Origin of the sequence: Caulobacter sp. Root655, assembly GCF_001427665.1 — a bacterium.
In the GTDB taxonomy this organism is placed as follows: Bacteria; Pseudomonadota; Alphaproteobacteria; order Caulobacterales; family Caulobacteraceae; genus Caulobacter.
The window spans coordinates 162,336-204,034 of the sequence record NZ_LMHC01000025.1; the positions used below are offsets into that span (position 1 = coordinate 162,336).

Here is a 41,699-nt window from a genome sequence, read left to right on the forward strand (position 1 = left end):
ATCAACGCCCGCCCCACCCGCCGTTTCACCCAGTTCGCGCTGGTGGCCTTCGTCGGCCTCGGCGCGTTGTCGCAAGCGCGTCCCGCCCTGGCCCAGGCCGCCCGCGACCCCCAGGCCGAGCAGTTCGTGCAGACGCGGGCTCAGCGGGTCATCACGGTCCTGGCCGACAAGAACCAGAGCATCGCCCAGAAGAAGACGACCTTCCACACGGCCATCGACCAACTGGCCGACGTGCCCAAGATCACCAACTTCGTGCTCGGCAAGTATGCGCGAACCATCACGCCCGACCAACGCACGCGGTTCGCGACGGCGTTCCGCGTCTATGCGGAGAACGTGTACCAGAATCGCATCGACGACTATCACGGCGAGAAGCTGACGGTGACCGGCTCCACCGTGCGCAAGCCGGGCGACGTGATCGTCAACACCACGATCTCGGGTGGCCAGGTCGGTCAGCCCCTGCCGGTGTCCTGGCGGGTGCTGGGCGGCGGGTCCTCGTGGAAGGTGGTCGACGTGCAGTTCAAGGGCGTCTGGCTGGCGATCACCCAGCAGCAGGACTTCGTTTCGACGATCGACAACGCCGGCGGCAATATCGACGTACTGATCGCCCAGCTGCAGCGCGACGGCCAACGTTCCGTGGCGCGTAAATAGACAACGACGGAGCCGCCCGATCGGGTGGGCGGTCTTACTGGACTTCGAAAGGATATGGGGTTGCGCGAACAATGGGCCGAGACCCTGATGGGTCTTCTCGTCCTCGTCCTCGCGGCGGGGTTTCTGGTCTACTCGCTGAGCGTCGGCGGCGTGGGGAGCAAGCCGGGCGGCTATGACGTCACGGCCAAGTTCGGTCAGGTCGGATCGCTGGCGCCGGGCGCCGCCGTCAGCGTGGCCGGCGTCAAGGTCGGCACGGTCTCGCAGATCAGCCTGGATCCGAAGACCTTCCTGGCCGTCGCGAAGCTGAGCCTGGACCCGACCGTCAAGCTGCCGTCGGACTCCACCGCCAAGATCACCAGCGACAGCCTGCTGGGCGGGGTGCACGTGGCCATCGCGCCGGGCGGCGCGATCGACGACATCAAGCCGGGCGGCGAGATCGAAAACACCCAGGGCGCGGTCGACCTGTTCGGCCTGATCGGCTCGGTCATGCGGCCCCAAGGCGGCGCGGAAGCGCCGGCCACCGCGCCGGGCGCCGCCGCGCCCGCCGCTTCCGACGCCACCGTGGCTCCGGAAAGCTACTGAGATGACCGCGGCTGACGCGGCGATCCCCGCCGTCTTCAAACCCATTCGCTCCATCGGGCGCTCGACGCTTGGCGCGCTGCGCATGGTGGGCTCGGTCGGCGTCTTCTCGGTGCGCGGCGTGGCCTCGGTGTTCACCCCGCCATGGTTTCCGGGCCAGCTCTGGCGGCAACTGGTCGCCATCGGCTTCTTCTCGCTGCCCGTGGTCGGGCTGACGGCGATCTTCACCGGCGCGGCCCTGGGCCTGAACATCTATACCGGCGGCGGGCGCTTCAACGCCGAGCAGGTGATGCCGCAGATCGTGGCCCTGGGCATCACGCGTGAGCTGGGCCCGGTGCTGGCGGCCCTGATGCTGGCCGGCCGGGTCTCGGCGGCCATCGCCGCCGAGATCGGGGCCATGCGGGCCACCGAGCAGATTGACGCCATGCGCACTCTGTCGACCGACCCGTTCCGCTATCTGGTCGCGCCGCGCCTGCTGGCCGCGACGCTGGTGCTGCCGCTGCTGACCCTGATCGCCGACATCATCGGCGTGGCCGGTGGCTGGTTGGTGGCCGTCCGGATCCTGGACTTCAACTCCAGCGTCTACATCCGCAACACCGCCAACTTCCTGCAGTTCTGGGACGTCGGTTCGGGCCTGATCAAGGCGGCGGTGTTCGGCTTCATCGTCGCGCTGATGGGCTGCTACCACGGCTACAACGCCAAGGGCGGGGCGCGCGGCGTCGGCCGGGCGACCACCCACGCGGTGGTGTCGTCGGCCATCCTGATCTTCGCCTCCGATTACTTCCTCACGACGCTGTTCACCCACACATGACCGACATCGCCAAACTCGAATGGAGAGGCGTCCGCAAACGCTTCGACGACGCGCCGGTGCTGGACGGGCTGGACCTCAGCGTCGCGTCCGGCCGGTCGCTGGTGATCATCGGCGGCTCGGGCCAGGGCAAGTCGGTGACCATCAAGGTGGCCATGGGCCTGGTGCGTCCCGACGCGGGCGAGGTGCTGGTCGATGGCAAGAACCTGATCGGCCCAGGTCTCAAGTGGGGGGGGGGGCGTTCCCGGCGGAACCTGTTTTCGCGCGTCGGCGTCCTGTTCCAGGGCGCGGCGCTGTTCGACAGCCTGACCGTCTGGGAGAACGTCGCCTTCCGCCTGATCAACGCTGACGGGGTGTCACGCAAGGACGCCAAGGCGCGGGCGATCGAAGCCCTGGCGCGCGTGCGCCTGCAGGCCAGCGTCGCCGATTCCCATCCCTCCGAACTGTCCGGCGGGATGCAGAAACGCGTCGGCCTGGCGCGGGCCGTGGTCGCCAATCCCGAGATCCTGTTCTTCGACGAACCGACCACGGGGCTGGACCCGATCACCTCGGCGGCGATCAACGAGCTGATCGTCGACCAGGTACGAGGCCTCGGCTGCACGGCGGTGTCGATCACCCACGACCTGGCCTCGGCCCGGACGATCGGCGACGAGATCGCCATGCTGCATGGCGGCAAGATCGTCTGGCGCGGCGCGCCGGCAGAGCTCGACCGCACGGACAACCCCTATGTCCGCCAGTTCGTCGATGCTCGGGCCGACGGGCCGATGACGAGCGTGGTCCAGGAACGATGACCTATCCCTTGCGCGGGACCGTGTTGCTGGCGGCCCTGGCCTTCGGTTTCTCCAGCGCGGCCCAGGCCCAGGACTATGTACGCGCCGACTGCCGGGGCCAGGTGGCGCCGACCGTCCTGCGCTTCGACTCGCCCGAGCACGTCCGCTGGTACAAGCGCTTCTGGACCGGCGATTGCGACCATCTGCCGTTCTGCATTCCCGGCTCGCCCAACTGGAACGACATCGTCGGCAAGCTGGTGATCCGGGGCGGTCCGGCCGAGCAGGCGGCGCTGCTGCCCAAGGCGTGCCGGCTGGGTCAATTGATCGGCCTGGAATGGTCGCGCGACAAGAAGGTCCGGCGCATCGACACCGGCGACCTGCGCACGTTCAAGGGCATGCTGGAGAAGTCCGGCGACGCCCTGCGCGGCGTCGAACAGGTCGAGGTCTCGACCCGCGCCAAGCTGGCGCGATAGGCCGGACGCCAGCCCACGAATGTTCGCGCCATCGGTCCGGCTCACCTTGTGGCGGCGCTTGGCGGAGCTATCTGACAAGCCAGTAAGCGTCGCGGCCGAGGCCCGGCGACCCCTTCGCTTCGGAGCCGACCATGACCGACCTCTCAGCCTTCGCGATCACCCGGCGCTGGCCCGCCCAGCATCCCGACCGCCTGCAGCTCTACTCCCTGCCGACGCCGAACGGGGTCAAGGTGTCGATCATGCTGGAGGAGATCGGCCTTCCCTATGAGCCGCACTTCATCGACATCGGCCAGAACGAGACCTGGACGCCGGAATTCCTGTCGCTGAACCCCAACGGCAAGATTCCCGCGATCATCGACCCCGACGGCCCCGGCGGCGCGCCGCTGGCCCTGTTCGAGTCCGGCGCGATCCTGGTCTATCTGGCCGAGAAGACCGGCAAGCTGCTGCCGACCGCGCCGGCCGAGCGCTACGAGACCCTGGAATGGGTGTTCTTCCAGATGGCGGCGATCGGGCCGATGTTCGGCCAGGTGGGCTTCTTCCACAAATTCGCCGGCCGCGAGTACGAGGACAAGCGGCCGCTCGAACGCTACGTCGCCGAATCCAAGCGCCTGCTGGGCGTGCTGGAGACCCGGCTGGCCGGTCGCGACTGGATCATGGGCGACGCCTACACCATCGCTGACGTCGCGACCCTGGGCTGGGTGCGCAACCTGATCGGCTTTTACGGCGCGGGCGACCTGGTCGACTACGGCGCCCTGAAGAACGTTCCGGCCTGGCTGGAACGTGGGCTGGTGCGACCAGCCGTCCAGCGCGGATTGGACATTCCCAAGCGACCCTAGGAGCCCAAGCGATCCTAGGGGCGGGCGTTGGCGGCGCGCGCGATTGTCGCAGGCCGCCTTAACCGTTCCGACGTCCTCTTGGGGCACGCTGCCCTGGGAGGTGATGATGAATCACGATGAAGCGCGGCGAATCCGGGAACTCCGGAGCTACGGTGTCCTCGACACCTCGCCGGACATCGCCTTCGATCGTCTGACCCGCCTGGCCAGCGATCTCTTCGACGCGCCTATCGCCCTGGTTTCGCTGATCGACGAGGAGCGGCAGTGGTTCAAGTCGCGCCACGGCCTGGACGCCTGTTCCACGCCGCGGGCGTGGTCGTTCTGCAGCCGGGCGATCGAACTGGGCCCCGACGCGGTGATGGTCGTCGAGGACGCCGTCCTGGACCCCCGCTTCGCCGGCAATCCCCTGGTGGTGGGCGAGGTCGGGATTCGCTTCTACGTCGGCGCGGTGCTGACCTCGCCAAGTGGCTGCAATCTCGGCAGCCTTTGCGTCATCGACACCAAGCCGCGCGAGCGGCCCTCGGACCGGGACCTGGACCGCCTGCGCACCCTGGCCAAGATCGTCGTCGACGAGATGGAACGGCTACGCGTCAACCGCCTGCGGTGGGAACAGACCCGCCTGCTGCAACTGGCCGAAACCATGTCGGGCGTGGGGCATTGGCGCTACGACATGATCAGCGGCGACCTGTTCTGGTCGGGCCGGGTCTACGAAATCCACGGCCATGATCCCTTGAGCCACATTCCGGGCGCCGAGCCCCATCTGAAGGCCTTCCATCCCGACGACCGAGCCATGGTCGAGGCCGAGATGGTGATGGCGATCGAGACCAAGGGATCGTGCAGTCTGCAGGCGCGTCTGGTCCGGGCCGACGGCGAGGTGCGGATCGTTCAATCAAAGGCCGCGTGCGAACTGGACGAGCACGGCGCCGTCGTCGCGCTGATCGGCCTCCTCCAGGACGTCACCGAGCAGGCGCGCGGCCTCGACAGCCTGACGGCCAGCGAAGCGCGCTATCGCCTGCTGGCCGAGAACACCTCCGACGTCATCGTGCGCACCGCCCTGGACGGCACGCTGCTTTACGTATCCCCCGCCTGCCGGACCATGGGCTACGAGCCCGAAGACCTGATCGGGACGCCGGCCACCCGGCTGGTCCATCCCGACGACCTGGATCGGTTCGTGGGCAATTCCGCGCCGCTCTACGCCGGCGAGGCGGTCGATCCGACGGCGGTTCGCCAGCATCGCTACCGGACCGGCGACGGTCGCTGGGTGTGGCTTGAGGGCAATCCGCGGGTCGTGCGCGATGCGGAGGGACGACCGACCGAGATCGTCAACGTCTTCCGCGACGTGACCGAACGCCGGAAGCTTCAGGAACAGGCCGAACGCGCGGCGCGACAGAGCGCCCTGGCCGGGGAGGTCGCGGGCATCGGGTATTGGCGGATCGACGCGGCGACGATGGAGGCGACATGGTCGCCGCACGTCGCGACGATCTATGGTCTTGATTCGAGCGGAGCGCCGCAACTCGAGGACTTCATCCAGGCGGTGCATCCAGACGACCAGTCGGCCTTGCGCGCCCGGCTGAGGTTGGCGATCGACAAGGGCGTCGACTGGAAACTGGCCGTGACCCGCGTCGTGCCGCCGGACGGCCGGCTGCGCTATCTCGAGGGGCACGGACGCTGCGAGCGCGACGAAGCCGGCGCCGTCGTCGCGGTGTTCGGCACGGTGGTCGACATCACCACCCGCATGGAGGCCGAGACAGCCCGCGCCGAGCACGAGGCTCGCTATCGCGCGATGTCGGACCGGGTGCTGCTGGCGACCCAGGCTGGCCAGATCGGCATCTGGGACTGGAACGTCCAGACCAACGCCCTGACCTGGGACGACCGGATGTACGCCCTGTACGGCGTGGAACGGGAGGAGGCGCTGACGGCTGGACGGTTCGTCGCCTGCCTGCATCCGGAGGACCTGGCCGAGGAGCAGGCGCACGCCCGCGCCGCGGTAGAGGGCGACACGCCCTACGACACTGAATTTCGCATCGTGCGTCCTGACGGCGAAGTGCGTTCGATCCGGGCGCTGGCGACGGTGGTGCGCGCGGCGGACGGCGCGCCCCTGCGGATGGTCGGAACCAACTGGGACGTGACCGAGGTCCGAAACCTGGAACTTTCATTGCGGGCCAGCGAGGACCGGGCGCGCAACGTCATCGCCAACGCCCACCAAGCCATCGTTACGGCCGACGAGGACGGCCGGATCACGGGTTGGAACCGCCACGCCGAGCTGACCTTCGGTTGGAGCGCCGACGAGGCGATCGGCGCCGACATGGCGATGATCCTGCCTGACGACCATACCGATATCGCGGCCTTCCTGGGCGGGCGGCTCGGCGGCGATATCGACCAACGGGTCGAGGTGACGGCCCGCCGCAAGGACGGCGCGCAGTTCCCCATCGAATTGGCGGTCAGCGCCGTGCGTGACGCGGCCGGCTGGCAGATGACGGCGCTGATGCACGACATCAGCGAGCGCAAGGCCCAGCTGGCGCTGTTCGAGAACGCCTTCGAGCACGCGGCGATCGGCGAGGCCCTGGTCGGGCTGGACGGCGCGTTTCTGAAGGTCAATCCGACCCTGTGCGACATGCTCGGCTATTCGCGGGAGGAACTGCTCGCCCTCGACTTCCAGGCCATCACCCATCCGGACGATCTGGACGCCGATATGGAACTGGTGGCCAACCTGCATGACGGGCTGATCTCCACCTATCGGATGGACAAGCGCTATTTCCGCAAGGACGGGGCGATCATCTGGGTCCAGCTGGTGGTCTCGCGGGTCGATAATCCGGACGGCTCGCCCCTTCACTACATTTCGCAGATCGAGGACTTCACCGCCCGGCGCGAGGCCGAGGCGGCGCTGAAAGACAGCGAGGCGCGCTATCGGCTGATGGCCGAGAACACCACCGACATGATCCTCACCACCGACCTGTCTGGGGAAATCACCTTCGTCGCCGCGTCCTGCCTGGTGCTCACCGGTCATGCGCCCCACGAGATCATGGGACGTAGCGCCGCCGATCTGGCCTATCCGGAGGAACGGCTGAGCGTGCGCCGGGTCTATCGCAACCTGATCACGGGCGGGCCGGCGGAACGGGTGCGCTGGCGCGTGCTGCACAAGTCGGCCGGTCGGGACGTCTGGCTGGAGTCCAACCCGTCCTTGCTGCGCGACCCGGCTACCGACGCACCGACCGGTTTCCTCGACGTGATCCGCGACGTGACCGACCAGGTCGTTCAGGAAGAGGCCCTGGCGGCGGCGCGCGCCGAGGCCGAAGCCGCCGCGACCATCAAGGGCGAGTTCCTGGCCAATATGAGCCACGAGATCCGCACGCCCCTGACCGCGGTCATCGGCTTTTCGGGCCTGCTTTCACAACGCCCGGAACTGGACGAGCTTTCGCGCCGGTTCGTGCAGCGGGTGTCCAGCGCCGGCCAGGCGCTACTGGCGATCGTCAACGACATCCTGGATTTCTCGAAGCTCGAGGCGGGGCAGGTTGAGATCACGCCGCGAGCGGTCTCGCCCCTGGCGGTCGCCCAGGACGCCCTGGCCCTGTTCACGCCCCAGGCCGACGCCAAGGGCCTGTGGCTGGAATGTGGGGCGGACGGCGAGTTGCCTGACCTGGTGATGATCGACCCCGATCGCGTGCGGCAGGTTCTGTTGAACCTGGTTGGCAACGCGGTGAAGTTCACCGATCAGGGTTCGGTCCGCCTGGGTGTCGCCTACGACCTGGAGGCGCAAATCCTGCGCGTGAGGATCGAAGACACGGGCGTTGGCATGAGCAGCGACCAGCAGACGAAGCTCTTCCAGCGTTTTTCGCAGGTCGACGCCTCGTCGACGCGCAAGCACGGTGGCACGGGCCTTGGCCTTGCGATCTGCAAGGGCCTGACCGAGGCCATGGGGGGCGGCATCTCGGTGGCGAGCGCGCCGGGGGGCGGTTCCGCGTTCGCGTTCCAGATCGCCGCGCCGCTGGTGACGTCGCTCCAACCGGAGGCGGGCGCCGATGACCAAGGAACGATAAGCCTGGATGGCGTCCGTGTCCTGGTCGTCGACGACAACCCCGTGAACCGCGAGCTGGCCCGCGCGGTGCTGGAACAGATGGGCGCCGAGGTCGGCGAGGCGGCCAGCGGGCTGGCGGCGGTCTCCGCCGCCGCGGTAGAGCCTTTCGACTGCATCCTGATGGACCTTCGCATGCCGGGGCTGTCGGGCGAGGGGGCCTTGCAGGAGATTCGCGCGGGGGCGGGGCCCAACCAGGATGTCCCGATCCTGGCCTTCACCGCCGACGCCTTCCCCGACCTTCCGGCCAGCGAGCACGGCTTCGACGGTGTGATCTCCAAGCCGATCGTGGCGCTGGACCTGGTCCGCGCCGTCAGCAACGCCACCACCTGGAGCCACGCGACGGACGAAGAAGCGGCGGACGAGACATCCCGCGACGTGGTCGGCTTCTGACATGCGCCGGACGCGTATTCTCGTGGTCGAGGACGATCCGATCATCCTCGACCTGATCACCACGCGGCTCGACCTGGCGGGCTACGACACCTATTTCGCCCGCGACGGCGTCGAAGGCCTGGCGCGGCTGCACGAGTTGCGGCCCCGCGCGATGGTGCTCGACCTCAACATGCCCCGCCTGGACGGTTTTGGCCTGTTGCGCAAGATGGCGCTGGAGGGCTTGTGCGTACCCACCATGGTCCTGACGGCGCGCAACCAGCCCGACGACGTCAAGCAGGCCATCGCCCTCGGGGCGCGTGATTTCCTGTCCAAGCCGTTCAAGGACGAGCAACTCCTGCAGCGTGTCGGCCGCCTGCTGCGCAAGGCCAGGTCGAAGCCGGCTCCGTCGCCGCCGAAGGCCGATCCCGAGCCCTTCCTCGTCTGAATCGCGCGGGGGGTGGAACGTGGTTTTTCCACCGGCGTTCACTTTTCATTCCCGACGCCGCTTGAATGGCGATGTCGGAACACTCAAGTTGCATATTCGTTGAGCTCACCGGGTGGTCCAAGCCCCCGAGCGAGGCCGCCAGGAGAGCGCATGAGTCCCGACGACACCCCCGCGAGGGAGGCCTCCGAGGCCCGCGTCATCGCCCTGGTCGATCGCTACCTGGCGGTGCGCCGGCGCACCGAGGCCTTGGCCCGACCGCTGTCGCCCGAGGACCAGGGCGCCCAGTCGATGCCGGACGCCAGCCCGGTCAAGTGGCACAGGGCCCACACCGCCTGGTTCTTCGAGACCTTCCTGCTGACGCCGTTCCTGTCCGGCTACCAGGTGTTCGACCCCAGCTTCGGCTACCTGTTCAATTCCTACTACGAGGCCGTCGGACCCCGGCAGCCTCGACCCCAGCGCGGGTTGATCACCCGACCTTCGGCGGAGGAGGTCGGCGCCTATCGGGCCCATGTCGATGCGGCCATGGTTCGCCTGCTGACGACGTCGCCGACCGCCGAGGTCATGGCCCGCCTGGACCTGGGCCTGGCGCACGAGGAGCAGCACCAGGAACTGATCCTGATGGATCTGCTGCACCTCTTCGCCCAGTCGCCGCTGCAGCCGGCCTATCGCGATGACCCGCCCGCGGCGCGTCCTGCCTCCGCCCAGGCGCGGTACCTCGCCTTCGAGGGCGGGCTGGTGGAGATCGGCGACGACGGACCCGGCTTCGCCTTCGACAACGAGCGGCCCCGGCATCGGGTGTTTCTCCAACCCTACCGCCTGGCCGATCGCCTGGTGACCAACAGCGAGTGGCTGGCCTTCATGGACGACGGTGGCTACCGCCGGCCGGAGCTGTGGCTGTCGGACGGCTGGGCGACCGTGGCCGAGGAAGGCTGGGACGCACCGCTCTATTGGCGACGCGAGGAAGGCGCGGCCTGGTCGGTGATGACCCTGTCGGGTCGGCGCCCGGTCGATCCCGAGGCTCCGGTCGGCCACGTCAGCTATTACGAAGCCGCCGCCTTCGCCGCCTGGGCCGGGCGCCGTCTGCCCACCGAGGCCGAATGGGAAGCCGCCGTTCGCGCGCCTGAGGGCCGGGCGCTGGGCCAGGCGATCGGCGAGGCCTGGCAATGGACCGCCAGTCCCTATGTGGCCTATCCCGGCTTCAAGCCCGGGGCGGGCGCCCTGGGCGAGTACAACGGCAAGTTCATGATCAACCAGATGGTTCTGCGCGGCGGCGCGGTGGAAACGCCGCCCGGCCACGCGCGGCCGTCCTATCGCAATTTCTTTCATCCCCGGCAGCGCTGGGCGTTCACGGGGGTCCGCTTGGCCGACGACATGAGTCCGATGGAGCGCGAGACGGCGACGCCTGCCTCGACCTTCCTCGAAGACGCCCTGGCGGGCTTGACCGCCGAGCGCAAGACCCTGCCGGCCAAGTATTTCTATGACGCCGAAGGCTCACGCCTGTTCGAGGCGATCTGCGAGTTGCCGGAATACTATCCCACCCGCACCGAGACCGCGCTGCTGCGGCGGATCGCGCCGGAGATCGCCGCCCGCGTGATGGAAGGCGCGGCCCTGGTCGAGTTCGGCAGCGGGGCCAGCACCAAGACCCGGATCCTGCTGGACGCCATGCCGCAGCTGGCCGTCTACGCGCCGATCGATATCAGCCAGTCGGCGTTGGACGAGGCGAGCGCGGCCATCCGGCGCGACTATCCGGCCTTGATCGTCGCTCCGCTGGTCGATGACTTCACCCACGCCTTCCGGCTGCCGGCTTCGGCGCGCGGCCGTCCCGTGACCGGTTTCTTCCCGGGCTCGACGATCGGCAATTTCGCGCCCGACGACGCCGAGGCCTTCCTGCGCGGCGCCCATGCCTTGCTGGGCGAGGGGGCGATGTTCGTGGTCGGCGTCGATATCGCCAAGAGCCCGGAGGTGCTGGCGCCCGCCTATGACGACGCCCAGGGCGTGACGGCGGCCTTCAACAAGAACGTGTTGGTGCGGATCAACCGAGAACTGGGCGGCGACTTCGATCTCCACGCTTTCGATCACCGGGCGGTGTGGAACGCCGACGAAAGCCGCATGGAGATGCACCTGATCAGCAAGACCGACCAGGTGGCCCACCTGGCGGGGCGGGAAATCCGGCTCAAGGCCGGAGAGACCATTCACACCGAGAACTCGTACAAGTACGCGCCGGAGGCGTTCGTGGAACTGGCCCGTCGCGCGGGCTGGAAGGTCGCGGCGCGCTGGATCAGCGACAGCCCAAGCTTCGGCGTCTTCGCTCTGGCCGGCTGAGGCTGGGCGGAGGTCAGGTCGAGGGCGGCCGCGGCCCACGGGCCGCGGCGCGCTTCATCTCAGGCGTCGCGCCCTGACAGGCGTCCGCCGCCGCGCGACGAGGAACCGCCCTTGCGGCCGGCATTGGCCGCCAGGTCGCGGTCTTTGGCGAAACTGCGCTTCTCGCTGGGAACGCTGGCGCCCCCTTTACGCGCGATTTCGCGGCGACGTTCGGGGTCCATGGCGGCGAAGCCTCGGCGGCCGCGGGGCCGTTCGCTGTCGAGGTCCATAGGTAGCTCCTAATCGGGACTGGTCACGGGGGAGAACGGGGCGAGGGAGGCGTCATAGGGCCGGTCGTCGCCCGGCTGAACGGGCGGCTCGCGCATCGGCTCTTCGTCGGGCGTTGCGCCCGGGTCATAGTCGGGTTGCGAGGGCTCGATCGGCGGCGGGGCGTCGGGATCGGTCATGGCGTCTTCCACGTGTTCCAGTGACGTAACCGGTGAAGTCGCGATCGGTTCACGCAATGGCCAAGACAATTGTTCGGGGTCCGGCGTTTACCAATTTCGCAAATGAGGGCGAGTGATGCGCAAGAGCAAGGGGGCCGAGGCGAAAACGCCTTACATGGCAAGGCATTGGCGACTGGGAGCCGCCGTCGCGGTCGGCGTTCTGGGCTGGCTCGCGGCCCGCCAATTGAACGCGCCGACCAGCACCCACGTCCTGGTCGGATGGGACGCCTGCGCCCTGACCTACGTCCTCCTGACCTGGTGGTTGTTCCTGAAGGCGGATGAAACCGAGGTGCGCCGCCGCGCGGCCGAGCAGGACGAGGGGCCGTCGCTGATCCTGGTCATCGTGCTGGCGGCGATCGGTTTCAGCCTGGCGGCGGTGGTCGCGGCGATGATCAACGCACGCGCGGCGGGCCACGACATCAAGGCGCTCACGGCGGCCTGCGCGGGGGTGACGCTGGTGCTGTCCTGGATCGTGCTGCAGACGGTGTTCGTGCTGCACTACGCCCATCGCCACTTCGGCGACGGGACCGCGAAGCCGGGCTTCGAGTTCCCCGGCGAGCCGGCCCGCACCTATCGCGATTTCGTCTATCTGGCCTTCAGCATCGGGGCGACCTTCCAGGTCTCGGACAACAATGTCCTGACCTCGAAGCTGCGCAACCTCGTCACCGCCCAGGCGGTCAGCGCCTATTTCTACAACACCGCCATCCTGGCGCTGGGCATCAACATCATCGCCGGGCTGGTGGGGTCGTAGAGCATTTTCGAGCGAAGTGGATACCGGTTCGCGTGAAGAAAATGCACAAAAACAAAGCCTAGAGCGGCCGGCCTGATGCAATCAGGTCGGCCGCTCTGGAGATCTACTCCCGCCGCAACGCCTCGATCGGATCGAGGCGCGAAGCCTGCCAGGACGGATAGGCGCCGAACACCAGGCCGACGATCACCGAGAAGCCCAGCGAGATCGGCGCGGCCCAGCCGGCGATGGCGATCGGCCAGTCGCCCAGCTTGGCCATCAGCAGCGCGCCCAGCACGCCGATGATCAGGCCCACCAGGCCGCCGACCACCGACAGGGTCACCGCCTCGAGGGCGAACTGGTACAGCACCTCGGAGCGACGGGCTCCGACCGCCATGCGCAGGCCGATCTCGCGGGTCCGCTCGGTGACGGCCACCAGCATGATGTTCATGATCCCCACGCCCCCGACCACCAGCGACACGGCGGCGACGGCCGCAAGCAGGACGGTGAAGGTCTGGGTCGAGGCCTGCATGGCCTCCAGGATCGAGGCGCTGTTCTGGACCTGGAAGTCGTCCTCGCCGCCGTTGCGCACCTTGTGGCGCTCGCGCAGCAGGTTGGTGACGTCCTCCTGTACCCGGTCGATGGTGTCGCCCGAGCTGGCCTTGACGTAGATGGCCTGGACGTTGTCGCCCTTGACTCGCCGGCCGACGATGCGCGAGCGCACCGCCTGGAGCGGGCCCAGGGTGATGTCGTCCTGGTCCTGGCCCATGCCGCTCTGGCCGCGCGTCGTCAGGACGCCGATCACCTCGAACGGCACCGTGCCGACCCGCACGCGCCGACCCAGCGGGTCGATATCGGGAAAGAGATTGTCGGCCACGGTCTTGCCCAGCACGATGACCTTCTTGCCCTGGCGGGCTTCGCGGTCATCGAACATCCGGCCCTGGGCGATGCTGATGTCGCGGGCCACCAGGTAGTCGGGCGTGACGCCCTCGATACGGCTGTTCCAGTTGGTGCCGTCGGCGGCCATCTGGGCCCCGCCGGTGACGCTGGGGGCGACGGCGGCCACGTCCTCGACCTGGGCGGCGATCGCGGCGGCGTCGCCGTCGTTCAGGGACTGGCCCGAGCCGGCGGCCTGGGTGATGAAGGCCTGGCCCGGCGCGCGGGCCGCGCCAGGGCGGACGATCAGGATGTTGGAGCCCAGGCCGCCGATGGCCTTGGTCACCCGCTGCTGGGCGCCCAGGCCGATGGAGGTCATCATGACCACGGCGGCGACCCCGATCACCACGCCCAGCGAGGTCAGGGCGCTGCGCATGGGATGGGCGGCGATGGCCCCGGCGGCGAAGCCGACCAGGTCGATGCGTCTCATCGTGCTCATGCCGGCGCCTCGCTCTCGTCATGGACGATATGGCCGTCGCGGAACGACACCCGCCGCCGGGCGGCGCCGGCGACGTCCAGATCGTGGGTGACGATCACCAGGGTCAGGCCCTGGGCGTTGAGCTCGCGGAACAGGGCCAGGACCTCCTCGCCGGTGTGGGTGTCCAGGGCGCCGGTCGGCTCGTCGGCCAGCAGCAGGTCCGGGTTGTTGGCCAGGGCGCGGGCGATGGCCACCCGCTGCTGCTGGCCGCCCGACAGCTGGGTGGGACGGTGGTCCTTGCGCGAACCCAGGCCGACGCGGTCGAGCAGGCCCGCGGCCCGCGCGCGGCGCTCCTCGGGCGGCACGCCGGCATAGACCATGGGCAGTTCGACGTTCTTCATCGCCGTCAGCCGGGGCAACAGCTGGAAGGACTGGAACACGAAGCCGATCCGCCGCCGGCGGAAGTCGGCCAACTGGTCGTCGTCGAAGTGGCCGACGTCCTCGCCCTCGAAGTGGTACGAACCCGCCGTCGGCCGGTCGAGCCCGCCCAGGATGTTCATCAGCGACGACTTGCCCGAGCCGGACGGGCCGATGACGGCCGTGAACTCGCCGCGGTCGATCGACAGGCTGACGCCGGCCAGGGCCGCCACCTGTTCCTCGCCCATGACATAGACCTTGGTCAGGTCTTTGAACGCGATCATCGCCCCGGCCCTACATCCGCACCCGGGGCGGAGCCGCGCCCGGCATGCCGCCGCCCTGCAGCTGCAGCTTGGCGCGCGGGCCGCCGCCGGTGATCACCTGGTCGCCGGGCTTGAGGTCGCGACTGACGATCTCGGTGTTGGAGCCGTCAGTGGCGCCGACCCGCACGGCAACCGGCTCGGGCTTGTTCTTGCGCAGCACATAGACGACGCCGGCGCTCATGCCGCCTCGGCGCTGGCCCTGCTGAGCCGCCATGCGGGCGCGGATGGCGACCAGCTTGGTCTTCTGTTCGGGCTTGAGGATCGGCTCCAACTGGGCGAAGGCGGCCTCCATGCTGGCGCGCATGGCCTTGCGACGGTCGCCGTCGCCGGCCGACATCGCCTTCTGCCGGGCCTCGGCGAAGATCGCCTCGGCCTTGGTCTTCTGGCTGGCGTCGAGGTCGAGGTCGGCCAGCAGGCGCCCGGCCATGCCGCCGCCACGCCCCTGACCGCCCTGGCCGCCGCCAGCCCCTTGACCGGGACCGCCCGGTCCTCCGGGCCCGCCCGGGCCACCGGCGCCGGGGCCGCCGCCTTGTCCGCCCCGCTGGCTTCCCGTCGTGTCCGCCGGTTTCCAGCGCAGGGCGGCCGAGGGGACCTTCACGACGTCGCGGCGCTGCTCGACCACGATGTCGGCGTTGGCGGTCATGCCCGGCAGCAGCTTGCCGCCCGGGTTCTCGGCCTCGGCCAGCACGATGTAGGCCACGACGTTGGCCGAGGTCTCCGGCTGCTTGCGCACCTGGGTGACCACGCCTTCGAAGGTATCCTCGGGGAAGGCGTCGACCGTGAACTTGACGGTCTGGCCTTCCTTGACCTGGCCGATGTCGGCCTCGTCGACAGTGATCTTCACCTCCAGTTTCGACAGGTCCTGGGCGATCTTGAACAGTACGGGGGACGACAGGCTGGCGGCCACGGTCTGGCCGGGCTCGATCTGGCGATCGACCACCACGCCGTCGATGGGCGCGATGATGGTGGTGCGGCCCAGGTCGACCTGGTTGACGGCCATGGCGGCCTGGGACTGGCTGATCGAGGCGCGGGCGCTGTCGATGCCGGCCTGCGACACCTTCCAGGCGGCCAGGGCGGTGTCCAGCGCCGCCTTGGCGGTGATGCCGCGGTCATACAGGAACTTGGCGCGGTCGTAGTCGGCCTTGGCCTTGGCGGCGTTGGCCTGGGCCTGTTTCAGGCTGGCGTTGCTGGCCGCGACATTGGCCTGGCTCTGGTTGACGCGCGAGACGTAGGTCTGGGGGTCCAGCGTGGCCATCACCTGGCCCTTGGTCACCTCGTCGTTGAAATCGACCAGCACCTGCTTGATCTGGCCGGAGATCTGCGAGCCGACCTCGACGGTGACCAGAGCCTGCAAGGTGCCCGAGGCCGAAACCGTCTTGGTCAGGTCGCCGCGCGCGATGGCGGCCGTGCGGTAGGGATCCTTGGGCGCCTTCGGGCGGGTCTGCCAGAACACCAGGCCGGCGATGACCGCCACGAGCACCATCAGGCCAATGACCATCGGCGCCGAAATGCGAAAACGCCGGGCGGGCAGGGAAGATGGGCTCATAGGGGCAGGGGCTCCGGCGCGGAATCAGTGAGGTCCGTATGGCGTTAGACGCTGTAGGTTGCAGCTACATTTCAACGCCGCCTGGGCGGGCGTCCGTCCGGCGGGGTTTCGCCGCGCCCCTGGGCCGGGGTTCTGGGCAGGTCGGCCAGGCGCAGGCGTCCGTCACCGGCCTTGTCGAGCAGGGCGAAGCGGGACCGGGCGGCCCTGGCGGCCTCGTCGCGAGTGATGCGGCGGTCGAAGTCGGCGTCGGCGCCCATCACGGGCTGGGGTTCGGCCAGCAGGCTGTAGGGGGTGGCTCCCTGCAACATGCCGCCCATCGGGCCGCCGCCGCGCTTGCCGCCGCCATGACCGCCGCCGGGAGGTCCGCCGCGTCCACCGCCCGGAGGTCCGCCCGCGCCTTGGCCGCCACGAGGACCCTGACCGGCCTCGCGGAACGCCTCCAGGATCTCCGGCGCGATCTGGCTTTCGTAGTTGGAGACCTCGAACCCGTCGATGACGCCGTTGTGGTCCACGTCGAGCACCGCGAAGAAGCGCAGGGCGTCGGCGACGAACTCGTCACGGGTCAGGGCGCCGTCGTGGTCGGTGTCGGCGCCGGCGAACCAGGCGGCGACCGGGTAAGGCTGCCCGGCGTCGGCGCGGAACGGCTCGCCGGCCGGGCTGATGAACACCTGCCGGTGCGGTGCGCGCGGCGACCCGCCTTCGCCGTCGTCGCGAGGCGGGCGCGGCGCCTTGCCCCAGTCGCCACGCGGACCGTCCTGGGGCGGGCCGGAGGCGCAGGCCGCCAGGCACAGGGCGGCGAACATCAGGATGCAGGTGGCGCGGAGGCGTGACAGGGTTTGCATTCCTTCGATCAACCGCGCTGGCGTGTCTGGCGTATGGCGCAGCTTTTGCGCGCCCGCGACAAACCTCGAACGTTGTAATCTAGAACGGCAGCTCGACCCGGGCCCGCAGGCCGCCCTTGGGGCGGTTGTGCAGGGTGACGTCGCCGCCATGAGCGCGCGCCACCGAGCGGACCACGGCCAGGCCCAGGCCGATGCCGCCGGTCTCGCGGTTGCGCGACGGCTCGCTGCGGAAGAACGGTTCGAACACCCGGTCCAGCTCGGCGGGGACGATGCCAGGACCGTTGTCGTCGATCTCGATCACCGCCAATCGGCCTTCGACATGCACGCGGCCCTGCACCGCGCCGCCGTATTTGAGGCCGTTCTCGACCAGGTTGGTGAGCAGGCGACGCAAGGCGACGGGATCGCCGTCGATGATGATCTTCTCGCCGCGCTCGACCACCGCCTGGCCACCGGTCTCGGCGGCCTCGTCGATGACGCTTTCCAGCAGCGAGGCCAGTTCCAGCTTGGTGCGCTCGGCCGGTCGGGTGGTGTCGCGGACGAAGGCCATGGTGGCGGCGATCATCGCCTCCATCTGGTCGATGTCCGAGGCCAGCTTGCCCCGGACGTCGTCAGGCACGGCCTCGATGCGGAAGCGCAGGCGGGTCAGGGGGGTGCGCAGGTCGTGGGCCACCGCGCCGATCATCGCCGTGCGATCCTCGACATAACGGCGCAGGCGCTCCTGCATCATGTTGAAGGCGTTGGAGGCGGCGATCACCTCGGCCGAGCCGGTCAGGGCCAGGGGCGCGGCGCGCGGATCGCGGCCCAGGCGCTCGGCGGCGCCGGCGAAGGCGCTGATCGGGCCCGACAGCCGCCGCGCGAACAGCCAGGCCAAGGGCGCGACGCAAATCACCGAGAGGCCCAGGATCAGCAGGATGCGCTGCTGCCAGCTGTCGAAACGGAGGGCGGGCTTGGGCTCGATGATCGTCCAGCGGCCGTCGTTCTGCTGCACGGCCAGCTTGAAGTCGCCGAAGATGAAGGGCTCTTCGTGGGGGAAGTCGAAGGCGGGAGGACGGCCCCGGAAACCGTCGGGCCCGTTCACCGGGCGGCCGCGCTGGTCGCCGATGTTGTCGGGCGGGACCCCGGGGATGTTGGGACCGCCCCGACCTTCCCGGCCTTCCCGGCCTCCTGGCCCGCCCGGGCCTACCGGACCGCCGCTCAGTGGGTCGGGAGACAGCAGCCGGGTCGACAGGGTGCGTTTCTGGGTGCGGACGAAGAAGCGGGGCCCGTTCTCGACGTCGATCTCGATCCGCGAGGGATCGATGCCGAGTTCGCGAGCGACGGCGGTCTTGAACTCGGCCCGCCGGCGGTTGTCGACCAGGCCCCGGAACGGCTTGGCATGCCGACGCACGATCAGCAGGCGGCCGTCCCGCGGCTGGACGCTGGCGCCGGTCTTCAGGGCGCGGGTGATCTCGCTCAGCCGATAGAACTCCGGCGGCGGCGGCGGCAGGGTGAAGACCACCGCGATGGCGATCAGCTGCGCCGCCACCAGGGTCACGATGACCAGGCCCAGGGCCTGGACGAACAGCGGCGCGCTGCTCGGACCCTTGACCTTTACGCCGTCCGTCATGGCGTGCGGGTGACCTTGGACGTGAACATGTAGCCTTCGCTGCGGATGGTGCGGATCAGTTCGCCGCCGCCGCCGTCGTCCAGCTTGCGGCGCAGGCGGCTGATCTGGACGTCGATGGCCCGGTCATAGGCGTCGCTCTCGCGGCCCCGGGCCAGGTCCAGCAGCTGGTCGCGGGTCAGCACCCGCTGGGGGCGCTCGACAAAGGCGCGCAGCAGCGAGAACTCGCCGCTCGACAGGTTGACCACCACCGATTGCGGCGAGCGCAGTTCGCGACGCACCAGGTCCAGCCGCCAGCCGGCGAACTCGCAGGCCGCGCCCATGCCGTCGTCGATGGCGCGGGGCTCCTGGCGACGGCGCAGCACGGCGCGGACCCGGGCCAGCAGTTCACGCGGGTTGCAGGGCTTGGGCAGGTAGTCGTCCGCGCCGAGCTCCAGGCCGACGATGCGGTCGGTCTCCTCGCCCATGGCCGACAGCATGATGATGGCCGGGCCGTCCTGGGCCGACAGCCGTCGGCAGATGGCCAGGCCGTCCTCGCCGGGCAGCATGACGTCGAGCACGACCAGGTCGACCGGACCGCGGGCCAGGGCCTGCTCCATGGTCCGCGAGTCCGAGGCGGTGTCGATGGCGTAGCCGTGGCGACCGAGGAAGTCGGCCACGACATCGCGGATGCCAGGGTCGTCGTCGACGATCAGGATGCGGGCGCCGCGCGCCGGGTCGGAGGCGGGCTGTGTCGAGGCGGCCTGGGTCGAGGCGGCCTGGGTCGAGGCGGTTTGTGTCGAGGCGGTCGCGGCCGACGAGGTCGCGGGATCTTGCGAACTTTCCATGACTTGCTCTTTTCACGCCCCCGTCACCAGCAGATTTCACGGCTGAAACAGGGGCGCAACCCGTCCATGCAAGCTATCGACGCAATTGTTGTCTGGAGACGCGCATGTCCCGCATTCTGCCGACGGCCTTGGCCGCCCTGTCCCTCACCGCCGTCGCCGGCTTCGCCCATGCCCAGATGGGGCCGGGTGGCCCTGGCGGCATGCGGCCCAACCTCGACGCCAACAGCGACGGCGTGGTCAGCGCCTCGGAATTCGACAAGGCCGCCAAGCTCCGCTTCCAGAGGATGGATCAGAACCATGACGGCGTGATCGACACCGGCGAACTGGCCGCCCTCAAGAAGCGCATGGAAGAGCGCCGCGCCGAACGTCCCGACGCTCCGAAGGGGCCGGGCAAGCGTCCCGACATGCTGGCCGAGATGGACGCCAACAAGGACGGCCAGATCACTCAGGCCGAAGCCCTGGCCGTCAGCAAGGCCCGCTTCGCCAAGCTCGACAAGAACAAAGACGGCATGCTCGACGCGGCGGAGCAGAAGGCCATGTGGCAGGGCCGTCCGGGCGGGCCGAAGCCGAAGTAGGCGACGCCTAGCCCGGCGACCGGTTGACTGGCGCGGCGTAGTCCTTGCCCGCGATGTTCATGGCCTCGATCGCCAGGTCGCCGACGAAGGGGTTGCCGCGCCGCTCGGCCCCGAAGGTCGACATCGGGCCGTGGCCGGGCACGAACTGCACGTCGTCGCCCAGCGGCCACAGCTTGCCGGTGATGGCGTCCAGCAGGTCCTGGTGGTTGCCGCGCGGGAAGTCGGTGCGGCCGATCGAGCCCTTGAACAGCACGTCCCCGACCTGGGCGAAGCGCGCCTGGCGGTGGAAGAAGACCACGTGGCCCGGCGTGTGGCCCGGGCAATGCAGCACCTCGAACTGGGTCTCGCCCAGGGTGACCACGTCGCCGTCGTCCAGCCAGCGGTCGGTGACGAAGATCCGCGCCTCGGGAATGCCGTAGCGCTCGCCGGTCGACTGGATCTGGTCGATCCAGAACTGGTCGTCCTTGTGCGGACCCTCGATCGGAACGCCGGTCAGGCGCTTGAGCTCGGCCGCGCCGCCGGCGTGGTCCATGTGGCCGTGGGTGATCCAGATCTTCTCCAGGGTCAGCCCCTGGTCGGCCAGGGCCGTCATCAGGCGCGGGACCTCGCCGCCCGGGTCGATCACGGCGGCCTTCATCGTCTTGGCGCACCAGACGATCGTGCAGTTCTGCTGCAGCGGCGTGACCGGCGCGATGACGGCGCGGATCGGCATTTCGGCGGACATGCCTGGAGCTCCAAAACGAGAAACGGGCGGAGATCCGAAGACCTCCGCCCGCTCGAACTAAGCGTTATCGGCTCAGGATCAAGAGTTTAGTCCTGACCCGGCCGCTTGCCGGTCGGCGTCGGCGGCGCGGCGATCACCGGCGCGTCGTCGTCCAGCTCGTGCACTTCGCCGCGCAGGCCGCGGCCGACGTGGCTCTTGCGGTAGCCGTAGGCGAAGTAGAACACCAGGCCGATACAGGCCCAGATCGGCAGCAGCAGCTTGGCCTTCATCGGCAGGTAGAAGAACAGCACCAGGCAGCCGGCGATGGCCAGCGGGGCGATGATCCAGACCAGCGGCGTCTTGAACGGACGGCGGCGGTCCGGATCCTTGATCCGCAGCATCATCACCGCGATCGCCACCATCAGGAAGGCGAACAGGGTGCCGGAGTTGGAGATGTCGGCCAGCTGGCCGACCGGGAAGAACGCTGCCGCCACCAGCACCAGGCCGCCGGTGACCATGGTCACGATGTGCGGGGTCTTGTACTTCGGGTGGACCTTGCTGAGCACTTCCGGCAGCAGGCCGTCACGCGACATCACGAAGAAGATCCGGGTCTGGCCGTAGATCATCATCAGGATGACCGAGGGCAGGGCCAGGCCGGCGGCGAGGCCGAGCAGGTTGCCGACGGCCGGGTGGCCGATCTCGCGCAGCACGTGGGCCAGGGCTTCACGCGAGCAGACCAGCGGCATGGAGCCGACGGCGGTGATTTCCTTGCAGCGGGCCGCCAGTTCGATCGAGCCGGGGTTGAGGACTTCGCCGTGCAGGCCGAACACCGGTTGGGCGCCATAGGAGCCGATCGCGCCGGCCGCGACCAGCAGGTAGAAGATGGTGCAGATGACCAGCGAGCCGATCAGGCCGATCGGCACGTTGACCTGCGGGTTGCGCGTCTCTTCCGCCGCCGTGGAGACGGCGTCGAAGCCGACATAGGCGAAGAAGATCGAGGCCCCGGCCCCGATGACCCCGGCGGTGGCCAGGGGCGCGAAGGGGTGGAAGTTTTCCATCTTCATGACCGGCAGGGCCAGGACGACGAAGGCGCTGAGGGCGGCGATCTTGATGGCGACCAGGACGCCGTTGACCGTGGCGCTTTCCTTGGTGCCCAGCACCAGCAGCCAGGTGACCAGCAGCGAGATCAGCACGGCCGGCAGGTTGATGATGCCGCCCGCATAGGGACCCGCGACGAGGGCGTCGGGGATGTTGATGTGCAGCAGGTGCTCGATCAGCCCGACGACGTATCCGGACCATCCAACGGCCACGGCGCTGGCGGCCACGGCGTATTCGAGGATCAGGGCCCAGCCGACCAGCCAGGCGAAGAACTCGCCCAGCACGGCGTAGGAATAGGTGTAGGCCGAGCCGGCGACCGGCACCATCGAGGCCAGTTCGGCGTAGCACAGGGCGGCCACGGCGCAGACCGCGCCAGCGATGATGAACGAGAGCAGCATCCCGGGGCCGGCCTTTTGGGCCGCTTCCGCGGTCAGGACGAAGATGCCGGTGCCGATGATGCCGCCGATGCCCAGCAGGGTGAGCTGAACGGGGCCAAGCGAGCGATGCAACGACTTCTTCTCGGCCGTGGCTAGAATCGCATCCAGTGACTTAACGCGCCACATATTTCCTCCAGAGACCCGCGGCTCCCCCCGGGGGCCGCGTAGACAAATTTTGCGGACCGTGGCCCGGTTAAAGGGACGCGGTCAAGGTAAAGCGGAGGGTGTGCGTAAATGTTCGCCCTTGTGGTTGCAATATGGGCCATGGGCTGCCGCATGAATGTTGCGACGCAGCACGCTCTGTAGCCGTTACTGCCTCCTGCTTGGGCGATGACGATTGCGACGCGGCAGGCTAGTCGCTTGGCGATTTCCGCGCCCGCCGCTAAACCCGCCGCGTGACCCTTCCCATCCATGAGGCCTTGCCGGCCCTGAAGTCCGCCCTGGCGGAGCGCGAGGCCGCCGTGCTGGTGGCCCCGCCCGGCGCGGGCAAGACCACGGTCGTGCCCCTGGCCCTGCTGGACCAGCCCTGGGTGGGCGACGGCAAGATCGTCATGCTCGAGCCCCGGCGGCTGGCGGCCCGGGCGGCGGCCTCGCGGATGGCCCAGAGCCTGGGCGAGAGCGTCGGCGACACGGTCGGCTTCCGGGTCAGGCTGCAGTCGAAGGTCTCGGGCCGCACGCGAATCGAGGTGGTGACCGAGGGGGTCTTCACCCGGATGATTCTCGACGATCCCGGCCTGGACGGCGTGGCCGCGGTGATCTTCGACGAGTTCCACGAGCGCAGCCTCGACGCCGACCTCGGCCTGGCCCTGGCCCGCGACGCCCAAGGCCTGGTGCGCGAGGACCTGAAGATCCTGGTGATGTCGGCCACCCTCGACGGCGGGCGAATCTCGGCCCTGCTGGGCGACGCCCCGATCGTCGAGAGCCAGGGGCGGATGTTCCCGGTCGACACCCGCCACCTGGGTCGCGACGAACGTCAGCGCCTGGAGGAGCGCGTGGTCCGCGCCGTCGAGCGGGCCCTGGCGGAGGAGGGCGGCAGCCTGCTGGTCTTCCTGCCGGGCCAGGGCGAGATCCGCCGCGTCGAGACCCTGCTGCGTGAGCGGTTGCGGCGTCCCGAGGTCGATGTCACGCCGTTGTACGGGGCGCTCGACCCGGTCGAGCAGGACCGCGCCGTGGCCCCGGCCCAGCCCGGGCGGCGCAAGGTGGTGCTGGCCACCTCGATCGCCGAGACCAGCTTGACCATCGAGGGCGTGCGAGTGGTCATCGACTGCGGCCTGGCCCGCGTGCCGCGTTTCGATCCCTCCAGCGGCCTGACCCGGCTGGAGACGGTGCGGGTGTCGCGCGCCGCCGCCGACCAGCGCCGGGGCCGGGCGGGACGCACCGAGCCGGGCGTCTGCTACCGCCTGTGGGACGAGCCGGAGACCCGGGCCCTGCCGGCCTTCGCCCGGCCCGAGATCCTGGAAGCGGACCTGTCGAGCCTGGCCTTGAACCTGGCCCGCTGGGGGGCGCGCGACGCCGCGAACCTGGCCTTCCTCGACGCGCCGCCGGCCGCCGCCTTCAACGAGGCCCGGACCCTGCTCAACCGCCTGCAGGCCCTGGACGGGCAGGGCGGCCTGACCGCCCACGGCCGGGCCCTGGCCGAGATGCCGCTGGCCCCGCGCCTGGCCCACATGGTGGTGCGCGCCGCCGCCGCCGGCCAGGCCGGGCGCGGGGCCCAGATCGCCGCCGTGCTCAGCGAACAGGGGCTGGGCGGCCGCGACGTCGACCTGCGCCACCGGCTGGAGAGCTTCGGCCGCGACCGCTCGCCCAGGGCCCGCGACGCCCGGACGCTGTCCGAGCGCTGGGCTCGCGTCGCCGGCAGGCCGTCAGGCGCCGCGCCGCTGGACGACGCCCTGCTGCTGGCCGAGGCCTATCCGGAGCGGGTGGCCAAGGCGCGCGGCAAGCCGGGCGAGTACCAACTGGCCGGCGGGCGCGGCGTCTATCTGGAGCCGACCGACGCCCTGGCTCGCGAGACCTGGCTGGCGGTCGGCGAACTGGGCGGCGGCGAGGCCCACGACCGCATCCTGCTGGCCGCGCCGCTCGACGAGGCCGCCCTGCGCGAAGCCTTCGCCGACCGGCTGGTCGCCGAGGACCGGCTGGAGCCCGACACGAGGGGCAAGGTCCGGGCCCGCCGGCTGCTGCGCCTGGGCAAGCTGGTGATCGAGGAGCGGCTGCTCGACAAGGTCGATCCGGTCCTGGTGGCCAGGGCGTTGCTGGACCAGGTGGTCCGCGAGGGGCTTTGCGCCGTGCCGCTGGGCGAGGGGACGCAGGCCCTGCGTCGCCGCGTGGCCTTCCTGCGGGCGATCGACGCGGCGACCTGGCCCGACCTGTCGGACGCCGCCCTGCTGGAGCGCCTGCCCGAGTGGCTGGAGCCGCTGCTGGCCGGCCGCTCGTCCCTGGCCTCGTTGAGCGACGCCGCCCTGGCCGACGCCCTGCGAACCTTGATCCCCTGGGAGACCCAGCGAAAGCTCGACGCCCTGGCCCCGGCCCGGTTCACCGCCCCGACCGGCTCCAGCTTCGCCATCGACTACGGCGCCGACGGCGGGCCGCGCATCGATGTGCGGGTTCAGGAACTGTTCGGCCTGACGGCCCACCCGACCGTGGCCGGGGTGTCCCTGGTGCTGGCGCTGCTGTCGCCCGGCCACAAGCCGATCCAGATCACCCGCGACCTGCCGGGCTTCTGGCGCGGCTCGTGGCGCGAGGTGAAGAGCGAGATGAAGGGCCGCTATCCGAGGCATGTGTGGCCGGACGACCCGGCGGCCGCCGCGCCGACGACGCGGGCCAAACCTCGGGGAACTTGAAAGATTTCAGTGGGTTGGGTGGAATCGGCGTGCGGCGGTTCGCACCCTCTCCCGGAGGGGAGAGGGTGGGGCCCGCCGCGCAGCGGTGGGAGGGTGAGGGGTGACGCCGTCAGCCGCCCATCCCCAACGCCCTGCCGGCACGCCGTCCAACGTCTAAACCCCTCACCCTCCCACGCTTGCAGCGTGGGCCCCTCCCTCTCCCTTTGGGAGAGGGTTCAACAACGCGCCTAAAGCGGCGCGCAGACCGCCTCCAGCCACGCCCGCACCTCCGGTTCCACCCGCGGCCCGATCTCCTTCACGACCCGCGCGTGATAGGCGTCGAACTGGGCGATCTCCTCAGGGCTCAGCAGGCTCTTGTCGACCAGGCGGCGGTCGATCGGGGCCAGGGTCAGGGCCTGGAAGCGGTGCATCGGCCGGTCGCCGTCGCCGACCGGCTCGGCGGGCATCACCACCTCGAGGTTCTCGATGCGGATGCCGTATTCGCCGTCCTTGTAGTAGCCGGGCTCGTTGGAGACGATCATCCCCGGCTGCAGGGCCACGGTGTTGGGCGCTTTGGAAATCCGGTGCGGGCCCTCGTGGACGCCCAGATAGACCCCGACGCCGTGGCCGGTGCCGTGGTCGTAGTCCAGACCGTGGCTCCACAGGGCGGCGCGGGCGAAGGCGTCGATGGCCGAGCCGGTGGTGCCGGCCGGAAAGCGCAGGCGGGCGATGGCCAGGTGGCCCTTGAGGACCAGGGTGTTGCGGGTGACCATCTCCTGGGACGGTTCGCCGATCGCCACCGTGCGGGTGACGTCGGTGGTGCCGTCCAGGTACTGGCCGCCGCTGTCGACCAGCAGCAGCGAACCCTTCGCGGCCCGCTGGTTGCTGCGCTCGGTCGGGCGGTAGTGGGGCAGGGCGCCGTGGCCGTTGGCGGCGCCGATGGTGTCGAAACTGAGGTCCTTGAGCACGCCGGTCGACTCGCGGAAGGCCTCCAGCTTGGCGACGGCCTCCTTCTCGTCGGGCGGGCTGACCTGGCCCTCGGTGGCCAGCCAGTGCAGGAACCGGGTCAGGGCCGCGCCGTCGCGCTTGTGGGCTTCCTGGGTGCCGGCGATCTCGACGGCGTTCTTGCAGGCGCGCGGCAGGGTGCAGGGGTCCATGGCCCGCACCACGCCGGCGCCGGCGGCGGCCAGGGTGTCGAAATACCAGGCCGAGGACTGGGCCGGATCGACCAGCACGGCCTTGCCGGCCAACTCGGCCAGGGCGCCGTCCAGGGCGTCCGGCGTCTCCAGCGACACCTGGTTGCCCAGCCACGCGGGCAGGTCGCCCGTGACCTTGGCCGGGTCGAGGAACAGCCGGGCCGTGCCGTCGGCGCGGACCACCGCCTGCGACAGCGGCAGGGGCGAGCGGATGACGTCGCCGCCGCGGATGTTGAACAGCCAGGCGATCGAGGCCGGGGCGGTGATCACCGCCGCGTCGGCGCCCAGGGCGGCGACGGCCGCGCCGACGCGGGCCCGCTTGGAGGCCGATTCCTCGCCGGCATATTGCACGGGCTGGGGCACGACCGGCGCGGTCGGCTGGGCGGGACGTTCCGCCCCCCAGGCCTCGTCGATCGGGTTGACGGCCACCGGCTTCAGCGCCGCGCCGGCCCTGTGGGCGGCGGCCTTCAGCGAGTCCAGCGCCTGGGGGCTGTGCAGGCGGGCGTCGTAGCCGATCACCGCGCCCCTGTGGGCGGTCTCGAGATAGGCGGGGACGCCGCCCTCGACGAGGTCGCGGATCTCGAACACGCCCTGGTCGACCTGCTCGCGCACCTGCAGGGTGTAGCGGCCGTCGACGAACACGGCGGCGCGGTCCTTGAGGATCACCCCGGCCCCGGCCGAGCCGGTGAAGCCGCTGGCCCAGGCCAGGCGATCGTTGGCCGGGGGCAGGTACTCGTTCTGGTGCTCGTCCTCGTGGGGGACCAGGAAACCGTCCAGGCCTTGGCGCGCCATGGCGGCGCGGATCAGCGGGACGTGACGGGGGCCGAAGGACGGCTCGGTGGATTCATCGAAGGTCTGGCGCATGCTTCGGATTTAATCCCACCCTTTCGACCTGGGAAGGGGTGGGTTTGGAAGACGGCCCCGCAACGGTCGGCTTTCTGTCTAGATATTCTATCCAACCGCCTTCTCCCCCGGCGAAGGCCGTCCGGCCTTCGCCGGGGGAGAAGGAGAAAACTAGTTCACCGGCTGCGGCGCCGGTTGCTGGACGTTGGGGTCGGCCGACGGGGCCAGGGTGTCGTCGCGCGAGGCGGCGGCGCGAGCGGCGGCGTCGTGGGCGGCCTGCGAGGCGTTGGCGGCGCCGGTCTCGGTCGAGCGGCGGGCGCTGTCGGCGGCGGCGCTGGCGTCGCGGGCGGCCTGCTGGGCGACGATCGTGGCCTGGGCGGCGCCGGTCTGGGCGCCTTCGATCACACCGACGGCGCGGCCCTGTTCCTGGGCCTGGACGAGTTGATCCTCGGCCGGGGTGCGGCTGCCGATGGTGAGCATGAAGGCCACGGCGATCACCGCCACGATGGCGACGATGCCGGCCACGAACCAGCCGGTGGTCCCGCCTTCGCGACGGACTTCGACCACGTGCTCGGGGTGCGGGCCCTGGGGATCGACATAGGTCATGACGTTAGCTCCTGCGGAGATGTCCCGGAGGAGAAACGTGGGGGAGGGTGGAGGTGTTCCGCCGTACTGAAACCCTCTCCCGCTGGGAGAGGGTGATCTTCCTAAGGCCGTTGCAGCACCAGCGCCGCCCAGGCGTCGCGGTGGATGCGATTGACGACCTTGAAGCCGCGCGAGACGTAGGCGGCCTTGACCATGCGCTCCTGGGTGCGCAGCAGGCCCGAGAGGATCACCGTGCCGCCGGGGACCAGGGCGGTCTTGATGTCCTGGGCCAGGCTGATCAGCGGCCGGGCCAGGATGTTGGCGAACACCAGGTCGTAGGGGGCGTTGTCGGTGACCAGGCGGTTGCTCAGGCCCGAGGCGTGGACGAACCTGGCGTTGGCGCGGTTGACCTTGGCGTTCTCCTTGGAGATCCGCACGCTGGGCTTGTCGATGTCGGTGCCGACGGCGATCTTCGATCCAGTCCGCGCGGCAGCGATGGCGAGGAGCCCGGTGCCGGCCCCGACGTCGAGCACCTTCTTGAACTTCCGCGCCTTGATCAGCTTGTCGTAGGCCTGCAGGCAGCCGACCGTCGTGCCGTGGTGGCCGGTGCCGAAGGCCGCGCCCGCCTCGATGCGCAGGTTGACCGTGCTGGCCGGCAGGCGACCGCGGTCGTGCATGCCGTAGACGAAGAAGCGGCCGGCCCGCACCGGCGGCAGGCCCGACAGCGCCATGGCCAGCCAGTCGGCGTCGGCCAGGGTCTCGCGCACCACCTTCAGCGGATAGCCAGCCAGCACTTCGAGCAGGCCGGCGTCTTCCTCGTCGGTGGTCGGGAAGGCGTCGATGCGCCACAGGCCCTTGTCCTCGTCCTCTTCGAGGATCGAGTAGGTCGCGCCCTCGAGGCCGGGGTGGTTGTCGATGGCGTCGGCGGCGGCTTCGGCGTCGGCGCGCGCGCCGCGGGCGACGATCTGCTGGGGCGTGTAGTCGGTCATGCCGCTCCAGTAGCGGGCTAAGCGCCGAAAGGCGAGACCGTGCGCTTGCCAAATGTCGGGGCAAAGACGGGCGCGCGGCCCGGCGAGGGCGTCCAGACCACCGGTTCGGGATCAGGAGGGGCCAGGCTCCAGGTCAGCGGCGGCCGGTAGCCGAACACCGGCGGCATCGTCCATTTCAGCGCCGAGACCGGGGCCAGGACCGGGCCCAGCAGCCGAGTCACCGCCGCGCAGGCCAGGGCCCAGGCGATGCCGTTGCGCTCCAGGATGAAGCTCTCGGAGAAGGTGGTCATCAGGAAGATCACCAGGAACAGCGTCGCCCAATAGCCGTCGCGCAGCTTCTGGAAGCGGAACAGCCCGACCAGCAGCGCGCCGCCCAGGATCAGGGCGCAGAGGCTCACCCCCACCCAGCCCAGCTGGGCCAGGATGTCGAGCCAGCCGTTGTGGGCGGTGGGCACCAGCCAGCCGGTCTCCTTGCGGATCCACTGGGCGGGCTGGGATTCCAGGGTCCAGAACACCGCGTAGCCGTAGCCGGTCATCGGGGCCTTGGCCGACTGGCGCAGCAGGGCGGCCCAGATGTCGGTGCGGCCGGTCAGGGACGGGTCCTTGCCCAGCGCCTTGAACAGCAGTTCGGGGGCCAGCCACATGACGATCACCGCCGCGCCGATCACCGTGACGCCCAGCCAGACGACGACCACCGCCGTGGCCGGGCCCCGCCGCATCGCGGCGAACAGGAACGAGCCGAGCAGGCCGATCATCAGGGCGACCAAGGATGTCTTGGACTTGCTCATCACGATCATCGCCGCGCACAGCAGGATGGTGAAGACCATGCGCTTGCGATGGGTCGAGCCGGCCAGGATCGCGGCCATGGCGGCCAGGGCGCCGTAGACCATCATCGCGCCCATCTGGTTCTTCTCGTACCAGAGGCCGCGCCAGTCGCCGGCGTTGATGTCGTGTTGCACGCCCATCTTGGGATAGCCGACGGCGGCCGCCAGGCCGACCAGGGCCAGGACCAGGAAGGTGGTGGCCAGGATCTCGGCCATCCGCTTGCCGTCGAAGCTGGCGGCGAAATAGACGCCGAACAGGGTGGTGAAGGCCGCCGCCAGGGCCCGGCGGTTGGTGGTCCCCGGATCAAGCGACCACGAGGCCGAGGCGAACACCCAGAAGATCAGCAGGCAAAGCGCGCCGGCCGGCAGCCAGAAGCTCATAAGGCGCGGGGCGCGCCACGCGGCCAGGGCCAGGATCAGCCCGTAGACCGGCAGCCACATCAGCCGCAGGACGGGAATGTTCTCGCCGCCGGCCTGCAGCGGATCCAGGAACGGGCCGATGAAGGCGTTGGACAGCATGAACAGCACGAAGCCGCAGGCGAGCGCTTCGAGCGTTCGCGGCAGGCCTGGTCTGTCGTCGTCCTGCTGTGCGTCCACTCGCCCTGTCCGCTGCGTTGGCGCGAAATGGAACAGGCGCCGGCCAAGGAGGGGATGGCTGCAAGGCGGGGGCCGGGGATTTCGGCCCAATGGGTCCGCTCATCCCGAATTTCGTCGGGATGAGCGGTGTCTTGGGGGATCAGTACAAACGGACCAGCACCGCGGGCGCGGGCGCGGCGACCGGCGCCTCGGGCGCGCGCGGCGCTTCGGGAGCGACGGGCGCGTCGAGCAGGTCTTCCGGCAGGCGCGTGTCCAGGATGTCGCCGCCCGTCGAGGGCCAGTCGCGCTCCGCTTCGCTTGGACGGGCCGGCTCGGCCTGGACCTCGGGCTCGGGTTCACGCTCGGCGGCCGGGAGATATTCAGGGACCTCGTAGGCGGCCACGACGACCGGCGGCTGGTCCATCCGTTGGGCCTGCAGGAAATCCGTGCCGATCACATAGTCCGGGACCTTGCCGCCCGGCCAGGCGATGGGCGCGGCCGGCGTGTACGGGCTGTCGCGAGGGGCGCCGGGCTCGGCCTCGGGCCCGATCTGGGACCCGGTCCGCAGCGCCAGCCCCCCTGTCACCCCGACCGTCAGGGCGACGAGCGCGCCGACCAGCGGGGTGCGATAGGGAAGAAAATCGCGCGGTTCCATGCGGATAAAGCGCGCCGGACGACAAAACGTTCGATCACGACGCCGCGAAGGCCTGATGCCATCAGGTCGGGAAGCGCTCTAGGCTGTGAGTCGCCACGAGGGGAGAACATCGCCATGCCCAGCCGTCGGATGCTCCGCGACCGCCAGGGCGGCGGCCACGCGCGGGTCACCTATGTCGAGCTGTTCTTCGACCTGGTGTTCGTGTTCGCGGTCACCCAGCTGTCGCACGGGCTGATCGCCCATCCCACGCCGCAGGGGGTGCTCGAGACCGGCCTGCTGCTGATGGCCGTCTGGTGGGCGTGGATCTACACCGCCTGGGTGACCAACTGGCTGGACCCCGAGCGGCCGCCGGTGCGGATCATGCTGTTCGTGGTCATGGTGGTGGGCATGCTGCTGACCATGTCGATCCCGAAGGCGTTCGGCGAGCGCGGCCTGATCTTCGCCTGCGCCTTCGTGGCGATCCAGCTGGGGCGCAGCCTGTTCACCCTGTGGGCGGTGCGCGCCGACGTCGCCCTGCGGCGCACCTTCCAGCGCATTTCGCTGTGGTTCGCCGCGTCGGGCGTGCTGTGGATCGCCGGCGGCCTGGCCGACGGGCCTTGGCGACTGGCCCTGTGGAGCACGGCCATCGCGGCGGAGTACGTCTCGCCGGCCCTGGGATTCTGGATTCCGGGCCTGGGGCGCGTCAAGGCCAACGAGTGGGACATCGAGGGCGGTCACCTGGCCGAGCGCTGCGCCCTGTTCACGATCATCGCCCTGGGCGAGTCGATCCTGGTGATGGGCGCGACGACCGCCACCATGGCCTGGACGCCGGTGGTGATCGCCGCCTTCCTCGCCGCCTTCGCCGGCAGCCTGGCCATGTGGTGGATCTATTTCTCGTTCACCGCCGAGGCGGCCAGCGAGGCGATCAGCCACGCCAAGGACCCGGGTCACGTGGCGCGGGTGGCCTATACCTACAGTCACTTGCTGCCGATCGCCGGGATCATCGTCACCGCCGTCGGCGACGAGTGGGTGATCCACCATCCGCTGGGTCACACCGACCTCAAGACCGCCGCCGCCCTGATCGGCGGGCCGTTCCTGTTCCTGTTGGGCGGCCTGTTGTTCAAGAAGGCGGTGTTCCAGCTGTGGTCGCCGTCACGCGGGGCGGGGATGGCGGCGCTGACGGGGTTGGCGGCGGTGAGCCTGACGATCAGCCCGCTGGTGCTGTCGGTGGCGACGACCCTGGTGCTGGTGGGGGTGTCGGTCTGGGAGAGCCTGGCGATGCGAAGGAGGGGGAATCCCTAGTTTGACCCTCTCCCATGGGGAGAGGGAGGGGCCCGCGCCGCAGGCGTGGGAGGGTGAGGGGGTGGTGAGTCCGACGGCGTGCCGGCAGTGCGCTGGGAGAAAACGGTGAGGGCGTGATCCCTCACCCTCCCAACCGCTGCGCGGTCGGGCCCCTCCCTCTCCCGCTGGGAGAGGGTTCTGATCTCGCTAAACCCTCAGCGCCGCGTCCGTCGCCCGCACCAGCCCGTCGATGATCCCCGGCTCGGTCGACGCATGCCCCGCGTCCCAGACGATCTCGAAACTCGCCTCCGGCCAGGCCCGGTGCAGCGACCAGGCGCTGTCCAGCGGCGTCACCACATCGAAGCGGCCCTGGACGATCCAGGTCGGGATGTGGCGGATCCTGTTGATGTTCTTGAGGATCCAGCCGTCCTGCTCGAAGAAGCCGGCGTTGGCGAAGAAGTGGCACTCGATCCGCGCGAAGGCGATGGCGAAGTCTTCCTCGTTGAACTTGGGCGGCCGCGCCTCGGGGCCGCGCAGCGAGATGGTGTCGCCCTCCCACTGGCTCCAGGCGCCGGCGGCCTGGGCCTGGACGCGGCGGTCGGGATGGGTCAGGCGCTTGTGGTAGGCGGCCATCAAGTCGCCGCGCTCTTCCGGCGGGATCGGGGCCAGGAACCGCTCCCAGGCGTCGGGGAACAGCATCGAGGCGCCCTCCTGGTAGAACCAGCGCAGCTCCTTCTGGGTCAGCAGGAAGATGCCGCGCAGCACCAGGCCCTCGACGCGCTCGGGGTGGGTGAGGGCGTAGGCCAGGGCCAGGGTCGAGCCCCACGAGCCGCCGAACACCGTCCACTTCTCGACGCCCAGGTGCTCGCGCAGCCGCTCGATGTCGGCGATCAGGCTCCAGGTGGTGTTGTCCTCGAGGCTGGCATTGGGGCGCGAGCGGCCGCAGCCGCGCTGGTCGAACAGCGCCATGCGCCATCTGTTGGGGTCGAAGAACCGCCGCATGGTCGGGTTGACCGCCCCGCCGGGGCCGCCGTGCAGGATCACCGCCGGCTTGCCGCGCGGCGCGCCGCATTCCTCGTAATAGATCTCGTGCGGGCCATCGGTGGTCAGCCAGCCGAACGAGAAGGGCTCGATGTCGCGAAACAGGCCGCGGCGGCCGGCGGACGACATCACGGAGGTGGAAGCGTTACGATCCATGCCTGCGACCCTAGCGCGGTTTCGGGGGGCGTGGGAACGCCCGGAATGGGGTTCATTTCGCGCCAATGGTCGCGTATCGGGGTTGCATGATCCAGCGACTCCCCTGGCCCTCGCGCCTGCGCACCGCCGCCGGCTGGGCGGATATCGGCCGCGGGGGCCTGGGCGCGCTGCTCGGCCTGCTGGTCACCGGGGTGGTGGCCAGGGCGGCGGTCGGCGGCGGGCCGTGGACCTCGCCGTTGCTGGTCGCCCCGATCGGGGCCTCGGCCGTGCTGGTGTTCGCGGTGCCGGCCAGCCCCCTGGCCCAGCCGCGCTCGGCGGTCTGCGGCAACGTGCTGTCGGCCCTGGTGGGCATCGCCTGCGCGCACCTGTTCCCCGACCCGCTGATCGCCGCGCCGCTGGCCGTGGCCATGGCCATCATGCTGATGTCGCTGACTGGCTGCCTGCATCCGCCCGGCGGCGCGGTGGCGTTGATCTGCGGCCTGGGCGGACCGGAGGTAGCCCGCACCGGCTGGATGTTCGCCCTCAGTCCCGTCGGCCTCGACACCCTGCTGCTGGTCGGGGCCGGCATGGCCTATCACCGGCTGATGGGCCGCTCCTATCCGCACCGCGCGCCGGTCGCCCCGCCAAGCCCGCACGGAACCGTCGACCTCCCGCCCAGCGCCCGGGCCGGCTTCACCGCCGGCGACCTGGACGCGGCCCTGGCCCGCTACGGCGAACTGCTGGACGTCAGCCGCGACGACCTCGACGCCCTGTTCCGCCAGGTCGAGCTGCAGGCCCACCAGCGCCTGCACGCCCAGATCCTGTGCGGCGACATCATGTCGGCCGACGTCATCACCGTGGATCCCCAGCAGAGCTGCGACAGCGCCCTGCGCTACATGCGCGAGCACGACCTGCGCACCGCGCCGGTGATCGACGCCGACCGCAAGGTCCTGGGCCTGGTGCGCCGCGCCGAGCTGCAGGCCAACCGCGACCGCAAGGTCGAGACGGTGATCGACCCGTTCGTGCACCGGGTGCGTGCGACCACGCCGATCCAGGCCCTGCTGCCGCTGCTGTCCAGCGGCGCGGTGCACGAGGCGGTGGTGGTCGACGCCGACCGCACCCTGCAGGGTATCGTCACCCAGACCGACCTGCTGGCCGTGCTTTACCGCGCCCACGTGGTCGAGGCGATGGCGGCCCATAGGTGAGGAAAAGCGTCGGCCGATGATCGCAACCCCTTCCGCTTTTCCGTATTCTCCCGAGTCATGAACAACCCCGAAGACCTCAGCGACGAAGAGCTGCTCGAGCTGCTGACCCCGCGCCAGCTGGCCGAGCTGGACCGCGCCATCGCCGAGATGATGGGCCCCGAGGGGCTGGACAAGGTGATCTCGCTGCAGGTGATGGCGCAGGTCTATACCGTGCGCGCCGCCGAACGCGACGAGGTCTCGGCCCTGGCCATGCTGCAGATGGCGGCGGCGATGCGCCGGCGGGCGGGGATACTGGCGGGGGACTAGCCGCGGTCGCTCGACACGGGCGTTGCACGCGCGCTGCGTCCTTCGAGGCCCGCTGCGCGGGCGCCTCAGGATGAGGAATTCAGAAGCAACCCACGGTCCTCATCCTGAGGCGCGAGCCAACGGCGAGCCTCGAAGGACGCACGGCGCTAGTTCGGAAACCGCCGCTCCAGCCACTCCACCAGGATCCCGTTCACCCGCTCCGGCTTCTCCTGCTGGGTCCAGTGCCCGCTGCCCTCGACCAGCACCTTCTCCAGGTCGGAGATCTGGTCGCCCATCCGGTCGGCCATCGACGGCGGCAGGACGACGTCGTGTTCGGCCATGATCATCAGGCAGGGCACGCCGTCGATGCGGGTCGGCAGGCCCTCGGCGCGCTCCCAGTTGCGGGTGAAGTTGCGATACCAGTTGATGCCGCCGGTGAAGCCGGAGTGCTGGAAGCTCTCGACGAACACCGCCAGTTCCTCGGGCGACAGCAATTGGTTGGGATCGCCGGCCGGGTCGTAGTGGGCCAGGCCGTCCTGCAAGGCCAGCGAGCGGCGGTCGGCGGGGCGGGCGGCGAAGTCCGAGACGTTGCCGCTGGGCTTGCGCATGAAGTAGCGCATGGTCTTGTCGACGTCGGCGGCCAGCTGAGCGTCGGCGACGCCGGGCTTCTGGAAGTGGACGATGTACATGTCCTCGCCATAGGCGTGGCGGAACATGGCGATCGGGTCCATCGGCAGGCGTGGCACGAAGGGCGTGTTGACGCCGATCACCCCGGCCACGCGGTCTGGATGCATCAGCGGCATCTGCCAGACGATGATGCCGCCCCAGTCGTGGCCGCAGAACACCGCCTTCGGGACGCCCAGGTGGTCCAGCAGCCCGACCAGGTCGCCGGTCAGGTGCTCCATGTCATAGGCCTCGACCGCCTCGGGGCCCTCCGTCAGGCCATAGCCGCGCTGGTCGGGGACGATCACCCAGCGCCCGGCCGCCGCCAGGGCCGCGATCTGGTGGCGCCAGGAATAGGAGAACTCCGGGAAGCCGTGACACAGCACGATCGGCACGCCCCGGCGTGGTCCGGCCTCGTAATAGGCCATGCGGATACCGTTGATCGACGCGTAGGCCACGTCCGGCATGGGAGGGGCGAGCCCAGTTGGCGGGGAAGGGGGCATGGCGTTTCCTGCTTATATTATTGCCGATTACCTTGGAGGCGCGCGCCGAAGGCGGCAAGCGTACGATTCGGACGGTCAAGGTCTTACCCTCGCGGAAAACAGGCGTAAAAGCGCCGCCATGACCCACATCGCCCAGCCCGCCCCCGCCGCCACGCCCTGGCGGCTCGTCCTGATGCTGGGCGCGCTCACGGCTTTCGCGCCGATGTCGATCGACATGTACCTGTCGAGCATGCCCGACATCGGCCGGACGCTGCACGCCGGGGCCGACGACACCCAGGCCACCCTGGCGGCGTTCTTCGCCGGCATGGCGATCGGCCAGTTCCTCTACGGCCCGGCCTCGGACCGCTACGGCCGCCGCCTGCCGCTGCTGCTGGGGATCGGCATCTATGTCGCCGCCTCGGTGGTCTGCGCCATGGCCCCGTCGATCCAGGTGCTGATCGCAGCCCGCTTCGTCCAGGCCCTGGGCGGCTGCGCCGGGGCGGTGGTGGCGCGGGCGGTGGTGCGCGACAAGTTCAACCACGCCGACACGGCCCGGGTGCTGTCGCTGATGACCCTGATCATGGGCCTGGCCCCGGTGCTGGCCCCGCAGTTCGGCGGTGTCATCCAGTTCTTCGCCGGCTGGCGCGGGGTGTTCTGGACGCTGGTGGTGTTCGGCCTGCTGATCGGCCTGTGGATCGCGCTGGGGCTGAAGGAGTCGCGCTCCGAGGCGACCGCGGTCCAGGCCCGTTCCGAGAACCCGTTCCGGGCCTATGGCGCCCTGCTGCGCCAGAAGCGCCTGGTCGGCTACGGCGTGGCCGGGGCGCTGAACGGCGCGACCCTGTTCACCTACATCTCGACCGCGCCGGACCTGATCATGGGCACCTACGGCCATCGGCCGCTGGTGTTCAACATCATCTTCGCCTTCAACGCCGTCGGCATCATCGGAGCCAGCCAGGTCAACCGGCTGCTGCTGCGCCGCGCGACGCCCGACCAGGTGCTGGTGCGGGCCAGCATCGCCTCGATCGTCGCCGCCTTCCTGCTGGCGGCGGCGGCCTGGAGCGGGCTGGGCGGGCAGTTCACCGTCCTGCCGCTGCTGTTCGTGGCCCTGTCGAGCTATGGGCTGATGGCCGGCAACACCATGGCCGGGGCGCTCAGCGTCGATCCCAGCCGGGCCGGCTCGACCTCGGCCCTGATGGGCGGGGCCGCGTTCGGGGCGGGGGCCCTGGCCTCATGGGTGGGCGGCCTGCTGCACGACGGCAGCGCCCGGCCGGTGGCGGCGGTGATGTTCGCGTGCCTGGTCGGTTCCAGCCTGGCGATCTTCGGCCTGGCGGTCCCGAAGGACCTGCGGCTGAAGGCGCGGGCCTGAGTTTTACGCTATAGCTCTGCCATCCCGGACGTAGCGAAGCGAAGATCCGGGACCGCCGGAAGCGCTGAGTTCACGCGTCGGTCCCGGATCGGCGCGCTACGCGCTTGTCCGGGATGACCGTCCCCGCCCGCCAGGCCAGGAGCAGCCAGCCGGCCAGGAAGGCCAGGCCGCCCAGCGGGGTGACCATGCCCAGGACGCGCGGCGCGCCGAACGCCAGGGCGTAGAGCGAGCCCGAGAACAGCACCGTGCCGGCCAGGAACAGGCTCGGGGTCCAGAGTCCGGTCTTGCCAAGCGAGCGCACCGCCAGCCAGGCGAACACCGCCAGGGCGTGGATCATCTGGTAGAGAGCGCCGGTGTGCAGCAGTTCGGCGGCCCGGGCGTCCTTGGCTCCATGGGCGGCGAAGGCCCCGAACGCCACCGACAGGAACCCGCTCAGCGCCGCCAGCCGGACGACCCATGCCGTGCGCGTCATCTACTTGTGCTTCTGGTGCGCGGCGACTTCGTCCGGTGTGATGTCGACGAAGGCCGGGGCGACGGCGTTGTAGGCGGTGGTCTTGTGCAGATCCATCACCACGCTGCGGTGGCCTTCCCAGATCATGTGCAGGGCCACGTAGAGCACGATGGCCAGGCCGACGAAGCCGATCCAGCGGTGCTTGTGCAGCAGGTTGGCGATGGCCGTGGCGGCCAGGCCCATCAGCACGATCGACAGCAGCAGGCCGAACACCAGGATGGCCGGATGCTCGCGGGCCGCGCCGGCCACGGCCAGGACGTTGTCCAGCGACATCGAGACGTCGGCGATCAGCACCTGCAGGAAAGCCTGCTTGAAGCTCTTGGCCGGCTTGGCGCGGGGTTCGGTGGTCGGATCGTTGTCCAGCACCGCCTGGGCGTCGGCCTGGTCGTGGGTGATCTGCTCGCGCAGCTCGCGCCACATCTTCCAGCACACCCACAGCAGCAGTACGCCGCCGGCCAGCAGCAGGCCGATGACTCCCAGCAGCCAGGTGGTGATCAGGGCGAAGCCGATGCGCAGCACGACGGCCGCGCCGAGGCCATAGAGGATGACCTTGCGGCGGTCCTTGACTGGCAGGCCGCCGGCCGCCAGGCCCACGGCGACGGCGTTGTCGCCGGCCAGGACGAGGTCGATCATCAGGACGGACAGGAAGGCCGCGAAGGGGCCGTCCAGCCCGCCCGCCTGGGCTATGAGCGCATCAAACATCGGGCCTCAATGCGTCAGGCGGGGCGGTCTGGCAAGCACCCCTTAGAGCATTTTCGGGCGAAGTGGATGCCGGTTCGCGTGAAGAAAATGCGCCAAAACAAAAACCTGGAGCCCCGGCCTGATGCAATCAGGTCGGGAAACGCTCTAGTGGGCGGGCTCGAGTTCCTTGTGCTCGGCGTGGCCGTGGTCGCCGTGATGGCCCGGATCGGCGGCGGGCGCGGGAGCGTCATGGCCGTGATCCTCGGCATGGGCGTCGGCGTGATCATGTCCGCCGACCGGCAGGGCCTCGGCGCCGACCGGCGGCGAGACGTGGTGGTCGTCATGGCTGTAATCGTGAGCCGGCGCCGCGAAGGGGTTATGCTCCGTCGGCGCGGGGTCGTCGTGGCCATGGCTGACCGCCGTGGCGACCCCGGCCCCGGCCAGGGCGCCGCCGGCGGCCGCGACCATCGGGTTGACGTAGGCGACGGTGGACGTCTGCGGCGCCTCGAATTCCATCTCGTTGCGGCCGTAGTCGGTCAGAGTGCGGAACTTGCGGCGACGCTCGGCCCGAGCCTGGGCGGCCGAGTTGCCGCGCGCGATGGCCACCAGGATCAGCAGGGCCAGCAGCACCAGGGCCCCGCCCAGCACCGACTTGCCCGGGACCTTGCCCAGGCCCGGCACATCGACCGTCTCGAAGCGGCCCAGGTCGGGCAGGGCCAGCTTGAAGCCCTTGGTCTGTTCCTTGACCGCCTCCTGCAGCGGAACCACCTGCTTGGCGATCGAGCCGAGCGAGAAGCCCTGGGCCGGCTTGGTCCCGTTCAGCGCGACGCCGAACTCGGTCTTCAACGCGCCCTTGGCCTCGGGCGTCGGCTTGACCTGCCAGGCGAAGGTGGCCGGCTCGCCCGGCTTGACCACGGCGGTCTGGCGACCGTTCGGGGTGATCTCGTAGCCCTCGCCCTGCAGGTCGGCATAGGCGCTGGTCTTCTTGGCCGCCTTGGCCAGGCCCAGCTTCTGGGCCTCCTTCTTGATCATGTCGCCCAGGGTGGCGGGAAGCGACAGGGTGACCTGGCCTTCCTGGCCCTTGGCCAGGCTTTCGCCCGAGGCCAGGACGGCGCCCCTGGTGGCTTCCGGGGCCACGGCCGCCTGCAGCTTTTGCAATTTGCTCAGCGGCTTGGCCGGCGCGGTCTTGACGACCGGGACGGCGGCGATGATCGGCGTCGGGGCCTTGGCCAGCGGCGCGACCGGCTTGGCGGCGACGACGGGCTTCAGCGGCGCCGGCGCGGCGGCCACCACGGCCGGCTTCGGCGCGGGCTTGGCGACCGGATGGGCGACCGGCGACGGCTTGGCCGCGGCGGCGTAGATCTGGTGGCGGGCGGGCGCGGCGGCGGCGCGCGGGGCGTAGCGGACGGCCCGGTGCGTGGTCTTGGGATTGGCGATCGGCGCCATGGCCGTGACCAAGGTTCCGTCGGGGCGCCGCCAGGTCTTCAGGCGCGAGCTCTTGCTGACCGAGACGGGGGTCGGGACGGGCACGGACCGGACCGGACCGGCCGGACCGCCGAGCAGGCCGTCGGCCGGCGCCGATTCGACCGGCGGCGCCCCCATCAGCTCCGGAGTCTCGGCGGCGCCATAGCCGGGCACGGCCGAAGCGGGCGGCGCCTCGACGGGCTCGCGGGCGCTACAGCCCGCGATCACCAAGACGCCCACCGCGCAGCCGGCTAGAGCCGTCAAACGGACTTTGTAATGCAACATCGGGTCCCCCGATCCCATGTTCGATTTCTCCGCGAAGCAGCGCCTGCGGAACAGGCGCTCAGAGAACCACGTCATCGCGACGAAATCAAAACGGTTAAGAAGGATTCACGAACTGGTTTCTTCCTACGGGCGAACTTTCGACGCTTCATACAGCGCCACCGCCGCCGCCGCGGACACGTTCAGGCTCTCAAAGCCGCCTGGCATGGCAATTTTTCCCATCACGTCGCAGTGCTCGGCGACCAGCCGGCGCACGCCGTCGCCTTCCGATCCCAGCACCAGCACGGTGGGGCGGCCGTCCAGCACCTGGTCCAGGGTCTGTTCGGCGTCGCCGGCCAGGCCCACGGCCCGCCAGCCCAGGTCGGTCAGCTCTTCCAGCGCTCGGGAAAGGTTGACCACGCGCGCATAGGGCAGCTTGTCGACCGCCCCGACGGCGGTCTTGGCCAGCACGCCCGACAGCTCCGGCGCATGGCGGTCCTGCAGGATCGCGCCGCGCGCCCCGAAGGCGGCGGCCGAGCGGAAGATGGCGCCGATGTTCTGCGGGTCGGTGATCTGGTCGAACATCACCAGCAGGCCCTGGGCGGGGGTCCCCAGGTCGTAGACCGACAGCGCCTCGGGCGGATCGATCTTCAGGGCGATGCCCTGGTGCACGGCGCCGGCCGGCAGCTGGCGGCCGATGTCGGCGCCTTCCATGACCTGGACGAAGCCCTGGCGAGCGACCTCGGGGGCGAGTCGCTTGGCGCGATCGGCGGTGACCAAAAGGCGCTTCGGAGCGGGCCTGGCCGGGTTGGAAAGCGCCGCCTCGACGGCGTGAGTCCCCCAAATCCAGTCCTTCGCGTCCTCACCGCCCTTTTGAAAGCCGTGTTTTTTCATAGGCTTGTTACGAATATCGCGTCCGGGAGCAGAAGGCTTTTTCCGGTCGTTGCGTTCGGAATGAGAGGACACTATAAGACGCGCTCCGATTTGGGGCCCTGAGGGTTTCCGAGAGCCAGGGCGGCGCTGCTTTAGCATCGTCTCACAGGTCTCGAGGAAGCTTTTGTTCCTTTTTCGTGACGGGCGGTTCGCCGCCGGTTTCGGACGAGGAAAGGCCGCTTTGAAGGAACTCTGTCGCGCGCTGGGGGAATGTCCCGAGTGGCAAAGGGGGGGGACTGTAAATCCCCTGGCGTACGCCTTCGCAGGTTCGAGTCCTGCTTCCCCCACCACGCGCGACGAGAGCTCCAGAGAAGTGTGGGCCCCGAAGCCAGAGACCGGGAGCCGATCGCGACCCCGCTAGCCCAGTTGGGTGTTTGGGCGGGTATAGCACAAAGGTAGTGCAGCAGCCTTCCAAGCTGAGGATCCGGGTTCGATTCCCGGTACCCGCTCCAGCTCCCTATATAGACGATCCCGATACACCCGCCCCAGACAACCGCCGGACGCGCGCAAGGTAGAGACGATGGCCAAGGAAAAGTTCGAACGTAACAAGCCGCACTGCAACATCGGCATGATTGGTCACGTTGACCATGGCAAGACGACGCTGACGGCGGCGATCACCATCACCCTGGCCAAGTCGGGTGGCGGCAAGGCGATGAACTACGCCGACAT

At 69.8% G+C, this 41,699-nt stretch carries 38 protein-coding genes and 2 tRNA genes (1 of these 40 only partly in view); 19 read left to right on the plus strand and 21 right to left on the minus strand.

The window, feature by feature from the left end:
* From ASD79_RS20560 to egtB, 9 genes are all read left to right on the plus strand, one after another.
* A protein-coding gene (locus ASD79_RS20560) for a phospholipid-binding protein MlaC (protein ID WP_056725103.1) crosses the window boundary here: on the plus strand, positions 1–648 show its 3' portion. It extends 24 nt beyond the left edge of the window; 648 of the gene's 672 nt are visible here — the last part of the coding sequence; the start codon falls outside the window, past its left edge; its stop codon occupies positions 646–648.
* Positions 649–702: 54 nt separating this feature from the next.
* The gene (gene mlaD, locus ASD79_RS20565; protein WP_056725105.1) at positions 703–1,230 is read left to right on the plus strand and encodes an outer membrane lipid asymmetry maintenance protein MlaD; all 528 of its coding nucleotides are present in this window, start codon (positions 703–705) and stop codon (positions 1,228–1,230) included.
* Position 1,231: 1 nt separating this feature from the next.
* Complete coding sequence (locus ASD79_RS20570) at positions 1,232–2,038, plus strand: ABC transporter permease (protein WP_007675480.1); 807 nt, start codon at positions 1,232–1,234, stop codon at positions 2,036–2,038.
* On the plus strand, positions 2,035–2,826 hold the full coding sequence (locus tag ASD79_RS20575) for an ABC transporter ATP-binding protein (protein WP_056725107.1): 792 nt from the start codon (positions 2,035–2,037) through the stop codon (positions 2,824–2,826). The genes ASD79_RS20570 and ASD79_RS20575 overlap by 4 nt, the downstream gene beginning before the upstream one ends.
* Positions 2,823–3,278, plus strand: coding sequence for a hypothetical protein (locus ASD79_RS20580; RefSeq protein WP_056725108.1), 456 nt, complete (start codon positions 2,823–2,825; stop codon positions 3,276–3,278). The genes ASD79_RS20575 and ASD79_RS20580 overlap by 4 nt, the downstream gene beginning before the upstream one ends.
* Positions 3,279–3,409: 131 nt before the next feature.
* Positions 3,410–4,114 (plus strand): glutathione S-transferase N-terminal domain-containing protein, encoded by a 705-nt coding sequence (locus tag ASD79_RS20585; protein WP_056725110.1) that lies wholly within the window; start codon positions 3,410–3,412, stop codon positions 4,112–4,114.
* Between the two features lie 106 nt (positions 4,115–4,220).
* Positions 4,221–8,576 carry a PAS domain S-box protein gene (locus ASD79_RS20590; protein ID WP_162252389.1) on the plus strand — a complete coding sequence of 1,452 codons (4,356 nt, stop codon included), beginning with the start codon at positions 4,221–4,223 and terminating at the stop codon, positions 8,574–8,576.
* Between the two features lies 1 nt (position 8,577).
* On the plus strand, positions 8,578–9,000 hold the full coding sequence (locus tag ASD79_RS20595) for a response regulator transcription factor (RefSeq protein WP_056725113.1): 423 nt from the start codon (positions 8,578–8,580) through the stop codon (positions 8,998–9,000).
* 150 nt (positions 9,001–9,150) lie between these two features.
* Entirely contained in the window at positions 9,151–11,322 is a 2,172-nt protein-coding gene (egtB, locus tag ASD79_RS20600; RefSeq protein ID WP_056725115.1) for an ergothioneine biosynthesis protein EgtB, read from the plus strand.
* A 59-nt stretch (positions 11,323–11,381) separates the two neighbouring features.
* Here the strand turns inward: egtB and ASD79_RS20605 are convergent, their stop codons facing one another.
* Together ASD79_RS20605 and ASD79_RS24735 are read right to left on the minus strand one after the other, a co-directional pair.
* Entirely contained in the window at positions 11,382–11,591 is a 210-nt protein-coding gene (locus tag ASD79_RS20605) for a KGG domain-containing protein (protein ID WP_007675496.1), read from the minus strand.
* Between the two features lie 9 nt (positions 11,592–11,600).
* Positions 11,601–11,768 (minus strand): hypothetical protein, encoded by a 168-nt coding sequence (locus ASD79_RS24735; RefSeq protein WP_200952337.1) that lies wholly within the window; start codon positions 11,766–11,768, stop codon positions 11,601–11,603.
* Positions 11,769–11,883: 115 nt separating this feature from the next.
* Here ASD79_RS24735 and ASD79_RS20610 point away from each other — a divergent pair, with 115 nt between their 5' ends.
* Positions 11,884–12,558, plus strand: a complete 675-nt coding sequence (locus tag ASD79_RS20610; RefSeq protein WP_056725118.1) for a DUF1345 domain-containing protein — start codon at positions 11,884–11,886, stop codon at positions 12,556–12,558.
* A gap of 103 nt (positions 12,559–12,661) precedes the next feature.
* Here the strand turns inward: ASD79_RS20610 and ASD79_RS20615 are convergent, their stop codons facing one another.
* The 6 genes from ASD79_RS20615 to ASD79_RS20640 form a co-directional block, all read right to left on the minus strand.
* Positions 12,662–13,909 carry an ABC transporter permease gene (locus tag ASD79_RS20615; RefSeq protein WP_200952338.1) on the minus strand — a complete coding sequence of 416 codons (1,248 nt, stop codon included), beginning with the start codon at positions 13,907–13,909 and terminating at the stop codon, positions 12,662–12,664.
* Complete coding sequence (locus ASD79_RS20620; protein ID WP_056725120.1) at positions 13,906–14,589, minus strand: ABC transporter ATP-binding protein; 684 nt, start codon at positions 14,587–14,589, stop codon at positions 13,906–13,908. The genes ASD79_RS20615 and ASD79_RS20620 overlap by 4 nt, the downstream gene beginning before the upstream one ends.
* Before the next feature lie 10 nt (positions 14,590–14,599).
* Entirely contained in the window at positions 14,600–16,174 is a 1,575-nt protein-coding gene (locus ASD79_RS25365) for an efflux RND transporter periplasmic adaptor subunit (protein ID WP_082585051.1), read from the minus strand.
* Between the two features lie 71 nt (positions 16,175–16,245).
* Positions 16,246–17,016, minus strand: a complete 771-nt coding sequence (locus ASD79_RS20630) for a hypothetical protein (protein ID WP_056725123.1) — start codon at positions 17,014–17,016, stop codon at positions 16,246–16,248.
* 79 nt (positions 17,017–17,095) lie between these two features.
* On the minus strand, positions 17,096–18,622 hold the full coding sequence (locus ASD79_RS20635; protein ID WP_056725125.1) for an ATP-binding protein: 1,527 nt from the start codon (positions 18,620–18,622) through the stop codon (positions 17,096–17,098).
* Positions 18,619–19,446: a response regulator gene (locus tag ASD79_RS20640; RefSeq protein WP_235524546.1), complete on the minus strand. Its 828-nt coding sequence runs from the start codon at positions 19,444–19,446 to the stop codon at positions 18,619–18,621. The genes ASD79_RS20635 and ASD79_RS20640 overlap by 4 nt, the downstream gene beginning before the upstream one ends.
* A 104-nt stretch (positions 19,447–19,550) precedes the next feature.
* Between ASD79_RS20640 and ASD79_RS20645 the strand changes: the two genes are divergently transcribed.
* Positions 19,551–20,021: a dockerin type I domain-containing protein gene (locus ASD79_RS20645; RefSeq protein ID WP_056725126.1), complete on the plus strand. Its 471-nt coding sequence runs from the start codon at positions 19,551–19,553 to the stop codon at positions 20,019–20,021.
* Positions 20,022–20,028: 7 nt separating this feature from the next.
* Here ASD79_RS20645 and ASD79_RS20650 read toward each other — a convergent pair whose 3' ends face one another.
* Complete coding sequence (locus tag ASD79_RS20650) at positions 20,029–20,745, minus strand: MBL fold metallo-hydrolase (protein WP_056725128.1); 717 nt, start codon at positions 20,743–20,745, stop codon at positions 20,029–20,031.
* A gap of 86 nt (positions 20,746–20,831) precedes the next feature.
* Entirely contained in the window at positions 20,832–22,385 is a 1,554-nt protein-coding gene (locus ASD79_RS20655; protein WP_056725129.1) for an amino acid permease, read from the minus strand.
* Positions 22,386–22,654: 269 nt separating this feature from the next.
* Here ASD79_RS20655 and hrpB point away from each other — a divergent pair, with 269 nt between their 5' ends.
* The gene (hrpB, locus tag ASD79_RS20660; RefSeq protein WP_056725131.1) at positions 22,655–25,096 is read left to right on the plus strand and encodes an ATP-dependent helicase HrpB; all 2,442 of its coding nucleotides are present in this window, start codon (positions 22,655–22,657) and stop codon (positions 25,094–25,096) included.
* Between the two features lie 227 nt (positions 25,097–25,323).
* On the opposite strand, the gene ASD79_RS20665 is transcribed toward hrpB, so the two are convergent.
* The 5 genes from ASD79_RS20665 to ASD79_RS20685 all read right to left on the minus strand — a co-directional run bounded on the left by ASD79_RS20665 (position 25,324) and on the right by ASD79_RS20685 (position 30,743).
* Positions 25,324–27,135: an aminopeptidase P family protein gene (locus tag ASD79_RS20665; protein ID WP_056725133.1), complete on the minus strand. Its 1,812-nt coding sequence runs from the start codon at positions 27,133–27,135 to the stop codon at positions 25,324–25,326.
* 150 nt (positions 27,136–27,285) lie between these two features.
* Positions 27,286–27,720: a hypothetical protein gene (locus tag ASD79_RS20670; RefSeq protein WP_056725135.1), complete on the minus strand. Its 435-nt coding sequence runs from the start codon at positions 27,718–27,720 to the stop codon at positions 27,286–27,288.
* 101 nt (positions 27,721–27,821) lie between these two features.
* Positions 27,822–28,688 carry a 50S ribosomal protein L11 methyltransferase gene (locus ASD79_RS20675; RefSeq protein WP_056725137.1) on the minus strand — a complete coding sequence of 289 codons (867 nt, stop codon included), beginning with the start codon at positions 28,686–28,688 and terminating at the stop codon, positions 27,822–27,824.
* 17 nt (positions 28,689–28,705) lie between these two features.
* The gene (locus ASD79_RS20680; RefSeq protein WP_056725139.1) at positions 28,706–30,109 is read right to left on the minus strand and encodes an O-antigen ligase; all 1,404 of its coding nucleotides are present in this window, start codon (positions 30,107–30,109) and stop codon (positions 28,706–28,708) included.
* A gap of 139 nt (positions 30,110–30,248) precedes the next feature.
* Positions 30,249–30,743, minus strand: a complete 495-nt coding sequence (locus tag ASD79_RS20685) for a hypothetical protein (protein ID WP_056725141.1) — start codon at positions 30,741–30,743, stop codon at positions 30,249–30,251.
* Positions 30,744–30,857: 114 nt separating this feature from the next.
* Here ASD79_RS20685 and ASD79_RS20690 point away from each other — a divergent pair, with 114 nt between their 5' ends.
* Positions 30,858–32,024: a low temperature requirement protein A gene (locus tag ASD79_RS20690; protein WP_056725142.1), complete on the plus strand. Its 1,167-nt coding sequence runs from the start codon at positions 30,858–30,860 to the stop codon at positions 32,022–32,024.
* 186 nt (positions 32,025–32,210) lie between these two features.
* Here ASD79_RS20690 and pip read toward each other — a convergent pair whose 3' ends face one another.
* Entirely contained in the window at positions 32,211–33,200 is a 990-nt protein-coding gene (gene pip / locus ASD79_RS20695) for a prolyl aminopeptidase (RefSeq protein WP_056725145.1), read from the minus strand.
* An 86-nt stretch (positions 33,201–33,286) separates the two neighbouring features.
* On the opposite strand from pip, the gene ASD79_RS20700 reads away from it, so the two are divergent.
* A complete protein-coding gene (locus ASD79_RS20700) occupies positions 33,287–34,384 on the plus strand; it encodes an HPP family protein (RefSeq protein ID WP_056725184.1) in 1,098 nt (365 codons plus the stop codon).
* Between the two features lie 57 nt (positions 34,385–34,441).
* Complete coding sequence (locus tag ASD79_RS20705; protein WP_056725147.1) at positions 34,442–34,690, plus strand: hypothetical protein; 249 nt, start codon at positions 34,442–34,444, stop codon at positions 34,688–34,690.
* Positions 34,691–34,836: 146 nt separating this feature from the next.
* Here the strand turns inward: ASD79_RS20705 and ASD79_RS20710 are convergent, their stop codons facing one another.
* Positions 34,837–35,799, minus strand: coding sequence for an alpha/beta fold hydrolase (locus tag ASD79_RS20710; RefSeq protein WP_156400606.1), 963 nt, complete (start codon positions 35,797–35,799; stop codon positions 34,837–34,839).
* Between the two features lie 154 nt (positions 35,800–35,953).
* Here ASD79_RS20710 and ASD79_RS20715 point away from each other — a divergent pair, with 154 nt between their 5' ends.
* Positions 35,954–37,180: a multidrug effflux MFS transporter gene (locus ASD79_RS20715; RefSeq protein ID WP_056725151.1), complete on the plus strand. Its 1,227-nt coding sequence runs from the start codon at positions 35,954–35,956 to the stop codon at positions 37,178–37,180.
* 70 nt (positions 37,181–37,250) lie between these two features.
* Here the strand turns inward: ASD79_RS20715 and ASD79_RS20720 are convergent, their stop codons facing one another.
* From ASD79_RS20720 to rlmB, 4 genes are all read right to left on the minus strand, one after another.
* Positions 37,251–37,652 (minus strand): DUF423 domain-containing protein, encoded by a 402-nt coding sequence (locus tag ASD79_RS20720; RefSeq protein ID WP_056725153.1) that lies wholly within the window; start codon positions 37,650–37,652, stop codon positions 37,251–37,253.
* Positions 37,653–38,393, minus strand: coding sequence for a TerC family protein (locus ASD79_RS20725; protein WP_056725155.1), 741 nt, complete (start codon positions 38,391–38,393; stop codon positions 37,653–37,655). It lies immediately after the preceding gene.
* Between the two features lie 144 nt (positions 38,394–38,537).
* On the minus strand, positions 38,538–40,100 hold the full coding sequence (locus tag ASD79_RS20730) for a hypothetical protein (RefSeq protein WP_304439005.1): 1,563 nt from the start codon (positions 40,098–40,100) through the stop codon (positions 38,538–38,540).
* A gap of 144 nt (positions 40,101–40,244) precedes the next feature.
* Complete coding sequence (gene rlmB, locus ASD79_RS20735) at positions 40,245–41,063, minus strand: 23S rRNA (guanosine(2251)-2'-O)-methyltransferase RlmB (protein ID WP_056725159.1); 819 nt, start codon at positions 41,061–41,063, stop codon at positions 40,245–40,247.
* A 171-nt stretch (positions 41,064–41,234) separates the two neighbouring features.
* Here rlmB and ASD79_RS20740 point away from each other — a divergent pair.
* The 3 genes from ASD79_RS20740 to ASD79_RS23555 form a co-directional block, all read left to right on the plus strand.
* Positions 41,235–41,320 (plus strand) — tRNA-Tyr (locus ASD79_RS20740).
* Positions 41,321–41,408: 88 nt separating this feature from the next.
* Positions 41,409–41,482: transfer RNA gene (locus ASD79_RS20745), tRNA-Gly, on the plus strand.
* 68 nt (positions 41,483–41,550) lie between these two features.
* Positions 41,551–41,699 (plus strand): GTP-binding protein (locus ASD79_RS23555; RefSeq protein WP_235524549.1); only part of this gene is annotated, 149 nt, incomplete at its 3' end.

Bases quoted from the DNA above. Each gene is read 5' to 3' on its own strand.
- ASD79_RS20645 (WP_056725126.1), top strand. From the start codon at position 19,551: ATGTCCCGCATTCTGCCGACGGCCTTGGCCGCCCTGTCCCTCACCGCC.
- ASD79_RS20585 (WP_056725110.1), top strand. From the start codon at position 3,410: ATGACCGACCTCTCAGCCTTCGCGATCACCCGGCGCTGGCCCGCCCAG.
- ASD79_RS20590 (WP_162252389.1), top strand. From the start codon at position 4,221: ATGAATCACGATGAAGCGCGGCGAATCCGGGAACTCCGGAGCTACGGT.
- ASD79_RS20715 (WP_056725151.1), top strand. From the start codon at position 35,954: ATGACCCACATCGCCCAGCCCGCCCCCGCCGCCACGCCCTGGCGGCTC.
- ASD79_RS20620 (WP_056725120.1), bottom strand. From the start codon at position 14,589: ATGATCGCGTTCAAAGACCTGACCAAGGTCTATGTCATGGGCGAGGAA.
- ASD79_RS20630 (WP_056725123.1), bottom strand. From the start codon at position 17,016: ATGCAAACCCTGTCACGCCTCCGCGCCACCTGCATCCTGATGTTCGCC.
- ASD79_RS20720 (WP_056725153.1), bottom strand. From the start codon at position 37,652: ATGACGCGCACGGCATGGGTCGTCCGGCTGGCGGCGCTGAGCGGGTTC.
- ASD79_RS20635 (WP_056725125.1), bottom strand. From the start codon at position 18,622: ATGACGGACGGCGTAAAGGTCAAGGGTCCGAGCAGCGCGCCGCTGTTC.
- ASD79_RS20570 (WP_007675480.1), top strand. From the start codon at position 1,232: ATGACCGCGGCTGACGCGGCGATCCCCGCCGTCTTCAAACCCATTCGC.
- ASD79_RS20705 (WP_056725147.1), top strand. From the start codon at position 34,442: ATGAACAACCCCGAAGACCTCAGCGACGAAGAGCTGCTCGAGCTGCTG.
- ASD79_RS20700 (WP_056725184.1), top strand. From the start codon at position 33,287: ATGATCCAGCGACTCCCCTGGCCCTCGCGCCTGCGCACCGCCGCCGGC.
- ASD79_RS20665 (WP_056725133.1), bottom strand. From the start codon at position 27,135: ATGCGCCAGACCTTCGATGAATCCACCGAGCCGTCCTTCGGCCCCCGT.
- ASD79_RS20685 (WP_056725141.1), bottom strand. From the start codon at position 30,743: ATGGAACCGCGCGATTTTCTTCCCTATCGCACCCCGCTGGTCGGCGCG.
- ASD79_RS20580 (WP_056725108.1), top strand. From the start codon at position 2,823: ATGACCTATCCCTTGCGCGGGACCGTGTTGCTGGCGGCCCTGGCCTTC.
- ASD79_RS20615 (WP_200952338.1), bottom strand. From the start codon at position 13,909: ATGAGCACGATGAGACGCATCGACCTGGTCGGCTTCGCCGCCGGGGCC.
- egtB (WP_056725115.1), top strand. From the start codon at position 9,151: ATGAGTCCCGACGACACCCCCGCGAGGGAGGCCTCCGAGGCCCGCGTC.
- pip (WP_056725145.1), bottom strand. From the start codon at position 33,200: ATGGATCGTAACGCTTCCACCTCCGTGATGTCGTCCGCCGGCCGCCGC.
- ASD79_RS20725 (WP_056725155.1), bottom strand. From the start codon at position 38,393: ATGTTTGATGCGCTCATAGCCCAGGCGGGCGGGCTGGACGGCCCCTTC.
- ASD79_RS24735 (WP_200952337.1), bottom strand. From the start codon at position 11,768: ATGACCGATCCCGACGCCCCGCCGCCGATCGAGCCCTCGCAACCCGAC.
- mlaD (WP_056725105.1), top strand. From the start codon at position 703: ATGGGGTTGCGCGAACAATGGGCCGAGACCCTGATGGGTCTTCTCGTC.
- ASD79_RS20650 (WP_056725128.1), bottom strand. From the start codon at position 20,745: ATGTCCGCCGAAATGCCGATCCGCGCCGTCATCGCGCCGGTCACGCCG.
- ASD79_RS20710 (WP_156400606.1), bottom strand. From the start codon at position 35,799: ATGCCGGACGTGGCCTACGCGTCGATCAACGGTATCCGCATGGCCTAT.
- ASD79_RS20675 (WP_056725137.1), bottom strand. From the start codon at position 28,688: ATGACCGACTACACGCCCCAGCAGATCGTCGCCCGCGGCGCGCGCGCC.
- ASD79_RS20575 (WP_056725107.1), top strand. From the start codon at position 2,035: ATGACCGACATCGCCAAACTCGAATGGAGAGGCGTCCGCAAACGCTTC.
- ASD79_RS20655 (WP_056725129.1), bottom strand. From the start codon at position 22,385: ATGTGGCGCGTTAAGTCACTGGATGCGATTCTAGCCACGGCCGAGAAG.
- ASD79_RS20690 (WP_056725142.1), top strand. From the start codon at position 30,858: ATGCCCAGCCGTCGGATGCTCCGCGACCGCCAGGGCGGCGGCCACGCG.
- ASD79_RS20670 (WP_056725135.1), bottom strand. From the start codon at position 27,720: ATGACCTATGTCGATCCCCAGGGCCCGCACCCCGAGCACGTGGTCGAA.
- ASD79_RS20595 (WP_056725113.1), top strand. From the start codon at position 8,578: ATGCGCCGGACGCGTATTCTCGTGGTCGAGGACGATCCGATCATCCTC.
- ASD79_RS20640 (WP_235524546.1), bottom strand. From the start codon at position 19,446: ATGGAAAGTTCGCAAGATCCCGCGACCTCGTCGGCCGCGACCGCCTCG.
- ASD79_RS20605 (WP_007675496.1), bottom strand. From the start codon at position 11,591: ATGGACCTCGACAGCGAACGGCCCCGCGGCCGCCGAGGCTTCGCCGCC.
- ASD79_RS25365 (WP_082585051.1), bottom strand. From the start codon at position 16,174: ATGAGCCCATCTTCCCTGCCCGCCCGGCGTTTTCGCATTTCGGCGCCG.
- ASD79_RS20610 (WP_056725118.1), top strand. From the start codon at position 11,884: ATGCGCAAGAGCAAGGGGGCCGAGGCGAAAACGCCTTACATGGCAAGG.